Genomic DNA, 45665 nt, shown 5'->3' with positions numbered 1-45665 from the left:
CCTTGTAGGCGCGGCTGTGCAGCACGTAGGCGGGTTGGGGGGTGGGTTGGTCCATTCGGATCTCTCGATGCCAGAAATGCCTGTGGGAGCGGGCTTGCCCCGCGATCGCCTTCGCGGGGCAAGCCCGCTCCCACAGGAGCAAAAGCAGGGATTGGGGCTTACAGGTCGCCGTAACCCAGAGAACGCAAGGCGCGCTCGTCGTCGGACCAGCCACCCTTGACCTTCACCCACAGGTTGAGCATGACCTTGGAGTCGAACAGCACTTCCATGTCCTTGCGCGCCTCGGACCCGATACGTTTGATACGCTCGCCCTTGTCGCCAATGATGATCTTCTTCTGCCCGTCACGCTCGACCAGGATCAGCGCATGGATGTGCAGCACGTGGCCCTGCTGCTTGAACTCCTCGATTTCCACGGTGATCTGGTACGGCAGCTCCGCACCGAGCTGGCGCATGATCTTCTCGCGCACCAGTTCGGCGGCGAGGAAGCGGCTGCTGCGGTCAGTGATCTGGTCTTCCGGGAAGAAGTGCTCGTTTTCCGGCAGGTGCTTGGCGATCTGGGCTTCCAGCGCTTCGAGGTTGTGCCCTTGCTGCGCGGAAATCGGCATCACTTCGGCGTTCGGCAGTTGTTCCTGCAGCCATTGCAGATGCGGGATCAGCTCGGCCTTCTCTTCCATGCGGTCGGTCTTGTTGACCGCGATGATCAACGGGCCGGTCACGTACTGCACCCTCTCCAGCACAAGCTGGTCCTCGTCGGTCCACTTGGTACGGTCGACCACGAAGATCACCACGTCGACATCCTTGAGGGCCGCCGAGGCGTTGCGGTTCATGTAGCGGTTCAGCGCCTTGTCGTTGGCCTTGTGCATGCCGGGGGTGTCGACGTAGATCGCCTGCACGTCACCCTCGGTCTTGATGCCGAGCATGTTGTGGCGGGTGGTCTGCGGCTTGCGCGAAGTGATCGCCAGCTTCTGGCCGAGGATGTGGTTGAGCAGCGTGGACTTGCCCACGTTGGGGCGACCGACGATGGCGACATAGCCGCAGCGGGTCGAAGTGTTCTCAGTCATTGCCATTCTCCACGCCCAGGGCGATCAATGCGGCGGCGGCGGCGACCTGCTCGGCGATACGCCGGCTCACGCCCTGGCCACGGCTTTTCTTGTTCAGCAGGACCACTTCGCATTCGACGAAGAAGGTCCGGCAGTGCGGTTCGCCCTGGATATCCACCACTTCGTAACGTGGCAGTTCGCAGGCACGCGACTGCAGGAACTCCTGCAGGCGGGTCTTGGGGTCCTTGTTGGTGTCGACCAGGGTCAGCCCATCGAACTCGTCGGTCAGCCAGGCGAGGATCCGCTCGCGGGCGGTCTGCATGTCGGCGTCCTGGTAGATCGCCCCGATCAGGGCCTCGAGGGCGTCGGCAAGAATCGACTCGCGACGGAAACCTCCGCTTTTCAGCTCACCCGAGCCCAGGCGCAGGTACTCGCCCAGGTCGAAGCCGCGGGCCAGCCGCGCCAGGGTCTCGCCCTTGACCAGGCGTGCGCGCAGGCGCGACAACTGGCCTTCACGGGCCTGCGGGAAGCGCTCGAACAGCGCCTCGCCGACCACGAAGTTGAGGATGGCATCGCCAAGGAACTCCAGGCGCTCGTTATTGCGCCCGGCGTAGCTGCGATGGGTCAGGGCCAGCAGCATCTGGTCCTGGTTCTTGAAGGTGTAGCCGAGCTTGCGCTCCAGGCGGGCCAGGGAAGCGCTCATGGGGCCACCCGTGCAATGTTCAACGCGTTGTTCAAATCAACATCCTGAAAGACGGTTTGACTGCGGTCTGTCGCCGGAACCGACGAAAGCTCTCGCTCCTTGAGAACACAGCCTATGTCAGAAATGCAATCGGCGCTGTCCGTGGACAGCGCCGTCGTTACTCAATGGATCAGCCCGACCCGCGACAGGTTCGGGAAGTGGCTGAGCTTTGGCTCGGGCCAGCTCATCCAGACCGCGAACGCCTTGCCGACGATATTGTGGTCAGGAACCATGCCGTGCAGCTCCTTGGGAATGTTCGGATCATCCCAGAAGCGGCTGTCGTTGGAGTTGTCGCGGTTGTCGCCCATCATGAAGTAATGACCGGCCGGCACGGTCCATTGCTGGTCCGGCGGCATGCGGTAGCGGGTCATTTCCTTGCGGATCAGGTGCTCGGCTTCACCGAGTTTCTCCTTGTACAGCTCGGCGCTGCCCAGGGTGCCCGGCTCGCTGCCGACCAGTTGCTCGGCGATCGACTGGCCGTTGACGAACAGTCGCTTGTCACTGGTGTAGCGCACCACGTCACCCGGCAGGCCGACCACACGCTTGATGTAGTTGACATTGGGGTCGCTCGGGTAGCGGAACACCATCACATCCCCGCGTTGCGGATCGCCCACCTCGATGACCTTCTTGTCGATCACTGGCAGCCGAATACCGTAGGAGAACTTGTTCACCAGGATGAAGTCGCCCACTTCCAGCGTCGGCTTCATCGACCCCGACGGGATCTGGAACGGCTCGACCAGGAACGAACGCAGCACCAGCACGATGAACAGCACCGGGAAGAACGACTTGCCGTATTCGACGAGCAAGGGCTCCTTGTTCAGGCGTTCGACCACGGCCATTTCGGGCTGGCTGACGCTGCCCTGGTAGTTGGCGATCGCCGCCCGCCGGCGCGGGGCCAGGAACAGCAGGTCGATCAGACCCAACAGACCGCAGACGGCGACGGCGATGACGAGCAACAGCGGGAAATTTAGCGACATAGGACCTAGCTATCCAACCTGAGCACGGCAAGGAAGGCTTCCTGTGGAATCTCCACGTTACCCACCTGCTTCATGCGTTTCTTACCGGCCTTCTGCTTCTCCAGCAGCTTCTTCTTACGGCTGACATCGCCACCGTAGCACTTGGCCAGTACGTTCTTTCTGAGCGCCTTGACGGTTGTCCGCGCGATGATCTGGCCGCCGATAGCTGCCTGGATCGCCACATCGAACATCTGCCGAGGGATCAGTTCCTTCATCTTTTCGGTCAACGCGCGGCCTTTGTAGGCGGCGTTGTCGCGGTGCACGATCAGGGCCAGGGCATCGACCTTGTCGCCGTTGATCAGTACGTCCAGCTTGACCAGGTTGGCCGACTGGTAGCGGTCGAAATGATAGTCCAGCGACGCATAGCCGCGGCTGGTCGACTTCAGGCGGTCGAAGAAGTCCAGCACCACTTCGTTCATCGGCAGGTCGTAGCGCACCTGGACCTGGCTGCCGAGGAACTGCATGTCGCGCTGCACGCCACGCTTCTCGATACACAAGGTGATGACGTTGCCCAGGTGCTCCTGCGGCACCAGGATGGTCGCGGTGACGATCGGCTCACGGAAGTCGTTGACCGCCGAGACGTCCGGCAGCTTCGACGGGTTGTCGACAGTGATGGTTTCGCCGGTCTTGAGTTCGAGCTCGTAGATCACGCTGGGCGCCGTGGTGATCAGGTCCAGGTCGTACTCGCGCTCCAGGCGCTCCTGGATGATCTCCATGTGCAGCATGCCGAGGAAGCCGCAACGGAAGCCGAAGCCCAGGGCGTCGGAGCTTTCCGGCATGTACTGCAGCGACGAATCGTTCAAGGTCAGCTTCTGCAGGGCGTCGCGGAAGTCCTCGAAGTCGTCGGAACTGACCGGGAACAGGCCAGCGTAGACCTGCGGCTGAATCTTCTTGAAGCCTGGCAGCACTTCGACTTCAGGGGTGTTGGACAGGGTCAGGGTGTCACCCACCGGGGCGCCATGAATGTCCTTGATACTGGCGATGATGAAGCCCACTTCACCGGCTTTCAGATCAGCGGTCTGGGTGTGCTTGGGCGTGAACACGCCGACGCTGTCGACCAGGTGCACCTTGCCGGTGGACTTGACCAGGATCTTGTCGCCCTTCTTGACGCGGCCGTGGCGCACGCGCACCAACGAGACCACGCCCAGGTAGTTGTCGAACCAGGAGTCGATGATCAGCGCCTGCAACGGCGCGTCGATATCGCCTTCCGGCGCGGGGATGGTCTGCACCAGGCGCTCGAGCACCTCGTCGACGCCCATGCCGCTCTTGGCGCTGCAGGCCACGGCGTCGGTGGCGTCGATACCGATGATCTTCTCGATCTCGTCCTTGACGCGGTCCGGGTCGGCCTGGGGAAGGTCCATCTTGTTCAGGACCGGCATCACCTCCAGGCCCTGCTCGATGGCGGTATAGCAGTTGGCCACCGATTGGGCCTCGACGCCTTGACCGGCGTCCACCACCAGCAGCGCACCCTCGCAGGCGGCCAGCGAGCGCGAGACTTCATAGGTGAAGTCGACGTGGCCGGGGGTGTCGATGAAGTTCAGCTGGTAGACCTTGCCGTCCTGCGCCTTGTAGTTGAGCGTGACGCTGTGGGCCTTGATGGTGATCCCGCGCTCGCGCTCGAGGTCCATGGAGTCCAGGACCTGGGCTTCCATTTCGCGCGCCGACAGGCCACCGCACATCTGGATGAAACGGTCGGCCAGCGTCGACTTGCCATGGTCGATGTGGGCGATGATGGAGAAATTGCGGATATGACTCAAATCACTCACGGGTCAACACTCGAAAAGGCTGCGAGCCGGACGCCCGCCGAAAAATAGCCGGGAATTGTACCTCAAGCCGGAGGGATATGGGAGAACCCTTGTCACCTGCCTATCGGTTAGCGTGGGAGCGGGCTTGCCCCGCGATGGCGTCCGATCAGCTGAAAATGTTGCCTGATCGAGCCACATTGCGGGGCAAGCCGGCTCCCACGCAGGACCATCAAGCCTGCTGCTCATGAAAAAAGGCAGCCGAAGCTGCCCTTTCCCTACCGTTCAACTCGCTTATTCAGCCAGTTTGAAGGTGATGAAGCTCGCACGCCCCTGTCGCAGCACGCGCATGGACACCGAACGGTTCTTCGGCAGTTCCTTGGCGATCTCGGTGAACTGCTTGGCCGAGGCGATGGCCTGGTTGTTCAGGTGGCTGATGACATCGCCCGGACGCAGGCCGATCATGGCCGCCGGACCATCCTGGACTTCCTTGATGACCACGCCGCCCTTGAGCTCCAGCGACTTCTTCTGCTCGGCGGTCAGGTCGGACACGGACACACCCAGGCGGTTGCTGCTGCGCTCGGCGCTGCCATCGGCACCCGCGCCCAGGCCGATGTCGGCGTCATCCTCGGGCAATGCGCCAATGGTGACGTCCAGGTTCTGGCGCTTGCCATTGCGGATGATCTCCAGCTTGGCCTTCTCGCCGTCCTTGAGGCTGCCGACCAGGTGCGGCAAGTCGGCGGACATGACGATCGGCTGGCCATTCATGCTCAGGATCACATCGCCCACCTGCAGACCGCCCTTGGCTGCCGGGCCGTTTTCCAGGACCTGGGCGACCAGGGCGCCGGCCGGCTTGTCCAGGCCGAAGGATTCAGCGAGGTCCTTGTTGACCTCCTGGATCACCACGCCCAGCCAGCCGCGGCTGACCTTGCCGTCTTTTTTCAACTGGTTCGACACATCGATGGCGACGTCGATCGGGATGGCGAACGACAGGCCCATGAAGCCACCGGAACGGGTGAAGATCTGCGAGTTGATACCCACCACCTCGCCCTTCATGTTGAACAGCGGACCACCAGAGTTACCCGGGTTGATCGCCACGTCGGTCTGGATGAACGGCACATAGGTGTCGTTGGGCAGCGTACGGCCCTTGGCGCTGACGATCCCTTTGGTCACCGAATGGTCGAAGCCGAACGGCGAGCCGATGGCCAGCACCCACTCACCGACCTTGAGTTTCTCCGAGTCACCCAGCTTGACAGTCGGCAGGTTCTTGCCCTCGACCTTGAGCAGGGCCACGTCAGTACGTGGGTCGGTGCCCACCAGCTTAGCCTGCAATTCACTGCGGTCGGACAGGCGGACGATGATCTCGTCAGCGTCTGCGACCACATGATTGTTGGTCAGCACATAACCGTCACTGGAGATGATGAAGCCCGAACCCAGCGACTGCGCCTCGCGCTGGCGATCGCCACGAGGCGAACGCGGCTGCTGCGGCATGTTGCGCTCGAAGAACTCGCGGAACATCGGCGGCAGGCCTTCGAGGTCCGGCATCTGCCCGGCGGCGACGCGACGGTCCGGCAGTTTCTGCTTGGTGCTGATGTTGACCACCGCCGGCGAGGCCTGCTCGACCAAGGTGGTGAAGTCCGGCAGGGACTCTTCGGCCTGGGCGCTGAGCACCTGGCCAAGCATGAGCACGGCGGCGAACATCGATAGGTAGGTTTTCAAGCGTGGTATTGACATACGGCTCCCGTCACAACGAGCGTAGTTAGCAGTAAGGTTCCCGCAGACGCAGGAAAGGCCAGACTCCGAGAAGCCTGACCTATAGAAAATTTGCGGCAGGATTGCAAATGACAATGCCTTAATTTCATGTCAGCTCTGTGTAACAAGAACTGTCAGAGGGCGCGCCGTCATTGGCGCGCCTGGGCATCCTGGGCCCGCATCGACAGGGCGACACGCTCGGCGGTGCCCAGCGGGATCTCGCCGACCACAGTGACCATCACCTTGCCCTTGGGCGTTGTAAGGCGCCGCGACACCGCGACGGTGGGACCGAGCTGGGCACGGGTATCGACACCAGCCTCGTTGCCGATCGGCTCGAGGAACACCGAAAAACGGGCCAGGCCATCGTCATACATGAGACTGCTGACTGTATTCTTGCGCTCCGGATCGCGGCGGACCGAGCTGTTGACCAGCTCGAACCCTGGCGGCAGCCAGTCCGAACGCCACCCGACGACGGTTTCGGCGGTGCCGGACTGCCTGCGCTCAACTGGCTTGCAACTGGCGCTGGCGGCCAGTTCGGCGTCGGTTGGCGCAGCATCAGTGTCAAGGCGGGTCATCTGGAAGCGCTCGAGCAACTGGCCCTTGTCGTTGAGCATCAACGAACGCAGGGGCAGGCCGGTGCGGCGGTCCAGATGCAATTCGAAAGCATAACGATGCTGGTCACGCGGTGTGAGCGCGACAATCACCGCATCGCGCCCGGCGACGCGTGACTTGCCTGACACGCTCAGGTCATACCAGCTCATCAGCTTCAGGGGGTCGAGCACCCGCAGGGCGCTGTCCGGTGGTGTGCCCACGCTACTGGCAAGGTTGCCACTGACGCATTGCACCTTGCCGTCGACCCGCACGATTTCCTGGGCCGAGCCATCGAGTTGCAACAGCCGCTCGCTGACCTTGCCGTCCTGGACGCGATGCCAGATGTCATGGGATGAGAAGCTGCCGTTGCGTTCGTAGACGAAGGATCCCTGGTAACTCTGCTGCTGCTCGGCCCGTGCCAGCTTGTTCAACCACTCGCTCGCCTCGGGCGAGGAGTTGGCGGCCAGGGCCTGCACCGTCAGGCTGCTGCCAAGCAGCAGCGACAGGAGAGGTAGCGCGCGCATGATCCTCCTTAACTTAGCGGTTTTCCAGGCTGGCAGCGCGGGCGTAAGGCAGCGCGGTCTCGTTGCCCTTCAGCGCGGACTCCTGGGCGTGCTGGCGCAGGTAGCCCGGCAAGCGTTGATCCCAGCCGGCCTGGTTCTGCAGCACACCGTTGGCCATTGGCCCGGTCGGTTGCTCGTTGCTTTCACTATAGCCTGCCAAAACGGCCGGACCTTGCGCCTGCGGCATGCTCAGCCCCTGCTGGGCAGGCTGCTGGGCGGCCAGTTCGGCACCGCTGATCTCGTCCTGGTTGTAGAAGCGCACACCGGCCAGCACGGCAACGGTCACCGATGCGGCCACGGCCAGGCGACCGAGGCTGCGCCAAGGGCCCTGCTTGACCTTGGCCGGCACGGCCTCATCGGCCAGCGCTGCGGAAACCGCCGAGGCGATGTCCAACTTGGGCAGCAGCAGCTCTTTGTGCATGGCTGCGCGAGCAATCTGGTAACGCGACCAGGTAGCACGGGTTTCGGCATCGTCGACGGCATTCAGCACGCGACGCAGTTCCAGTTCGTCCGCTTCGTTATCCATCACCGCGGACAGCGATTCCTGCAAAGCTTCACGACTCATGGCGGTTCCTCTCTTGGCTGTCGCCGCTGTCTCAGGTTTCCTGCAACAAGGGTTGCAGGGCTTTGTCTATGGCCTCCCGAGCGCGGAAGATTCGAGAGCGCACGGTACCCACTGGACATTGCATGACGCTGGCAATGTCCTCGTAACTCAATCCATCGAACTCACGCAGGGTCAGCGCCGTACGCAAATCTTCCGGCAGTTGCTGGATGGTTCGATGGACGGTGCCTTCGATTTCATCCCGCAACAACGAGCGCTCTGGGGACTCGAGATCCTTGAGACCATGATCGCCGTCATAGAACTCCGCATCCTCGGAGCTCACATCACTGTCTGGTGGCCGCCTTCCGCGGGACACCAGGTAGTTCTTCGCCGTGTTGATGGCGATGCGGTAAAGCCACGTATAGAACGCACTGTCACCGCGAAAATTCCCAAGCGCACGGTATGCCTTGATGAAGGCTTCCTGCGCCACGTCCTGCGCCTCATGGGTGTCGTGTACGAAACGCACGATCAACCCGAGAATCTTGTGCTGATACTTCAGCACCAACAGATCGAAAGCTCGCCTGTCGCCACGCTGCACGCGCTCTACAAGCTGCTGATCCTCTTCCTGGGTTAGCATGAACACTCCTCAGTGATCTCGAAGGAGCGCTGCATCAGCCATCGTTCAGGCTTGCAACCATAGACTCGGGCTTTGCGCAAAAGTTCTCCCCTCCAAGCAAGTTTCCTGCGGCCCTTGGTCGGCTCGCACGAAAGACGCAGCGCGGTCACGGCCGGCTGCGTCGATATTCTGGTTTCGTTACGCAGGTGTCAGCCCAAGATAGAGCTGCCGCCTTGCGTCGCCGCGGCAATCTGTGGCGTACGGGCAGCCTTTATAGGATTTCCAGGGGTATCGGAAAGTTCCCATAAAGATCGCCAGCCACCCGTATGCACCATTGGAAATCAGGCGCCCGGGGCTGCTATAAAGGCATCCCGGCCAGGTTTCACGATAGTTTCACAGTGCCATCTGCGCTCGACTATTGTGCCGTGCCCCCTCCAAAGATTACTAGTGTCCCGACATGAGCCAACAATTCCAACATGATGTCCTGGTGATCGGCAGCGGTGCCGCCGGTCTCAGCCTGGCACTGAACCTTCCCCGCCACCTGCGCATCGCCGTACTGAGCAAGGGCGACCTGGCCAACGGCTCGACCTTCTGGGCCCAGGGCGGCGTTGCCGCGGTGCTTGACGATACCGACACCGTACAGTCCCATGTCGAGGACACCCTTAACGCCGGTGGCGGGCTGTGCCACGAAGATGCCGTGCGCTTCACCGTCGAGCACAGCCGCGAGGCCATCCAGTGGCTGATCGAACAAGGCGTGCCATTCACCCGCGACGAGCACTACAGCGTCGACGACGGCGGCTTCGAGTTCCACCTGACCCGTGAGGGCGGTCACAGCCACCGGCGCATCATCCATGCCGCCGACGCCACGGGCGCGGCGATCTTCACCACCCTGCTGGAACAGGCCAGGCAACGCGCGAACATCGAACTGCTCGAACAGCGCGTGGCCGTCGACCTGATCACCGAGCGCCGCCTGGGCCTGGACGGCGACCGCTGCCTGGGCGCCTACGTGCTTAATCGCAACTCCGGGGAGGTGGACACCTTCGGCGCGCGCTTCACCGTGCTGGCCACCGGCGGCGCGGCCAAGGTCTACCTGTATACCAGCAACCCAGACGGCGCCTGCGGCGACGGCATCGCCATGGCCTGGCGCGCCGGATGCCGGGTGGCAAACCTTGAGTTCAACCAGTTCCACCCGACCTGCCTGTACCATCCGCAGGCCAAGAGTTTCCTGATCACCGAGGCACTGCGCGGCGAGGGTGCACTGCTGCGCCTGCCCAATGGCGAGCGCTTCATGCCGCGCTTCGATCCACGCGAAGAGCTGGCGCCACGGGACATCGTCGCCCGCGCCATCGACCACGAGATGAAGCGCCTCGGGGTGGACTGTGTCTACCTCGACATCAGCCACAAGCCGGCCGACTTCATCACCAGCCACTTCCCGACAGTGTACGAGCGCTGCCTGACCTTCGGCATCGACATCACCCGCCAGCCGATTCCGGTGGTGCCCGCAGCCCACTACACCTGCGGTGGGGTAATGATCGACGAGCACGGTCACACCGACGTGCCCGGCCTGTATGCCATCGGCGAGACCAGCTTCACCGGCCTGCACGGCGCCAACCGCATGGCCAGCAACTCGCTGCTCGAATGCTTTGTCTACGGTCGCGCCGCCGCCGCCGACATCGAGGCGCGCCTGGACCAGGTCGCCATGCCCCGCGCCCTGCCTTGCTGGGACGCAAGCCAAGTGACCGACTCGGACGAGGACGTGATCATCGCGCACAACTGGGACGAGCTGCGGCGGTTCATGTGGGACTATGTCGGCATCGTGCGCACCAGCAAGCGCCTTCAGCGCGCCGAACACCGGGTGCGCATGCTGCTGGACGAGATCGACGAGTTCTACAGCAACTACAAGGTCAGCCGCGACCTGATCGAGCTGCGCAACCTGGCGCAGGTGGCCGAGCTGATGATCCGCTCGGCCATGCAACGCAAGGAAAGCCGAGGCCTGCACTACACCCTGGACTATCCGGGGATGCTGCCCGAAGCCCGGGACACCATTCTGGTGCCGCAGAACCACGAGTGAGGTTGCAGTCTGCGCGCTCCTACAGGGGCATGCGCCAGATCACACGAGCGTCGGGTCGATCACCAGCACCAGCTTGCCGGATACCTGGTTGCTCGCCAGCTCCGCATAAGCCGCCTCGGCGAAGGCTACCGGGTAGGTGTCGACCAACTGTGGCGACAGGCGTCCCTCGGCGAAAAGCGGCCACACTTGCTGACGCAGCTCCTGTAACAACTGCGCCTTGAACGCGTCATCGCGATTGCGCAAGGTCGAACCGGTGATTTCCAGGCGCTTGCCCAGCACCAGCGCCAGGTCCAGCTCGACCTTGCGACCGCCCATCAGGCCGATGATCACCCAGCGCCCGTCACGCGCCAGCAGCTTGAGGTTGAGCGGGCCATAGCTGGCGCCCACCGGGTCGAGGATCACATCGAACGGCCCGAGCTGTTCCAGATCATCAAGATTGCCATTGCGTACCACGCCGCCCACGGCGCCGAGGGACTGACAATAGGCCAGGCGCTGCGGCGACCCGACACTGACCCACACCGGGTTGCCGAACGCCTTGCACAGCTGGATGGCTGCAGAACCCACGCCACTGGCACCGGCATGCACCAGCACCTTCTCACCGGCTTTCAATGCACCCAGCTGGAAGATGTTCAGCCAAGCCGTGGCGTACACCTCGGGCACAGCCGCCGCCTCGTGCAGGCTCAGGCCTTCGGGCACCGGCAGCACATGCCGGGCGTCGACCACGACTTCCTCGGCCATGCCACCACCGGCCAGCAACGCGCATACCCGGTCGCCCACGCGCCAGTCGGCGCCGGCCTCGACCTGCTCGACGATCCCTGAGCATTCCAGGCCCATATAAGGGCTGGCCCCGGGCGGCGGCGGGTACAGCCCGGCCCGCTGCAGCAGGTCGGCGCGGTTCAACCCGGCGGCGGCTACGCGAATACGCACCTGCCCGGCATCACAGGCCGGGCGCTCGGCCTCAACCCACGCCACATGTCCGTCAACGCCTTGCAATGCCTTCACAGTGCCTCCATAGTTGAATCATATGACCGAGCCTGGGAACGCCAAGTCCCAGGCTTTTTGCAGTATGCGTCCGGCTCCGATGGAACCGGCGAACGGAAAAGACGGCCTACTATGCGTGATCAATTGCCTCCACGTCGAATCAGCATGAAGCATTTCCTCCCCAGCACCGCCCTCGCCCTCATGATCGGCCTGGGCAGCCTCACGCTCGGTGGCAATGCGGCCGCCGCCAACAAGTGGGACAGCCTGCAGCCGGACCGCGACGAGGTCGTGGCCAGTCTCAACATCGTCGAGCTGCTCAAGCGCCACCACTACAGCAAGCCACCGCTGGACGACGCCCGTTCGGTCATCATCTACGACAGCTACATCAAGCTGCTCGACCCGTCGCGCAGCTACTTCACCGCAGCCGACATCGCCGAATTCGACAAATGGAAGACCCAGTTCGACGACTTCCTCAAGAGCGGCAACCTCGAACCTGGCTTCACTATCTACAAGCGCTACCTGGACCGCGTGAAGCAGCGTCTGGACTATGCCTTGGGCGAGTTGAACAAAGGCGTCGACAAGATCGACTTCAGCGTCAAGGAAGACCTGCTGGTCGACCGCAAGGACGCGCCGTGGATGAAGAACCAGGCCGAGCTCGACGAGCTGTGGCGCAAGCGCGTGAAAGACGAGGTGCTGCGCCAGAAGATCTCCGGCAAGGAGCTCAAACAGGTTCAGGAAACCCTGATCAAGCGCTACAAGAACCAGTTGGCGCGCCTGGACCAGACTCGCGCGGAAGACATCTTCCAGGCTTACATCAATACCTTCGCCCAGTCCTACGACCCACACACCAACTACCTGTCGCCGGACAACGCCGAAAACTTCGACATCAACATGAGCCTGTCGCTCGAAGGCATCGGCGCGGTGCTGCAGAGCGACAACGACCAAGTCAAGATCGTGCGCCTGGTGCCGGCAGGCCCTGCCGCCAAGACCAAGCAGGTCGCCCCGGCCGACAAGATCATCGGCGTGGCCCAGGGCAACAAGGAGATGGTCGACGTGGTCGGCTGGCGCCTGGATGAAGTGGTCAAGCTGATCCGCGGCCCGAAAGGCTCGGTGGTACGCCTGGAGGTCATTCCGGCCAGCAACGCGCCGAACGATCAGACCAGCAAGATCGTCTCGATCACCCGCGAAGCGGTCAAGCTCGAAGAGCAGGCGGCGAAAAAGTCGGTGCTCAAGCTCAAGCAGGACGGGCGTGACTACAAGCTGGGGATCATCGAGATCCCGGCCTTCTACCTGGACTTCAAGGCCTATCGCGCTGGCGATCCGGACTACAAGAGCACAACCCGCGACGTGAAGAAGCTGCTCACCGAGCTGCAGAAGGAAAAGGTCGACGGCGTGGTCATCGACCTGCGCAACAACGGTGGCGGCTCGCTGCAGGAAGCCACCGAGCTGACCAGCCTGTTCATCGAGAAAGGCCCGACCGTGCTGGTGCGCAACGCCGACGGCCGTGTCGACGTGCTCGAGGACGAGAATCCGGGCGCCTTCTACAAAGGCCCGCTGGCGCTGCTGGTCAACCGCCTGTCGGCCTCGGCGTCGGAAATCTTTGCCGGTGCCATGCAGGACTACCACCGCGCGCTGATCATTGGCGGCCAGACCTTCGGCAAGGGCACCGTGCAAACCATCCAGCCGCTCAACCACGGCGAGCTCAAGCTGACCCTGGCCAAGTTCTACCGGGTTTCCGGGCAGAGCACCCAGCACCAGGGCGTACTGCCGGACATCGCCTATCCGTCGATCATCGACACCAAGGAAATCGGCGAAAGCGCGCTCCCCGAGGCCATGCCGTGGGACACCATCCGCCCGGTGGTCAAGCCGGCCTCCGATCCGTTCAAGCCGTTCCTGGCCCAGCTCAAGGCGCAGCATGACGCGCGCAGCGACAAGGATGCCGAGTTCGTCTACATCCGCGACCGCCTGGCGCTGACCCAGAAGCTGATGAACGAGAAGACCGTCAGCCTCAACGAGCAGCAGCGTCGCGCCCGCCACGACGAGATCGAGGCCAAGCAGCTGACACTGGAGAACATCCGCCGCAAAGCCAAGGGCGAAGAACCGCTGAAGGAGTTGAAGAAGGAAGACGAGGACGCCCTGCCCGCCGAGCCGGACGACACCAAGCCCGAGGACGATGCCTACCTGTCCGAGACCGGTCGTATCCTGCTTGACTACCTGAGCCTCAGCACGTCGGTGGCCAAGCACTGAAGTGATGGCGAAATAATGTGACCTGTCATCAAACAGTCACTGGACTGTCGTGAAATGGAAGGGCCGGACGTGCAAGCGTCCGGCCTTTTTCACTTCAGGAAGCAGTCCATGACCGTCACCGAACAGCTCAGCGCCTTGAGCGCCATCCTGGCTCAACGCAGTATCCACTGTCTGTTCCAACCCATCGTCTGCCTCTCTGAAAGGCGCATTCTCGGCTATGAGGCCCTGAGCCGCGGCCCGTCCAACAGCCCGCTGCACTCGCCGCTGAACCTCTTCGCCATCGCCCGCCAGGCCGGTCGCCTCGCCGAACTGGAGGTGCTGTGCCGTGAAACCGCCTGCCGCCGTTTCAGCGAGCTGAACCTGCCGGGCCAGTTGTTCCTCAACGTCTCCCCCGAATCCCTGGTCGAGCCCGACTACCCGTCCGGGCGCACCCTGAAAATGCTCGAACAGGTCGGCCTGGCGCCGAGCCGGGTAGTCATCGAGCTGACCGAGCAGACGCCTACCGAAGATTTCCAGCTGCTGTACAACGCCCTGCACCACTACCGCGACATGGGTTTCTCCATTGCCCTGGACGATCTGGGCGCCGGTTACTCGAGCCTGCGCCTGTGGTCGGAGCTGCGCCCGGACTATGTGAAGATCGACCGTCATTTCATCGATGGCATCCACCAGGACCCGCTCAAGCGCGAGTTCGTCGGCTCTATCCTGCAGATCGCCCGGGCCTCCCGCGCTCAGGTGATCGCCGAGGGCATCGAACTGGCCGAGGAACTGACAGTGCTGGGCGAGATGGGGGTGTTCCTGGTCCAGGGCTACCTGCTTGGCCGCCCCCAGGAGTTTCCAGTGGCAGACTACCTAGGCTTGCCACCCCCGGCGCCAGACTCGGTTGTAGCGCTGTGCGAGGACAGCCGCGACCTCAGCGCCCTGCTTCTCCAGCAGCCCTCGGTCACCCTCGACACTGCCACGCAACAGGTACTAGACGCCTTCCGCCGCCAGGCCAACCTCAACTCCCTCGCCGTGCTGGACGAGCAAGGCAGCCCTTGCGGCATCGTCCATCGCCACTCGCTTGCCGATGCCCTGCTCCAACCCTTCGGCACCGACCTGTTCGCGCGCAAGCCGATCAGCCGACTGATGAGCCAAGACTTTCTCGCCGTCGAGCGCGGCCAGTCGCTGCAGCAGGTAAGCCGCCTGCTTACCAGCCGTGCGCGCCAGCGTATCGAGGAAGACTTCATCATTACCCAGAATGGGCGTTACCTGGGGCTTGGTCGGGTGATCGACGTGCTCAAGCTGATCACCGAGCAGAAGATCCAGCAGGCAAGGCACGCCAATCCGCTCACGTTGCTACCGGGCAACGTGCCGATCCAGCAGTGCCTGGCGCGCCTGTTGCTGCAGCGACGCGAGGCCGCCGTGTGCTACGTGGACATCGACAGCTTCAAGCCTTTCAACGATATCTACGGCTATGCCCGTGGCGATGAAGTGCTGTTGTGCCTGGCCCAGTGCCTGAACGACTGCGTCGACCCGAGCCGGGATTTCGTCGGCCATATCGGCGGCGACGACTTCATGCTGGTGCTGGGCTCGGCGGACTGGCGCGAACGTCTGCAATTGCTGCTGGAGACCTTTGGCCGGCAATGCCGACGCTTCTACCGCAGCGATCACCTTGAGGCAGGTTGCTTCATCGCTCATAACCGCCAAGGGCAGCGGGAGACCTTCGCCTTGCTGTCGCTGTCAATCGGCGTGGTCTGGCTGGAGCCCGGCAGCAGCGACGGGCTGGATGCCGGTCAATTGGCCGAGCTTGCCTCCCAGGCCAAGCGTCAAGCCAAGGATGACGGTGGCTCAGGGCTGAGCCTGATCGATACAACCGTGCTGAGTTAAACCTGGGGACCGCTGTGCGGTCCTTTCGCCGGCAAACCCGCTTCCACAACCAAGCCTACAGCCACGATTTCAGGCCTCTTCCGGATAGCGATACTCGAACACCCGCACCACTTCAGAGGCATGCCAGGACGCCGCCTCCATGCCATCCACCGGTCCGGAAAACCGTCCCAGGCGCTCGACGCACTCGAAGAAGCCGGTGCGCGGCAGGCGGCTGGCCCCCTGGCTGATCACCAGCGAACTGCGCAGTGGCTGCTCGGCGCGGGCGTCAAGCGCCGCCAGGTATTCAAGCGCCGCGGTCAGGGTCTGCATCGCCGGACTGGGCAATTGCAGGCGCTCAAGCAGCGCACGGTACGTGAGCAGGTGGCGTTGACGGCGGGCCAGGTCGAGCTCGGTCAGCAGGCTCTGCCATTGCTGACGGCTGATCCTGACCTGGCTCATGACGGCTCGCTCCAGCCGGCCACGCCAAGGTGCCAGGCCAGGCTGCGCAGGATCGCAGCGTCCGGGCGGCGCTCCCCGGACTCGATCATCGCCAGGTAGGCCGGGCTGATGCCGACGCTGCGTGCCAGTTGCTCCGGCGCCAGGCCCTTGGCCTGACGCAAGGACGCCAGCTGGTCCAAGGAGGACAAACTGGCGCTTGGTTGAGTGCTCTCGTTGTAACTGGCTGAGTCGGGAGCCGCGGCCGGCGCCTGGCCTGCGGCCGCCAGCAACTTCTGATATTGCTCCCAGGGAACCACTGCGTACTCGGGCTGACCGTCCCGGCTGATGACCTGAATACCCATACAACCCCCTTGACGTTGGATTACGGCATGTAATCCGTAGGCATAACCCTTATGCCAATTATATTACCAAGCTCGGGGGTCTGTGCGAATCAGCTGCCGGGCCGCTCGAGACGCAGCGCCTCCGGGGTGTCCGGAAGGCGCTCGACCACCCGCAGCCGTTCCGGCGCCTGGGCGTCGCGCCAGGCCTTGAAGCGACCCAGCTCATCGGCGACGGTCTTGAGCACCCAGCCCAGCACGGCGATGTCGTCGAGCAGGCCGACGCCCAGCAGCCAGTCGGGAATGGCGTCCAAGGGGCTTACGAAGTACAGCAGTCCGGCGACGATGGTCACCAGTGCCTTGGGGCTGACGGCGCGGTACTCGCCACGCCACCAGGCCAGGCACAGCGCCTGCATCAGGCGCAGATCCTCGCGCAACTGGCCCAGCTTCGGCCCCTTGCAGGCCACCGCGAACAACAGGGCCGGCAGCCGCCCGCGGCTGAGCAGGCGCTCGGCCAGGGGCAGGAAGCGGGCGAAATTCCAGGGTGCGCTCATGGGACCTCCAGAGGACCAGGGGTTATCCACATTTATTGTGGATAACCTTGTGAACAGGGCGACATTGGCGCCGCGTGGTGCCCGCCGGGCAAGGGCCTGGTACGAATCGGGCGTTTTTTACACAACCGTTTCAATCGCGCAAACGTTTTGCGACACCGGCCTCCGTGCCTGCGTGGGTACTGCTTGCGACAGTGAATGACGACGACGGTTCGCGTCAAGCCGGACTGAAAACGACGACGCCCCGTCGAAACGGGGCGTCTTCTTGCAACGGGCCGGGTATTACTTGGCCGGTGCCTGGTCGGCCTTGGCCGGATCCTTGATGGCAATCAGTTCCAGGTCGAAGACCAGGACCGAGTTGGCCGGGATCAGCGGGCTCGGGCTCTGGGCGCCATAGGCCAGCTCGGCCGGGATGTACAGCTTGTACTTCTCGCCGACGTGCATCAGTTGCAGACCTTCGACCCAGCCCGGGATCACGCCGCTGACCGGCAGGTCGATCGGGCTGCCGCGCTCGACGGAGCTGTCGAAGACCTTGCCGTCGGTCAGCTTGCCTTCGTAGTGGACGGTGACCACGTCGGTCGGTTTGGGTTGCGGGCCGTCGGCCTTCTTGACCACTTCATACTGCAGGCCCGAAGCGGTGGTGATCACGCCAGGCTTCTTGCCGTTTTCCTCGAGGAATTTCTTGCCGGCGGCGGCAGCTTCCTCGCTAGCCTTGGCCAGGCGTTCTTCGGCGCGCTTCTGCAAGGCGGTGAAGGCTTCGACCAGCTCTTCGTCCTTGATGCGCTGCTCTTTCTTGCCTACCGCGTCCTCGATGCCCTGGGCGACGGCTTTCGAGTCCAGGTCATCCATGCCTTCCTGGGCCAGGCTCTTGCCCATGTTCAGGCCGATACCGTAGGAGGCCTTCTGTGCCGGAGTCTTCAGCTCGACGCTGCTGGTCTGGGCGTCGCAGCCCGCGAGGACCAGGCCTACCAGGGCAACCGCGGCCGCCAAACGATGCTGTTTCATGTAATTTCCTTGTTCATGCGCCATGAGGGCAATCAGGGTAAAGCCGCGAGCTTAGCAGGCGGCCGCGACCAATGGCTACCGGCATAAGAGCGGGTTGCGCGCAGGAAGTTCCTGGGTGAAAGGTTGTTCATGGTCGCAGTTGCAGCCTATGGCCAGCATTGACGGCTCTTGCGCGGAGGGAACGAGCCGATGGAGACCGGATCATGCAATGCCAACCTGGTTGCGTCCGCTGTTCTTGGCCAGGTACAGCCCCTTGTCCGCCGCCGAGATCAGCTGACGGCAATGACTGCCGACACTCGGCGTCAAGGTCGCCAGACCGATACTCACGGTCAGCAGGGAGGCCGCCTCAGGCACGGTGTGGGCGATCTTCAGGCCCATGATGGTCTGGCGCAGCTTCTCCGCCACCAGCCGCGCACCACCAGGGGAGGTGTTAGGCAGCACCAGGGCGAACTCCTCGCCGCCATAACGCGCCGGCAGGTCGGTCGGCCGCGAGCAGCAGCCGCGAATGGCCTCGGCCACCTGACGCAGGGCCTCGTCACCGGCCAGGTGACCGAAGCTGTCGTTGAACGCCTTGAAGTAGTCGACGTCGACCATCAGCAGCGACAACTGCTGCTGTTCACGGATAGCCCGACGCCACTCCAATTCCAGGTACTCGTCGAAATGACGACGGTTGGACAGCCCGGTGAGACCGTCCGAGTTCATCAACCGCTGCAACATCAGGTTGGTATCGAGCAACTGCTGCTGGCTCACCCGCAGTGCGCGATAGGCCTCGTCGCGCTGCAACAGCGTGAGGTACGAGCGCGAGTGATAGCGGATACGCGCCACCAGCTCGATGGTGTCCGGTAGCTTTACCAGGTAGTCGTTGGCCCCGGCAGCAAAGGCCGCGCTCTTGACCAGCGGGTCCTCCTTGGTCGACAGGACGATGATCGGGATATCCTGGGTGGCCGGGTTGTTGCGGTACTCGCGCACCAGGGTCAGGCCATCGAGGCCCGGCATGATCAGGTCCTGGAGAATTACCGTGGGCTTGATGCGCATGGCCTGGGCCACCGCCTGGTGCGGGTCGGCGCAGAAATGGAAGTCAATGTTCTCTTCATGGGCCAGACCACGGCGCACCGCTTCGCCGATCATCGCCTGATCATCGACCAGCAGGACCATCGCCGCGCTTTCGTTGATGGTCGTGAAACCTTCGATCGGTAGATCATTCATCCGTAGTCACCCGTTGACCGCCGGCCACGCGGCGCGCCTCAATACATATCTTCATTTCGAAAAGATTTCCACCAGTCGCCCGGCAATTCGCTCCAGCGGGCGGATTTCCACCGCCGCGTCGATCGCCGCGGCGGCCTTGGGCATGCCGTACACCGCGCAGCTTTGCTGGTCCTGGGCGATGGTCAGGAAGCCCTGCTGGCGCATCAGCTTCAGGCCCTGGGCACCGTCGCGCCCCATGCCGGTAAGCAGCACGCCCACCGCGTCGCCTGACCAGTAGCGCGCCACGCTCTCGAAGAACACGTCGATCGAGGGCCGGTAGATTTCGTTGACAGGCTCGGCAGTGTAGGCCAGCTCGCCATTCCTCAGCAGGCGGATATGGTGGTTGGTGCCGGCCAGCAGCACCTGCCCCGGCTGCGGAGGCTCACCCTCGCGGGCCAGGCGCACCGGCAGACCCGACGCGGTGCTGAGCCATTCGGCCATGCCGGCGGCGAACACCTGATCCACATGCTGGACCAGCACGATGGCCGCCGGAAAACTGCGCGGCAGGCCCTTGAGCAGCACTTCCAACGCCGCCGGCCCTCCGGCCGACGAACCGATGGCCACCAAGGCACGGCGCTGCGAGCTCTCGCGTAGCGGCGCGGCCACCGTACGAGCGGCACTGGGACGCTGCTGGCCGATCAGCCAGCCAATATTCAGGATCTTGCGTAACAGCGGCGCGGCCGCTTCCCGGGCGTCACCCGCGCCCAGCGCCGGGGTATCGACCACATCCAGAGCGCCATGGCCCATGGCCTCGAACACCCGATGCACGTTCTGCTTGCGGTCCACGGTGACGATGACGATGGCGCACGGCGTCTGCGCCATGATCCGCCGGGTGGCCTCGACACCATCCATCACCGGCATGATCAGGTCCATGAGGATCAGGTCCGGGGTCTGCTCGGCGCACAGGCGCACCGCCTCGGCGCCATTGCCCGCCACCCAGATCACCTGGTGCGCGGGTTCGAAGGCCAACGCACGGCGCAGGGCCTCCACGGCCATGGGCATGTCGTTGACGATGGCGATTCTCATCCCTGGGCACCTCCGATCAGCTCCACGACCGCCTCCAGCAACGCATCGTCATGGAAGCTGGCCTTGGCCAAATAATAGTCGGCGCCGGCATCCAGTCCACGACGCCGGTCTTCTTCGCGGTCCTTGTAGGAAACCACCATCACCGGCAGCGATTGCAGGCGACTGTCGCGCCTTACCAGAGTGACCAGCTCGATGCCATCCATGCGCGGCATGTCGATGTCGGTGATCAGCAGGTCAAAATCATCGCTGCGCAGTGCGTTCCAGCCGTCCATGCCATCGACGGCCACTGCCACGTCATAGCCGCGGTTGCCCAGCAGCTTGCGCTGCAGCTCGCGCACGGTGAGCGAGTCGTCGACCACCAGGATGCGCTTGCGCGCCACACCCTTGCCGCCCCGCCCGCCCCGTTCGATACGCTCCAGGCGGCCGGTGCTGAGCAACTTGTCCACCGAGCGCAACAGGTCCTCGACATCGACGATCAGCACCACCGAGCCATCATCGAGCAAGGCGCCCGCGGAAATGTCCTGGACCTTGCCCAGGCGCGGGTCCAGCGGCATCACTACCAACACCCGTTCGCCGATCAGGCGCTCGACCGCCACCCCATAGAGCTGTTCGCGCTCGCGGATCACCACCACCCGCAGGCTCTGCTCGTCGCCCTGCGCCGCCGGCCGGTTGAGCAACTGGCTGGCGGCCACCAGGCCGATATGCCGGCCTTCGTGCCAGAAGTGCTGACGGCCTTCGATCTGCACGATGGCCTCGGCCGGCACTTCGACGGTGCGCTCGATATGCGCCAGGGGGAAGGCATAAGCCTCGCCGCCCACCTCGACCACCAGGCTGCGCACCACCGACAGGGTCAACGGCACTTCCAGGTGGAAGCAGCAGCCCTGCCCCGCCACCTGGGTCAACTCGATGGACCCGCGCAGTTCGCGGACCATGTGCTGCACTGCGTCCAGCCCGACACCGCGCCCGGACACCTCGGTGACCGTGTCGCGCAGGCTGAAGCCCGGCAGGAACAGGAACGTCAGCAGCTCGGCCTCGCTCATCTGCGCCACGGTCTCGGCCGGCGACAGGGCTCGCTCGACGATACTGCGGCGCAGGCGCTGCAGATCGATACCGGCACCATCATCGGACAGTTCGAGGATCAGCAACCCGGCCTGGTGCGAGGCGCGCAGGCGTACCGTGCCCTCGCTCGGCTTGCCGGCCAGCAGGCGCTGCTCGGGCAGCTCGATACCGTGATCGACCGCATTGCGCAGCAGGTGCGTCAGCGGAGCCTCGAGTTTTTCCAGCACATCGCGATCGACCTGGGTCTTCTCGCCCTCGACCAGCAGGCGCACGGGCTTGTCCAGCGAACGTCCAAGGTCGCGGACCATCCGGCTCTGCCCGGTCAGCACATCGGCGAACGGACGCATGCGACAGGCCAAAGCCGTGTCGTAGAGCAACTGCGCGCGCTGGCTGGCCTGCCAGCCGAATTCGTCCAGGTCAGCCGCCTGTTGCAACAGGATTTGCTGGGTTTCGGCCAGCAACTGCTGGGTCTGGGCCAGGGCTTCGAGCACTTCTGGCCCCTGCCCGCTCTCCTCCAGCTGGGCCTTCAGCCCGTCGAGCCCCCGCATGCCCTGGCCATGCATGCGTTTCAGGCGCTGCAGAGTGGCCAGGTAGGGTTTCAGGCGCTGGGTCTCGACCAGCGACTTGCTCGACAGGTCCAGCAGGCTGTTCAGTCGGTCGGCGGTGACCCGCAACACCCGCTCGCCGCCCTCGCCACCGCGTTTTCCAGCCTTGCGGGCAGGCATCGGTTCCGCTTCGACATCGGGCTCAGGTGGCGGCAGGGGCTCGGGCTCCGGCAGTGCGGGCTGGACGACAGGCGGCAGGCTCGGTGCACTCGGCTGTGCGTTGGCCAGCAACGGCGCCGAGGGGTCGAGCAAGGACGCCATCTGCGCCAGAAACACCGCCACGGCGGCTTCGCTGTCCTGATCGCCCGGCGTGGCGATGCGCATCAGCAGATCGGTGCCCTGCAACAGTGCGTCGATATGCTCGGGGCGCAGCAGCAGGCGGCCTTCCTGGGCTGCTACCAGGCAATCTTCCATGACATGGGCGACACTGACCCCGGCGTCGATGCCGACGATACGCGCCGCGCCCTTGAGCGAGTGCGCCGCACGCATGCAGGCCTCGAGCTGATCGGGTTGCGCAGGGTTGCGCTCCAGCGCCATCAGGCCCGCACTGAGCACCTGGGTCTGGGCCTCGGCCTCCAGGCTGAACAGCTCGAGCAGCGACGCATCGCGCATTTGCTCCGGGGTCATGACAGGCTCCGCTTCACGGCTGACATCAGGTGTTGTTCATCCAGCACGCGCACGCTGCGCCCACGCCACTGCAGCACCGCCGCAGTGAAGTGCGCCGCATCGCGGCCGTTGTCCAGGGTCGCCGGGTCAAGGCGATGGATACCGTCTATCTCGTCCACCGGTACCACCACCGGCCCGCCTTCGGCCGCCAGGATCAGCATGCGCGGCATGCTCCGCCCACCGCGCTCGCCGCCCGCCTCGACCGATACGCCCAGCAGGTCGGCCAGCGACAGGCAAGGCACCAGCGACCCGCGCACATTGGCGACGCCCTGCAGCACCCGCGAACGCTGGTGAGGCAATGAGTGCACCGGCTGCAACGGGGAGATCTCGGCCAGGCAGGCGGTAGCCAGGGCCAACCATTCCTCGCCCAGGCGGAACAGCAGCATCGAGCGGCCGACCGCTTCTTCCTGCACGAGCGGCGCCTCGAGCGGTTCATCCTGAATCAGCGCATAACGGTCGAGCAGGCGCATGGCCGCCTCGGCATAGACCTCACAATTGCGGCAGTGCACATGCCGTGGCAGCAAGGGGCACTGCTTGTCGCCATGCACCCCGATACGATTCCAGCAGTCATCGATCTGCTCGTCATCGTGGGCGATCAGTTGCATAGGGTATTCGCCGCTCATCGTTCAGACTCCCTGCCTGCCCGAGCGGCACGCTCCTGCAGGCGTCGCGCGCCCGCCTCGTCGCCCTGCGCGGCCAGCAGCATGGCCAGGTGCATCAGCGCCTCCGGGTGCTGCGGCTCGAGGTAGAGGGCCTTGCGGTAATGGGTAATGGCCTGCGCGGCATCGCCCTCGGTATCGCTGAGCAACCCCAGCCAGTAGTAGACCTGTGCCTTGGGCGCAAACTTGCGTAGATAGCGCTCGCAGCCTTCCCTGGCCTGGGCGCTGTCGCCGGCATTGGCATGCTGGGCGATGCTGGCCAGCAGTTGCGCCTCACCTTCGGCTGGCATCACCTTGGCGACTGGCGCGGCGTTCGGTCTGCCAACCCGCGGCGGCAGCGTCAAGATACGCGGTGGCACGGATGGCGCGACTGTGGGGCGGGACGCCGGCTTGGCGATGGGGACCGGCGGCGCTTCATCCTGACGCACGTAGGCGAACGACTGGGCGATCCCCAACGGCCGCATGCCCAGGCGCGCCAGCAGGCTGCCCTCGGCCGGCCCGATGAACAGCACGCCCTGGACATGGGTCATGTGCTTGAGCACCTCGAACACTCGCTGCTGGGTCGGCACATCGAAATAGATCAACAGGTTTCGGCAGAACACGAAATCATAGAGACCTTGGCGCGCCCGCAGCGCCGGATCGAGCACGTTGCCCACCTGCAGGCTGACCTGCTGGCGCACCCGCTCATCCAGGCGATGGGCCTCGCCGACGGCGGTGAAATGCCGCTCGCGAAAGGCCAGCTCGCTGCCGCGGAACGAGTTGCGGCCATAGACCCCTAGCTCGCCCTTGGCCACCGAACTGGGGCTGATGTCGAGGCCGTCGATTCGAAATACCCCAGGGCTCAGCCCGCCGTCGAGCAACGCCATGGCGATCGAGTACGGCTCCTCGCCGGTGGAGCAAGGCAGGCTGAGGATCCGCAGCGGCCGGGCACCGGCCAGCTCCGCTACGCGTTTGTGGGCCAGGCCCGCCAGCGCGGTGAAGGATTCGGGATAGCGGAAGAACCAGGTTTCCGGAACGATGACCGCCTCGATCAGGGCTTGCTGTTCATCGGTCGACTGCAACAGGCGCACCCAGTAGTCGTCCAGGTTCTGCGCCTGCACGAGGGTGCAGCGTTGGCGCAAGGCACGCTCAACCATCGCCGCGCCGACCGACTCGACGTCCAGGCCGATACGCTCCTGCAGGAAACGAAAGAAACGCTGCTCAGTCATGCCTGCACCTGCCCTGGCTCCAGCGGATAGAGCAACTCGCGCACCGCATCCGACAACAGGTCATCCACCTCGATGCGTTGCAACAAACCCCGGGCGTCCTGGCGCACAGGCCCGAGGTAACGCGCCTCGGCATTGTCCAGCCCGTAGGGTTGGAAGTCGTCAGGCGCGCAGCGCAGGGTGTCGGTGGCCTGCTCCAGGATCAGCCCCAGCTGCAACTGCGGACGCTGTGGATCGGCGCGGTAATGCACCAGCACCAGGCGTGTGCTGCTGCGCGACTGGGCCGGGGAGCCGAAACTGAGCGCCGACAGGTCGATCACCGGCACCAGCACACCGCGATGGGCGAGCACGCCAGCCACCCAGACCGGAGCCTGGGCAATAGGCTTGAGCGCACGTTGCGGCAGGACCTCGATCACCTCGCGCACGTCCAGGGCGAAACGCTGGTCGGCGATGCGAAACTGCAGGTACAGCACGCCCTTTTCAGTGCTGGCGCGCGCCTCGCGGGGGGACATGTCGTTCATCGTCGTCAGACTTTGAACCGCGACACACCACCGCGCAGCCCGGCGGCCACCTGGCTCAGTTCGTCGATGGCGAAACTGGCCTGGCGCAGCGACTCGACGGTCTGGGTGCTGGCATCGCTTAGCTGGGCCAACGCCTGGTTGATCTGCTCGGCGCCGGTGGCCTGGGCCTGCATGCCCTCGTTGACCATCAGTACCCGCGGCGCCAACGCCTGCACCTGGTGAATGATCTGGCTCAGTTGCTCGCCGACCTGCTGCACCTCGAACATGCCGCGGCGCACTTCCTCGGAGAACTTGTCCATGCCCATCACCCCGGCCGACACCGCCGACTGGATCTCGCGCACCATCTGCTCGATGTCGTAGGTGGCCACGGCGGTCTGGTCGGCCAGGCGCCGCACCTCGGTGGCGACCACGGCGAAGCCACGACCGTATTCGCCGGCCTTCTCGGCCTCGATGGCGGCGTTGAGCGACAGCAGGTTGGTCTGGTCGGCGACCTTGACGATGGTCACCACCATCTGGGTGATGTTGCTGGCCTTTTCGTTGAGGATCGCCAGCTTGGCATTGACCAGGTCGGCGGCGCCCATCACCTGGTGCATGGTTTCTTCCATGCGCGCCAGGCCCTGCTGGCCGGAGCCGGCAAGGCTCGAGGCCTGGTCGGCGGCGCTGGTGACTTCGGTCATGGTACGCACCAGGTCCCGCGAGGTGGCGGCGATTTCCCGCGACGTGGCGCCGATCTCGGTGGTGGTGGCGGCAGTTTCGGTGGCGGTGGCCTGTTGCTGCTTGGAGGTGGCCGCTATCTCGGTGACTGAGGTGGTCACTTGCACCGACGAGCGCTGGGCCTGGGCCACCAGGTTGGCCAGGGACTCGGCCATCTCGTTGAAACCACCCTCGATCGCGCCGAACTCATCCTTGCGGTCCAGGTTCAGGCGCATGCTCAGATCACCCGAGCGCAGACCGTCCAGAGCGTGGACGATGCGTTGCATGGGTGCGGTGATCTGGCGCATGAGCAGCAGTCCGCAAACACCGGCGGCGATAATGGCCAGCAGCAGCGAGACGACCATGCTGCCTTTGGCGGTGTTCACCGCACTGACGATGTCGTTGGTGGCCTTGTCGGCGGACTCGCGGTTGCGCTCGATCACTTCGTTCAGGTGCTGGCGCCCTTCTTTCCAGGCCGGCGTAAGCACATCCATGATCAAGCGCTGGGCTTCGGGGTAGTTCTTCTGGCGGTAGGTCTCCAGGACCTGGTCGACGAGCTTGACGTACTCCTCCTCCAGACGGGTGAAGTCGTCGAACGCCGCCTGGTCGGCGGCGTCGCGGATGGTCGCCTGGTAGCTGGCCATGTGTTTCTTGAGGCGATCGTTGAAGCCCTTGAACAGCTCCAGGTCGGCCGAGGTGATCTCGCGGTGGTTCGACAGCCCCACCAACTGCTGGCTGGTGACGTAGCTGTCGACCCACGCACTGCGAATCATCGAGCTGTAGTAGACGCCGGGGATGCTGTCGGACCCCACGGCTTCCTCGCTGGACTCGATCGCCACCAGCCGCGAGTAGGCGGCCACAATCATCAGCAGCATGATGGCGATGATCACGGCGAAACTTGCCAGGATCCGTTGGCGCAAGGTCCAGTTCTTCACATTCAGCCCTCAGGAATTCGATACGAGCGGGAAAAATCGCCGAAGTATAGCCCAGGCTTCCCGTTCAATTGCGGCTGAATGCAGCGGTATTCAGGCGTCCGTGCCCGTTCAGGGGGCCAAATGCCGGTTCACTGACCTGCGGCAAGCCTGACCTGATTCTCCAGTTCCTGGCGCAGGTTCGGGTCGAGGCGCAGCTGGCGGGCCAGTTCATCGAGATAGGCACGCTCCATGAAGTTCTCCTGATCGACCATCATCACACTGGCCAGGAACATTTCGGCGGCCATCTCCGGCGTCTGCGCGGCGCGGGCCACCTCGGCCGGGTCCAGCGGCTTGTTCAGTTCGGCATGCAGCCAGTGCTGCAACTCACGGTCGCTGTCCAGGCGGGTGAACTCGCCTTCGATCAATGCCCGCTCTCGTTCATCGATATGGCCATCGGACTTGGCCGCTGCCACCAGTGCCCGAAGCACGGCTTGGCTATGCTGCTCGGCCTGGGCCGGCGGCAGACGGTCGAGGGTTTGCGGCTCGTGATTGCCCGCGCCCTGGCGCGCCTGCCAGTTGCCATAGGCCTTGTAGGCCAGCACGCCAAGTGCGGCCAGCCCGCCGTAGGCGAGTGCCTTGCCGCCGTACTTGCGCGCCTTCTTGTTCCCCAGCAGCAGGCCCATCGCTCCAGCCGCCAATGCGCCGCCGCCGGCACCGGACAACAGGCTGCCAAGGCTCCCGGAGCCCTTGTGACGGGTGCCCTTGCCCTGTTGGTTCTGCAGCATGGATTGACCGGTTTTCAATAGCTGATCGAGCAGACCACGGGTGTTCATCTGGCAGACCTCGCAAGCATCCAAAGTAGGTAGGACTGCAGAGTAGGCCGGCAAGCTGAAGCCACGCTTAACGCATTTGCATCCGGATGTTGCCCAGCTTGGTTTGTTTGTTCAACCAATCGCTTTCGAGGAAGCCGGCGATGACTACCTCGAAACTTGCAAGCGCCTGGGCCGCGAACCGCAGAAGACCTACTCCGGAACACTCAGCCTGCGCCTGGAGCCCACCCTCCACGCCAGCGTGGCGGCCGAGGCCGAGCTGGCGCAGAAGAGCATCAACCAGTGGGTCAGCGACATTCTCAGCCAGGCGGCCTGTCGCTGAATCAGTCGCGCAGGTCCGACTCGTGGATGGGGTTGGCCCGGCTGGTGGCCCGCTGATACTGCGCTGGCCAGGTCGCCTTGTTGCCGCCCAGGTCGTCGTCGGCATGCAACGGCCAATAGGGGTCGCGCAGCAGCTCGCGGGCGAGGAAGATCACATCGGCCTGGCCGGTGCGCAGGATATGCTCGGCCTGGGCCGGTTCGGTGATCATGCCGACGGTGCCGGTGGCGATTTCCGACTCCTTGCGTACCCGTTCGGCAAAGCGGGTCTGGTAGCCGGGGCCGGTGGGGATCTCGGCATTGACCGAGGTCCCGCCTGACGACACATCAATCAGGTCGACGCCCAGGGCGCGCAGGCGACGGGCCAGCTCGACGGTCTCGTCCGGGTTCCAGCCATCCTCGACCCAATCGGTGGCCGACACCCGCACGAACAGCGGTAGTTCCTGCGGCCAGGCCTTGCGTACCGCCTCGGCAACCTGCAGGGTCAGGCGAATGCGGTTTTCGAAGCAGCTGCCGTATTCATCGCGGCGCTGGTTGCTCAACGGCGAAAGGAACTGGTGCAGCAGGTAACCGTGGGCGGCGTGGATCTCGACCACCTTGAAGCCAGCCTTCAATGCCCGCTCGGTCGCGGCGACGAACGCGGCGACCACGTCCTGGATCTCGTCCTTGGTCAATTCACGTGGTGCGGTGTGCTGCGGATCGAAGGCGATCTTCGACGGCCCGACCGGCTGCCAGCCACCCTCCTCGATCTTGACGCTGCCTTGCTTTCCGAGCCACGGCCTGTGGGTGCTGGCCTTGCGCCCGGCATGGGCCAGCTGGATACCGGGCACGGCGCCCTGGGCGGTGATGAAACGGGTGATGCGTTGCAAGGGCTTGATCTGGTCGTCAGTCCACAAGCCGAGGTCCTCGGCAGTGATGCGCCCATCGGCGGTGACCGCGACGGCCTCGCTGATCACAAGACCCGCGCCACCGACCGCGCGGCTGCCCAGGTGGACCAGGTGCCAGTCGTTGGCCAGGCCGTCGACGGCGGAGTACTGGCACATGGGGGAAACGGCGATGCGGTTGGGCAGGGTCAGCTGACGCAGGGTGTATGGCTCGAGCAGCAGGCTCATGGGGCACCTCCCAGGGACTCCAATGGTTTCCGGGCCGGCGGTTGTAGTCGAGCGTGGGCCGGTACCGGTAGTTTCAGACTAGACCATGAAGATGGGAGGCGAGCCTGAGCGCCAAGTTCCGATGACGGGCTGCACCATGACCCAGGCATCCGTGCTTAGGAACCCTTTGCAGCCTGCCGCTCTTCCTCACGCAAGGTCAGCACCTCGAATCCGCTCTCGGTCACGGCCACCGTGTGCTCCCATTGCGCCGACAGCGTGTGATCGCGAGTGATCACCGTCCAGCCATCGCGCAGACCACGGGTCCCACGCCCACCCTGGTTGATCATCGGCTCGATGGTGAACACCATCCCCGGTTGCAGCTTCATGCCCATGCCGCGCTGGCCGTAGTGCAGCACCTCCGGTGCCTCGTGCATCTGCCTGCCGATGCCATGCCCGCAGTATTCGCGCACCACGCTGTAGCCAGCGGCCTCGGCGTGGACCTGGATGGCATGACCGATATCACCGAGCGTCGCGCCGGGGCGCACCTGCTCGATGCCCTTCCATAATGCGGCATAGGTGGTATCGACCAGGCGCCGGGCCTGGTCGCCGATCTGACCGATGCCGTACATCTTCGACGAGTCGGCAATGTAGCCGCCCTGCTCCAAGGTGATATCGACATTGACGATCGAGCCTTCCTTCAACACCTCGTCGGCCTTGGGCATGCCATGGCAGACCACATGGTCCACCGAGGTGTTCAGTGAATAGGGGAAACCGTACTGGCCCTTGCTCGCCGGTCGGGCCTTGAGGGTTTCGACGATGAAGGCCTCGGCGCGGTCGTTGATCTGCATGGTGGTCACTCCGGGGCGGATGAAACCGTCGAGGTCGGCAAACACCCGGGCCAGCAGTTGGCCTGCGCGGCGCATCAGCTCGAGCTCGGCGGCGTCCTTGAGGATGACCTTGCTCATTGCAGAAGCGCCTTGAGGTTGGCCTGCTCCTGGCGCAGCAACTGGCGCAGCAGTTCCTGATAGGTGGCTTGCGGGTGCAGTTCGGCCAGCATGCCGAGGCGGATCCAGTGCTCGGCCTGGGCGTTGATCGAACGCGACAGCGCGGCGCTGGCCACGCGCAGGTCTTCGTGGAGGTCGTCGCAGATCTTGACGATACCCATGGTGTAGTTACTCGCATATATGAAACGTACGCGAATCATATATCCGCCCGTATGCACGCGCCATCCGTTGGTGCGTGGTTCCCCGTATTGGTGCACGCCTTTGCCAAGCTAACCATCGAACCTGTGAGCGGGCTTGACCCGCGATGACATGGCCCGGGATTTGCTGCCTGGTTGCCATCGCGACCATCAACGCCGATGGTCCCTTTCATCACGACGAAGGCGCCGTGTTGCCCCGCTTGCCGCTTGCAGGCCGGGCAGCCGGCGCCTTTGTCGTTTCGTCAGCAGGAGATTGCCGATGAGCGACAGCCAAGTGCGCAGTGTTTGCCCGTATTGCGGGGTCGGCTGCGGCATCGTCATGCACGTGAGCGATGCCAAGGTGGTCAAGGTCAGTGGCGACAAGCAGCACCCGAGCAACTTCGGTCGCCTGTGCACCAAGGGCCTGAGCGCCCATGTGCCGCTACAGGCCGGGCGCATGACCCACGCCTTCGTGCGCGACCAGCGCAGCCAGCAGCCGGCGCGTTGCAGCCTGGACATGGCCATCAGCGAAGCCGCCGCGCGGTTGCGCGCGATCATCGACACCCATGGCGCTGATGCCGTGGCCTTGTACGTGTCCGGACAGATGTCACTGGAAGCCCAGTACCTGGCCAACAAGCTGGCCAAGGGCTTCATCCGCACCCGTCATATCGAATCCAACTCGCGCCTGTGCATGGCCAGTGCCGGCAGCGGCTACAAGCAGTCACTGGGTGCCGACGGACCGACGGGCAGCTACCAGGACTTCGAACGCGCCGAGGTGTTCCTGGTGATCGGCGCGAACATGGCAGACTGCCACCCGATCCTGTTCCTGCGCCTGCGCGACCGGCTCAAGGCCGGGGCCAGGCTGATCGTCGTCGATACCCGGCGCAGTGCAACCGCCGACAAGGCCGACCTGTTCCTGCAACTGCGCCCGGGCACCGATCTCGCGCTGCTCAATGGCCTTCTTTACCTGCTGCATGTCAACGGCCACACCGACGCGGATTTCATCGCCCGCCACACCGAGGGCTGGGAGGACCTGCCGGCGTTTCTCGCGGACTACACCCCGGAACGGGTCGCGGCCATCACCGGGTTGGACGAGGCCGACCTCCACGAAGCCGCCCGCCTGATCGGTGAGGCCGGCGAATGGATGAGCTGCTGGACCATGGGCCTGAACCAGAGCATCCACGGCACCTGGCACACAAATGCCCTGTGCAACCTGCACCTGGCCACCGGCGCCATCTGCCGCCCCGGCAGCGGGCCGTTTTCGCTGACCGGCCAGCCCAACGCCATGGGCGGCCGCGAGATGGGCTACATGGGACCGGGCCTGCCGGGCCAGCGTTCGGCGCAGGTGGCGGCGGACCGCGCCTTCGTCGAGCGGCAGTGGCAGCTGGCGCCCGGCACATTGCGCAGCGAGGGCGGCGAAGGCACGGTGGCGCTGTTCGAACAGCTCAAGAACGGCGAAGTGAAGGCCTGCTGGATCATCTGCAGCAACCCGGTGGCCAGCGTCGCCAACCGCCAGCAGGTGATCGACGGCCTGAACCAGGCGCAACTGGTGATCAGCCAGGACGCCTTCCTCGACACCGAGACCAACCGCTACGCCGACATCCTCCTGCCCGCGGCGCTGTGGGCCGAGGGCGAGGGGGTGATGATCAACAGTGAGCGCAACCTGACCTTGATGCCACGCGCCGTCGAGCCGCCTGGCGAGAGCCTGGAGGACTGGCGCCTGATCGCGCGCATCGCCTGTGCCATGGGCTACGCGCATGCCTTCGACTACCCGGACGCCGAGGCGGTGTTCGAAGAGATCCGCCGCTTCCATAACCCGGCCACCGGCTACGACCTGCGCGGCATCGACTATGCCGGGCTGCGCGCCAGCCCCCGGCAGTGGCCCTGCGCGCCGGGGCGCGAGGATAACCGCAGCCCGCTGCGCTATCGCAACGACGCAGACGGCCAGCCAGCGGCGCTGAGCTTTCCGACTACCAGCGGCAAGGCGCGTTTTCATGCCCGACCCTGGCTGGCGCCGGCCGAGTTGCCGGACGATGCCTTCCCCTTCATCCTCAACACCGGCCGCGTGCAACATCAGTGGCACACCTTGACCAAGACCGGCAAGGTCCCAAGCCTGAACCGCCTCGACCCCGGCCCCTTCGTCGAGATCCACCCCGCCGATGCCCGGCGCCTGGGCATCGGCGACAAGGACCAGGTGGCGATCCGTTCACGTCGAGGCCAGGCGCTGCTGCCGGCCCGCCTCAGCGACCGGGTGTTGCCCGGCGGCTGCTTCGCGCCATTCCACTGGAATGACCTGTACGGCGAGCAGTTGGCGATCAACGCGGTGACCTGCGACGCCGTCGACCCCACCTCGCTGCAACCGGCCTTCAAGTACTGCGCCGTGACCCTCGAACGGGTCGCGGGTGAACGCATCGAGGTCCTCGACCTGGACGTCACCATTCCTGCGGAGCCCGTCCCCATGCCGACCGCCACCCTCGCCCGCCTGCTGGGCCTGGAGACACAACCTGCTCCGGTGCTTGCCGAAGAGGAGCGCCATTACCTGCAAGGTTTCCTGCTTGGCCTGCAACAGACACGCGCCGAGGGTGTGCCAAGCCTCCCGGCCACCGCACCATTGGCGCCGGCCCGGCGCCTGTTCGTCGATGGCCTGCTGGCGGGGCTGTTCGCCCAGCCCCAAGCACAGGCGGCAGTACCTTGCCATCGCGTGTTGTGGGCCTCGCAGACCGGCAACGGTGAGGCGCTGGCCGAACGCTGCGCCCAAGGCCTGCGCGAGGCGGGGCTGATGGTGGCGCTCAGCAGCATGGAAAGCGTCAGCCCGGCGCAATTGCACGGCTGCGCCAGCGTACTGCTGATTGCCAGCACCTTCGGTGACGGCGATGCTCCGGACAGTGGCGCCGCATTCTGGCAGGCCCTGCAGGGTGCGGGCGAAACCGATTGCGCCAATCTGCCCTACGCGGTGCTGGCCCTGGGCGACTCCAGCTACGACCAGTTCTGCGGCTTTGGCCGCAAGCTCGACCAGCGCCTGGCGGAACTGGGCGGCCAGCGCCTGCTGGAGCGGGTCGAGTGCGAGCCGGACTTCGAGGCTGCATTCAGTACGTGGCTCGAGGCCCTGCTGCTGGCCCTTGGCACAAACACGGTGGCTACGCCGGCGCCACCGACTGCCGAGCCTCACGGCAGAAACCAGCCATGGCCTGCACGCCTGGTGGAGAACCGCCTGCTCAATGGCCCAGGTTCGACCAAGGAGACCCGTCAACTGGTGTTCGACCTGGCGGGTAGCGGCCTGGACTACCACCCCGGCGACGCGCTGGGCGTGTGGCCGCGCAACTGCCCGGCGCTGGTCGAGGAGCTGCTCGGCCTGATGCAGCTCGATGGCCAGGCCATTGTCGAGCTTGAAGGCCGCAAGCCAATGCCCCTGGGCCTGGCGCTGGAACGGCATCTGGACATTGCCCATGTCACGCCACGACAGCTCGAGGCGCTCAGCGAAAACGCGCCCTCTCTGCAGCAGCTGTTGCAGCCTGAATGCAAGACCGCGCTCAAGGACTGGTTATGGGGCCGGCAACTGGCCGATGTGCTGCGCGAGTTCCCCCGGCAATGGCCAATGGCCCGCTGGCTGGCGCTACTCAGGCCCTTGCAGCCAAGGCTGTACTCGATCAGCTCAAGCCCCAAGGCGCACCCGGGGCAGGTGCACCTGACGGTGTCCACGGTGCGCTATGGCGAACGCAAGGGAGTCTGCTCGGCCTTTCTCGCCGACCGAGCGACGAACGTCGAAGTGGCCATCTTTGCACAGCCATCGAAACACTTCCGCCTGCCCGACGACGACGGCACGCCCATCGTCATGATCGGCCCCGGCACCGGCATCGCGCCCTTCCGGGCCTTCCTCGAGGAACGCCAGGCACGTGCAGCGCCTGGCCGCAACTGGCTGTTCTTCGGCGAGCAGCACGAGGCACACGACTTCTACTATCGCGAACAGTTGCTGGCCTGGGAAGCGCAGGGCCATGTACGCCTGAGCACCGCGTTCTCCCGCGACCAGCCGGAGAAGATCTATGTGCAGCAACGCCTGCTGGAACAGGGCGCCGAACTGTGGCGCTGGCTGCAGGACGGCGCGCATGTGTATGTCTGCGGCGATGCCCAGCGCATGGCCCGGGATGTGGATGCGGCCTTGCGCCAGGTGGTGGCGCAGCACGGCGGCCTGGACGAGACCGCGGCAGCGGCCTATGTCGAAGGTTTGGGACGGGACAAGCGCTACCGGCGGGATGTGTATTGATGCACCACGGTGGTGAGGGCTGCACCCTGCTTGTGCGCCCGCACCACCTGGCCAGCACATGCCCAAAGCTGTAACCCTTGTGAAAGCGGGCTTGCCCCGCAATTAAAGGGAGCCTGGCACGCTCCCTGCTTCAAGCAATGCACAACAGCCCCAACGACCAACGGCGGTCAACAGGGGCCTCACACTGATGAGTACAGGCAAAGGCGCCTGGAGCTTCGGCTCCAGGCGCCTTTTTCGTTTTCCGTGATCGAGGATCGGCTATGCAGGCAACAGCGAACGGGGCACAACGAGCACGACTGGTCATCGTCGGCAATGGCATGGTCGGCCATCACTGCGTCGAGCAGCTGATCGAACGCGGCGCCACGGCACACTTCGAGCTGCATGTGTTCGGCCAGGAGCGCCAGCGCGCCTACGACCGGGTGCACCTGTCGGAGTATTTTACCGGTAGCTGCGCCGAGACCCTGGCCCTGTGCGCCCCGGACTACTACAGCCGCCACGGCGTGCACCTGCACCTGGGCGAGGCGGTGCTGGACATCGATCGCGAGCGCCGGGAGCTGGTCACCGCCGAGGGCCGCCTGGGCTATGACCAGTTGATCCTGGCCACCGGTTCCTATCCGTTCGTGCCGCCAATCGAAGGTTCCAGCGGCAATGCCCGCCTGGTTTACCGCACCCTCGAGGACCTCGATGCGATCCGCGCCGCCGCCGCAGATGCCCGCCGTGGCGTGGTGGTGGGCGGCGGCCTGCTCGGCCTCGAGGCAGCCAACGCCCTGAAGTCCCTGGGCCTGGAGGCGCATGTAGTGGAGTTCGCCCCACGCCTGATGCCGGTACAGCTGGACAGCGAAGGCGGCGCGGCGCTCAAGGCGCGGATCGAGGCCCTGGGCGTGGGCGTGCACCTGTCCCGCGCGACCCAGTCGATCAGCGCTGGCGAGCAGTACCGCTACCGGATGAACTTCGACGGTGGCGAACACCTGGAGACCGATCTGATTGTCTTTTCCGCCGGCATCCGCCCACAGGACGCCCTGGGCCGGGCCTGTGGCCTGGAGATCGCCACGCGCGGCGGCGTGGTGATCGACAGCCAGTGCAAGACCAGCGATCCACGGATCTTCGCCATCGGCGAGTGCGCGTCGTGGAACGGCAGCGTGTTCGGCCTGGTCGCCCCCGGCTACGCCATGGCGCGCAACCTGGCCGCGCGGCTGCTGGGCGAGACGGCGGACGATTTCACCGGCGCCGACATGTCGACCAAGCTCAAGCTGCTGGGCGTGGATGTCGGCTCGATCGGCGATGCCCACGGCGCCACGCCCGGTTCACGCAGCTACCGCTTCATCGACGAGGCCAACAGCGCCTACCGCCGGCTGGTGGTGGATGCCAGTGGCAAGCACGTGCTCGGCGCGGTGCTGGTGGGCGACAACAGCTACTACGACACCCTGCTGCAGTACGCCCAGAACGGCATCGCCCTGCCGACCGATCCGGCATCGCTGATCCTGCCGCAAGGAAGTGGCGCGCCGACCCTGGGCGCTGATGCGCTGCCCGACAGCGCGACCATCTGCTCCTGCCACAACGTCAGCAAGGGCGCGGTGTGCGCCGCCATCGACAGTGGTTGCGGCGACCTTGCCGCCGTCAAGGGCTGCACCAAGGCCGCCAGCGGCTGCGGTGGCTGCGCTGCCCTGCTCAAGCAGGTCTTCGAGCATGAGCTGACCGCCCGTGGCGTGACGCTCGACAAGAGCCTGTGCGAGCACTTCGCCTACACCCGCCAGGAGCTCTACGGGCTGGTGCGGGTGGAGGGTATCCGCACCTTCGGCGAACTGCTCGAACGCCACGGCAAAGGTCACGTGGGTTGCGACATCTGCAAACCGGCGGTGGGCAACATCCTCGCTTCATGCTGGAACCAGCCGATCATGGACCCGGCGCTGGTACCGTTGCAGGACACCAACGACACCTTCATGGCCAACATGCAGAAAAACGGCACCTACTCCGTGGTGCCGCGCATTCCAGGCGGCGAAATCACCCCGCAGAAGCTGATCGTGATCGGCCAGGTGGCGCAGAAATACGACCTCTACACCAAGATCACCGGCGGCCAGCGCATCGATCTGTTCGGGGCCCAGCTGCACGAACTGCCACTGATCTGGGGCGAGTTGATCGCTGCCGGCTTCGAGACCGGGCACGCCTATGGCAAGTCGACGCGCACGGTGAAATCCTGCGTGGGCAGCACCTGGTGCCGCTATGGCGTGCAGGACAGCGTGGCCATGGCGCTGCGCCTGGAGGATCGCTACAAGGGCCTGCGCGCGCCGCACAAGCTCAAGTTCGCGGTATCCGGCTGCACCCGCGAATGCGCCGAGGCGCAAAGCAAGGACATCGGCGTGATCGCCACCGACAAGGGCTGGAACCTGTACGTATGCGGTAACGGCGGCATGCGCCCGCGCCACGCCGAGCTGTTCGCCACCGACCTGGACGACAAGACCCTGATACGACTGATCGACCGCGTGCTGATGTTCTACATCCGCACCGCCGACAAGCTGCAGCGCACCTCGGTGTGGCGCGAGGGCCTCGAAGGCGGGCTCGACTACCTCAAGCAGGTGGTGATCGACGACAGCCTGGGCCTGGCAGCCGAACTCGAAGCGCAGATGCAGCAGGTGGTCGAGCGCTACGAGTGCGAATGGGCCAACGCCCTGGGCGATCCGGAAAAGCTCAAGCGCTTCCGCACTTTCGTCAACGACCAGCGCGCCGATCCGGATGTGCATTTCGTGCGCGAGCGTGGCCAACGCCGACCGGCTGCGCCGCTTCAGCTGATTCCCACCCACGAGGAGGCAATGTGATGAACCTGTCCAACACGGTTTCAGCCAGTGAAATCCGCTGGCAGATGGTGTGCCAGGCCAGCGACCTGGTCGCCGACTCCGGGGTGGTGGTGTGGCACGAGGGTGAGCAGGTGGCGTTGTTCTACCTGCCGGGACAAGGGCGGGAGCTGTACGCCGTCGGCAACCGTGACCCACGCTCGGGCGCGAACATCATCGGGCGTGGGTTGGTGGGCAGCCTGGACGCAACCGTTGTGGTAGCGGCGCCGCTGTACAAGCAACATTTCTGCCTGCAAAACGGCAACTGCCTGGAAGATCCGACACAGCGCTTGCCGGTGTGGCCAGTGCGTATCCGTGGTATGACGGTCGAACTGGGACAAAGACTCAGATGACAATCAGTTTGCCGGGAGCATGCCCAACCGGCCAGTGCCCGGCCAGGTACAGGTCGACCACCCGACGCCAGTGATCGCCCAGACCGAAGAACTGCTCGGTGGCGTACTGACGGAACGCGAAGGCCGCGCCGCCGCGAGCGGCCTCGCTGAAGTCGTGCGGGCGGCAGATGAACGGCGCCTTATCGAGCGTGCGGGTGGCGGCCATCACTGCCCTGTTCAGCGCCATGCGCTGCTCGCTCAGCACTTTGGTCGTCTCTTGCCGCGGGTAGTACGGATCGTCTTCGCCCGCCGAGGTGGGGAGCCATTGAGTGGCATCGTACAAGCCCTGGAACGCCTGGTCCGAGGGGGTCACGAACACCGCCTCGACCGAGGCGATGAGAATCACCTGCGGATCCTGGATGTCAGGCTTGCCCAGATTGCCGAAGAATCGAGTCTGCCCGATCTGTTCGAGCGTGTGTTCCAGGTCGATCATGTTACAGCCTCAAATCGGTGATGGTCTTGGGTGGCAATGCCTTGCGACCTTGCTGGATGGTGGTGCGAAGTACACCACCGGCGGCATGCGGGCCGGGGATACCGGGCAACGAATGGTTGGGCAGCGTGCCGTGGGTCGGCATCAGGTTCCACCATTTGTTGGCGCCACCGCTTTCCAATGGAATCACATGGTGGGCCGTGGCGCCGTCTGGCCAGGTCCGGTTGGTGTTCTTTTCCCACTGTTTGATCAGGCCTTTCTCGGTTTTCACGAACTCCTTGCGCATCGCCTGGTTCTGCGCCGCGTTGCGCCGCTGCACCACCGGCAGGTTGCCGCGCAGGATCTGGGCCTGCCGCGCGGTCACTTCGCCACCGGGTGAAGCGACCTTGTTGGCGTCTTGGATGATACGGTCGAGAAGCGAACATTCCGACAAGCCCAGCGGGTCGATCCAGGTCAGTGGATTGGGAGCATAGGCATACAGGTTGATGCTGCCTTCCAGCCCCAACGGGTCCTGCTGGGTGAAGCGGCCGATGTCCGGGTCGTAATAGCGGAACGTGTTGTAGTGCAGGCCAGTCTCGCGGTCAAGGTACTGCCCCTGCATACGCAGGTTCTGCTGGCGGTTTTGGTCAGGCGCGTGCCACTCTTCGCGGCTGCGGCCCCACAACAGGTAGTCGCTGTACCAGACTGAATTGCCCTGTGCGTCGGTCAGTTGCTCGGGCAGCCCGGCAATGTTGGTGTGGAAGTACTGCACCACTTCCTGGCCAGGTGCGCCGTCGATACGCGCCAGCGGCTCGTGGCTGCCAGGGTCGGCATACAGGTACAGGCTCGATTTGCCGTCCTGCACCTCCTGCAGTAAACGCAGGCCCTGCCAGAGGAAGTCGGTGCGACTGACGGGTTGCTCATGGCCACTGCGGTAGAGGCGCTTGCCGATGCGCCGCCCCAGTGGGTCGTAGCTGAACTCAATGCGCTCGTGCACGGTGCCGCGTTGCTGGTTTACGCGGACCAGCCGATGCTCGGCATCGTACTCGAAGCGCTGTAACAGCCGGCTGCCGCTGCGCTTCTCGACCATGCGGCCGAAACCATCGTAGCGGTAGCGTTTGTCCTGATGCACCGTGACCCGGTTGTGCCGCACATGAGCTTTGGGCTGGTAGCCTTCGATCAGGTTACCAGCGCGGTCGTACCCATAATGCTCGACGATCGGCACATCTCCCAGCGCCAGGCGGCGGGTCACACCATAGATGCGTTGGCTCGGCCCATAGTCGTAGGTCACCGAGCCCTGGCAGCTGCCATTGCCGAGGCCAGCACTGTGGAAGCGCAGCGCATGCTCTTGCTGGGCCGGATTCTGTGTGCCGGGTCGCTGGGTCTGGGTAAAGGTTTCGCAGACCAGGTTGTCGCCGTCGTCATAGCGATAGTCCTTTTGCAACAACGCCAGCGTCATGCTCGAGGCGTCCCGGTAATGGATCGCCCTCTGTTGCAGGCGCCCACAGCTGTCATAGCGGGTGCGGGTCTGCAACTGGCCCTGGGTGCGCAGCACTTCGTCATGCAAGCTGTCGCGCTCGAAATCGCAGATCACCCGCCCGTCGAGATTGAGCTGATGCAGGTGGCCGCTGCCGTAATACAGGTGGTTTATCCGGCGTTGATCGGGCAGGGTCAGGCTCTGCAGGTTATTCAACTCGTCATGCGCATAACCCACGGTACCGGCAGCGCTGGTCTCGCTCAGCAGGCGGCCCATGCGGTCATAGCTGAACGCCAGTCGCCGGGCATTGCCCTGCTTATCGGTGAATGTCACCGACAGCAGGTTGTCGCCCTCGTCATGGACGTATTCGGTGCAACCATCGGTGGTGTGCTTGCGTAGCAAGCGACCAACGGCATCGTGCTCCAGCTGATGGATCTGTATGGCCGTGTCGTGAGCCTGATCCGGGATCGGGTGGTGGGCGATACACGTCACGTTGCCCCGGTGGTCGTAGGTATAGGCGTAGCCACCACCATCGAGGTTCTGCTGGGTGAGCGCGCGGTCCAGCGCATCCCATTCAAAGCGATAGCGTTCGCCGTTCTCGTTCACCAGCGCCTGCAGTCGGCCATAGGCATCGTAATTCAGACTCAGCGCCGCCCCCATGGGGTCGATACGTTGCAACAGGCGACCGCTGGAGTCGAAATGCCAGTGGGTGGTGCGCCCGGCGCCATCGATATGGCGGGTCAACTGCCCGGCGGCGTTGACCTGATAATGATCGGTGCGCCCGTCGGCCCCCTGGCTTTCGATCAGGTAGCCGCGCACATCGTAGCGGTGGCGGCTACGCTCGCCCCGCGGATTGACAGACTCCGCCAGCTCACCGCGCTCGGTGTAGCGATAATGCGTGACATGGCCGGAACAGTCGCGGTAGCTGAGCAACTGGCCACGGTCATTCCATGTGAACCGGCGTTGTCGGCCATGCGCGTCGGTGATGGCCAGCAGTCGCCCGCGATCGTCGTAGCGGTAACCTGTGGTATTACCCAGGGCATCGGTTTCACTGAGCACATTGCCTTGGCAATCGTACTGCATGCGCAAGCTTGCGCCGCCAGGCGACACGATGCTCAGCGGCAGTGCCCAATGTTCGCCATAGGCAATGCTTTCACTGCGCCCGAGCGGGTCCTGGCTGCAGACAAGGCGGCCTGCACCGTCGTAGCTGTAGCACCACTGGCTGCCATCGGGCTCGGTACTGGCGATCAACTGCCCCTGCTGGAAGGTCTCCTGCCAGAGGTTGCCCAGGGCATCGACATACCGATGGATCTCATAGTGCGGCCCCCAATGGAACGACTCCTCCCGCCCCAGGCTGTCGCGAACCCGGGTCAGGCCCTGAGCCAGGTCGTAGTCGAAGTGATAGTCCTCTGCGCTATCGCTGTGGTGGCGCATCACTCGCCACTGGTGTGTGGGCTGCGCCTCGAGCGGTGCCGGTAGGTCCCGTGGCCAGCCCCCACGCGAGGCCACTCCGTCTGGCGGTACCGCCAGGCTGGCCCATTCATAGTGATGGACGACACCGCTGGCGAGAGTCTGGCTCGCCATGCACCCTGCTGCGGTGTAGGTGAAACGGCGTACCGTTTGCCCGCTGGCATCGCGTACCTCGGCTAGCTGACCGGCCTGGGTGTAGCGGTAACTGACCAGCAACTGCTGGTCAGTGATCTGGAACGCATCGCCTGGGGCCAACTGTAGCCGCCACACCTCGCGCACTCGGCGCCCATGCTGGTTGTCGTGGCGCAACTGCACGGCAGTGCGACCGAACGCATCGACCAGCAATTGCAAGCGCCCTTGATCGTCATACAGCAGTTCAAGGCGGTTGAGGTTGCGATCGCCAAGTTGCACGAGGCGCGACCGGCTGTGTGCTGTCGGATCGGTCTTGAACACCTGGTACTGGCCGCTATAGATGTCCTCCACCACCGTGATGCCATCGTCCTGATGGAAAATGGCAACACCGTCCAAGGTACTGAGCAGCGCGCTGCCGGGCACCATGCGGCCCAACTCGATGCGACTGCCGTCTTCGTCGACATAGATCCACAGCTCGCCACCTTGCGGATGAGGCACCCGTTCCAGACGCACTTCGTAGGGCAGGCTCCAGCCCTTGCCCAACAGACCATCGTCGCGCAGGTCGTTGCTGTCATAACGACGCGACCAATCGATGGCCAGCAGGCCGGGCAGGCTGAAGTCCAGGTCCTCGGGGCCATCGAGCCGTTTGCTGCCGGTGGCGACCAGCACCGGGTGTCCCTTGCAGCCAGGAATACGGGAACGGGGCTTGGGTGCGTTGCGTGGCCGCGAGCGGCTCTTGACGCGCCTTGCCAGCAGCATGCCGGCGACCAGGCCAATGATCTTTGCCGCTGCGCTCTTGCCGTCGCGGATGTCTCGCACGGTCACCGTGCCACCTCCAACCCGCACATTGGGCGAGAAGGTCATGCCGATGGGGCCGTCGCAGGTGCTCTTGTCCCCGACCCTGGCCGCAGGATGGCCATTGATGAAAACCTTGTCCGACCCTTGCGCGACGAAGTTGGGGACCGGGTGCTTGCTGCACTTGACGGTGTCCAGTTCGGCAGGTTGGGTGCCAGGATTCGCCGGGGTGGCGACTGGGGGATTGAAGATGCTGTTGATTTCCTGAGCCAACCCGATGACCGGCAGCATCAGCGATGCGCCCATCATCGCGTAGTTACCGATGTTTTCCAGTATCGAGGGTGCCTCGGCGGAGGGTTCGGCGTCACTGGCACCCGTGACGGTCCCTGCCGCGCGGGCTGCAGGCATGCCATTGATGCGGGTGTTGGATGATCCGCTGTCGATCGCACCGTAGGGTTCGGGGGGAAACATCGAATTGCCGACCCAACTGCTCAGATCGGAAATGTGCTCGCCTATGCTCTTGTCTTCGCCAGCAGGCAACATAGCGGCGGCACCGACCAGGGCACCGGCGATCAATGGTGTGAGCGTGGCGGCGGCCCCACCTGTGCCAACCACGGCCACCACGGCACCGCCGATCGCCGCCGCGACCGCCGCAGTAGCGGCGGCATAGATCACCGCTTCGGTCAGCCCGCTGACCAGCTCGGCCATCAACGGCGGATGCAATATGAGATCGCCCTCGCGGGCGGCATGCAGGCTATCGCCCATGAACCACTTCCTTGTGCCCGGGTCAGTTCAGCCGCAATCCTGCCTTGAGGGCTTCCCAATGGGCGAGATCGACCGCCTCCAGCGGTGTTTCCTTGCTATAGCTGACCGCCACGAAACGGGCCTGCCCGCTTGGCGCGTAAGCCAACTGACGCTGGTACGAGACCACTTCGCCGCGCTTGAATTGCAGGCTGACTTCCAGGCCGTGGATGCCACGATCGACGCCTGCGCTGACCGGCTGTGGTTCGCTGATGATCGCCCCCAGGCGTTCACGCAACTGCGCCAGTTGCTGCAGGTAAAGCGCCTCCAGCGTCTGCCCGGCAGCCAGCGGACTGCGAGCGATCACCAGGGTGGTGCCACGCTGACGGAAGGTCAGCATGTTCATGGTGGTGTCTTCGGGCGTTTCATCGCCCAGTTCAAGGACCAGGTCCTGGGTCAGGTAGGCGGCCATAGCGCTGCTCCATGCATCGAAGCGGCACACGCTAAAGGTTCAGGGCTTTGCCTGCAAGGGAGGAACCGTCGCCGAGTGACGAAGATCACCCAGACGTTGCAGGTCTGGCCCGCACGGATACACTGCCGGGCATGAACCTCGATACCCGCATCAAGTTCCGTCACCTGCTGTGCTTCCTGGAGATTGCCCGGCAGGGCAGCCTGGCCAGGGCAGCCGACGTGCTTGCGATCAGCCAGCCAGCGATCTCCAAGACCCTCAAGGAACTGGAGGACCTGCTCGAGGCACGCCTGTTCGAGCGTGGTCACAACGGCGTTACCCTGACCCCGGCCGGCACCCGCTTCATGCGCTACGCCGGCCCCAGCGTGCAGGCGTTGCGCGACGGGGTCTGCAGTGTGCGCGGCGAGGCGCGGGCACCGTCGCAGGTGCGCATCGGCGTGCTGTCGACGGTCGAAGGGCTGCTGATGCCCGAGGTGCTGTGCCGCCTGCACCAACGCCACGAGGCGTTGCTGATCAGCGTGGTGACCGGGGCCAGTGCCCAATTGCTCGGTCAGTTGCATCTGGGGGAACTGGAACTGGTGGTCGGGCGAATGACCGACAGCCCGCAGATCCAAGGGTTGTCGTTCGAGCACCTGTACAGCGAGTCGATGACCCTGGTGGTGCGGCCGGGGCACCCGCTTTTGGCGCAGCGGCCCGTCGAGCGCAGGCAGGTCGGTGATTACCCGCTGGTGCTGCCGCCGCCGGGGACGACCATTCGCCAGCATGCCGACAGCTTGTTCGTGCAATGCGCGATCCCGCTGCCGGCGCAGCGCCTGGAAACCCTGTCGCTGGCCCTGAGCAGGCGCTATGTGCTGGGCAGCGAGGCGGTCTGGGTGGCGCCACGGGACGCCGTGCTGATCGACCTCGGGCGTGGCGAGCTGGCCGAGCTCGACCTGGGCGTGCTCGAGCCGGGCGGGTCGGTGGGCATCTGCCGCAATGCGGCGCTGCCCCAGAGCCTGCCGGCGCAATGGGTGTGCGAAGTGCTCCGCGAGGTGGCCGAGGCCTATCGACTCGGGACCTATCCCTGAGAACCCGGCAGGAAACTTCCTATACAATCCCCGCCAGTTCCCAGCACCTCCAGGACTCCTTTCATGGACGAAACCGCGCAGCACTGGCTGCATGCTCTCTCCGCCCCCATGGCCGCCCTCAACGGGGCCAGCTATACCGCACCCGACTATTTCGAGGGTGAAGACCAGACCGACCTTGAACGCTGGTGGGGCATCAGCAACCGCGCCCAGTTGCTGGACATGCTCAGCATGGCCGACAACGGCCACGCCACCGAGATGAGCGAGGCCTACTGGCAGTACCAGCGCTGCCTGCCCAGCCAGTGGCAGGCCTTGCTCGACACCCTGCCCCCACGCGAGCGCATCCGCCATGAGTACGCCGCCCGCACCTTCCCCGACTGCGGCCCGGGCGGCACCCGGGCCTGGGACCTGGGGCGCATGGGTTTCCTGCTGCGCGCCGGCGTCAAGAAAGGCCTGATCGATCGCGACGAAAGCCTCTACCTGCACTACCGCCTGGCCCTGCGCGCCCGCCATTACTACAACCGCTGGGACGGCTACCTGGCCGGCTACCTGTTCGGCAAGGCGCTGTGGAATGCCAGCGACAGCAGCGACGAGACCCTGGCCGCCAACCTCGAGCGCCAGGGCTGCGAGCACTGGAACCGCTGCATCGTGCTCAACCTGCGCCTCGGCGCCCATGACCTGCTGGCCGGACTGCCCTGGGACATGCCCCTGCCCGAGCCCGCACGACCCACCACGCTGGAAGAGGACTGCTGGTCATGAGTTGCTGGATTCGCCTGGGAATCGAACCGACCCAGGACATGGACGCCATCCGCCTGGCCTATCGCGGCCGCCTGCCCTCGCACCACCCGGAAACCGATCCCGAAGGGTTCCAGGCACTGCGGGCAGCCTACGAGGAAGCCCTGCGCCTGGCCCGCGAGCAGGCGCCCAGCGAGGCTGAGCCAATACGCGAAGAAAATGCCCCCCATCCAGCCCTCAAGCAGTTCCACACACTGCTCGAGGAGCCGTCCAAGCGCTTCGACCCACAAGCCTGGCAGCGTTTTATCGCCGAACTGGACGAGTTGCCGCTGGACGAACTGGACGACCTCAGCTGGCAACTGCTGCACACCCTGCGCGACTGCGGACCGTTGTCCCACCACTGCGCGGGCCTGCTGGCACGGCGCCTGGGCTGGGCCGAGCAGCTGCTGCGCCTGGACGAGCGCCACGAAGTGGAAGCTTTCCTCGACCGCCTGGAACAGCCCGATCCCTTCGACACCGCCTGCATGCGCGACTGGCCGGCCAGCGCGCAGATGGAAAGCCTGTGGTATTTCCGCAGCCTCGAGTACTGCTACCAGCAGCGTCCATTGTTCGAGTACGAGCAGTTCGCCGGCGTGCATACCTGCCTGGCCATGCCGGATGACCCGGCCTTGGTGCAACGCCTGCTGGTGCAGTTCAGCCAGGCCGGTATCCCCAGCCGGACCTTCCACGAAATGCTCAAGACGCGCCAGCAACAGGCCCCGGACGATGCCGACCTGCTCTACCTGCTGGCCCGCCAGGCCG

At 64.7% G+C, this 45665-nt stretch carries 35 protein-coding genes and 2 pseudogenes; 10 read left to right on the top strand and 27 right to left on the bottom strand.

Features of this window, described 5'->3' with window-relative positions:
* Positions 1–158 precede the first annotated feature (158 nt).
* The 8 genes from era to rpoE all read right to left on the bottom strand — a co-directional run bounded on the left by era (position 159) and on the right by rpoE (position 8624).
* Positions 159–1061, bottom strand: a complete 903-nt coding sequence (gene era / locus CC207_RS20500) for a GTPase Era (protein ID WP_028690122.1) — start codon at positions 1059–1061, stop codon at positions 159–161.
* Complete coding sequence (rnc, locus tag CC207_RS20495) at positions 1054–1743, bottom strand: ribonuclease III (protein ID WP_028690123.1); 690 nt, start codon at positions 1741–1743, stop codon at positions 1054–1056. The genes era and rnc overlap by 8 nt, the downstream gene beginning before the upstream one ends.
* A 161-nt stretch (positions 1744–1904) precedes the next feature.
* Positions 1905–2759 (bottom strand): signal peptidase I, encoded by an 855-nt coding sequence (gene lepB, locus CC207_RS20490; RefSeq protein ID WP_028690124.1) that lies wholly within the window; start codon positions 2757–2759, stop codon positions 1905–1907.
* Between the two features lie 5 nt (positions 2760–2764).
* A complete protein-coding gene (lepA, locus tag CC207_RS20485; RefSeq protein WP_028690125.1) occupies positions 2765–4564 on the bottom strand; it encodes a translation elongation factor 4 in 1800 nt (599 codons plus the stop codon).
* A gap of 270 nt (positions 4565–4834) precedes the next feature.
* Positions 4835–6241, bottom strand: coding sequence for a DegQ family serine endoprotease (locus CC207_RS20480; RefSeq protein WP_371263124.1), 1407 nt, complete (start codon positions 6239–6241; stop codon positions 4835–4837).
* 200 nt (positions 6242–6441) lie between these two features.
* Positions 6442–7407, bottom strand: a complete 966-nt coding sequence (locus CC207_RS20475) for a MucB/RseB C-terminal domain-containing protein (protein WP_062364192.1) — start codon at positions 7405–7407, stop codon at positions 6442–6444.
* A gap of 13 nt (positions 7408–7420) precedes the next feature.
* Positions 7421–8011 (bottom strand): sigma-E factor negative regulatory protein, encoded by a 591-nt coding sequence (locus CC207_RS20470; protein WP_028690128.1) that lies wholly within the window; start codon positions 8009–8011, stop codon positions 7421–7423.
* A 31-nt stretch (positions 8012–8042) separates the two neighbouring features.
* Positions 8043–8624 carry an RNA polymerase sigma factor RpoE gene (gene rpoE, locus CC207_RS20465; RefSeq protein ID WP_003252049.1) on the bottom strand — a complete coding sequence of 194 codons (582 nt, stop codon included), beginning with the start codon at positions 8622–8624 and terminating at the stop codon, positions 8043–8045.
* A 436-nt stretch (positions 8625–9060) separates the two neighbouring features.
* Here rpoE and nadB point away from each other — a divergent pair, with 436 nt between their 5' ends.
* Positions 9061–10674, top strand: coding sequence for an L-aspartate oxidase (gene nadB, locus CC207_RS20460; RefSeq protein WP_028690129.1), 1614 nt, complete (start codon positions 9061–9063; stop codon positions 10672–10674).
* Positions 10675–10713: 39 nt separating this feature from the next.
* On the opposite strand, the gene CC207_RS20455 is transcribed toward nadB, so the two are convergent.
* Complete coding sequence (locus tag CC207_RS20455) at positions 10714–11676, bottom strand: NAD(P)H-quinone oxidoreductase (protein WP_088852666.1); 963 nt, start codon at positions 11674–11676, stop codon at positions 10714–10716.
* 144 nt (positions 11677–11820) lie between these two features.
* On the opposite strand from CC207_RS20455, the gene CC207_RS20450 reads away from it, so the two are divergent.
* Complete coding sequence (locus tag CC207_RS20450; protein ID WP_167388397.1) at positions 11821–13902, top strand: carboxy terminal-processing peptidase; 2082 nt, start codon at positions 11821–11823, stop codon at positions 13900–13902.
* Positions 13903–14010: 108 nt separating this feature from the next.
* On the top strand, positions 14011–15768 hold the full coding sequence (locus CC207_RS20445) for a bifunctional diguanylate cyclase/phosphodiesterase (protein WP_088852665.1): 1758 nt from the start codon (positions 14011–14013) through the stop codon (positions 15766–15768).
* A gap of 69 nt (positions 15769–15837) precedes the next feature.
* Here the strand turns inward: CC207_RS20445 and CC207_RS20440 are convergent, their stop codons facing one another.
* The 12 genes from CC207_RS20440 to CC207_RS20385 all read right to left on the bottom strand — a co-directional run bounded on the left by CC207_RS20440 (position 15838) and on the right by CC207_RS20385 (position 27505).
* A complete protein-coding gene (locus tag CC207_RS20440) occupies positions 15838–16206 on the bottom strand; it encodes a hypothetical protein (RefSeq protein WP_028690133.1) in 369 nt (122 codons plus the stop codon).
* A complete protein-coding gene (locus CC207_RS20435) occupies positions 16203–16547 on the bottom strand; it encodes a helix-turn-helix transcriptional regulator (protein WP_088852664.1) in 345 nt (114 codons plus the stop codon). Before CC207_RS20435 ends, CC207_RS20440 begins: the two co-directional genes overlap by 4 nt.
* An 89-nt stretch (positions 16548–16636) precedes the next feature.
* Positions 16637–17077, bottom strand: coding sequence for a YkvA family protein (locus CC207_RS20430; RefSeq protein ID WP_088852663.1), 441 nt, complete (start codon positions 17075–17077; stop codon positions 16637–16639).
* Positions 17078–17356: 279 nt separating this feature from the next.
* Positions 17357–18079, bottom strand: coding sequence for an FKBP-type peptidyl-prolyl cis-trans isomerase (locus CC207_RS20425; RefSeq protein WP_028690136.1), 723 nt, complete (start codon positions 18077–18079; stop codon positions 17357–17359).
* 201 nt (positions 18080–18280) lie between these two features.
* Complete coding sequence (locus CC207_RS20420; RefSeq protein WP_028690137.1) at positions 18281–19285, bottom strand: PleD family two-component system response regulator; 1005 nt, start codon at positions 19283–19285, stop codon at positions 18281–18283.
* A gap of 51 nt (positions 19286–19336) precedes the next feature.
* Positions 19337–20350 (bottom strand): chemotaxis response regulator protein-glutamate methylesterase, encoded by a 1014-nt coding sequence (locus CC207_RS20415; protein ID WP_028690138.1) that lies wholly within the window; start codon positions 20348–20350, stop codon positions 19337–19339.
* Positions 20347–22641: a hybrid sensor histidine kinase/response regulator gene (locus CC207_RS20410; RefSeq protein WP_028690139.1), complete on the bottom strand. Its 2295-nt coding sequence runs from the start codon at positions 22639–22641 to the stop codon at positions 20347–20349. The genes CC207_RS20415 and CC207_RS20410 overlap by 4 nt, the downstream gene beginning before the upstream one ends.
* Entirely contained in the window at positions 22638–23303 is a 666-nt protein-coding gene (locus CC207_RS20405) for a chemotaxis protein CheW (RefSeq protein WP_028690140.1), read from the bottom strand. The genes CC207_RS20410 and CC207_RS20405 overlap by 4 nt, the downstream gene beginning before the upstream one ends.
* Positions 23300–24547: a CheR family methyltransferase gene (locus CC207_RS20400; protein WP_069016067.1), complete on the bottom strand. Its 1248-nt coding sequence runs from the start codon at positions 24545–24547 to the stop codon at positions 23300–23302. The genes CC207_RS20405 and CC207_RS20400 overlap by 4 nt, the downstream gene beginning before the upstream one ends.
* Positions 24544–25065 carry a chemotaxis protein CheW gene (locus tag CC207_RS20395; RefSeq protein ID WP_069016068.1) on the bottom strand — a complete coding sequence of 174 codons (522 nt, stop codon included), beginning with the start codon at positions 25063–25065 and terminating at the stop codon, positions 24544–24546. The genes CC207_RS20400 and CC207_RS20395 overlap by 4 nt, the downstream gene beginning before the upstream one ends.
* A gap of 5 nt (positions 25066–25070) precedes the next feature.
* Positions 25071–26693 carry a methyl-accepting chemotaxis protein gene (locus CC207_RS20390; RefSeq protein WP_028690143.1) on the bottom strand — a complete coding sequence of 541 codons (1623 nt, stop codon included), beginning with the start codon at positions 26691–26693 and terminating at the stop codon, positions 25071–25073.
* Between the two features lie 128 nt (positions 26694–26821).
* Entirely contained in the window at positions 26822–27505 is a 684-nt protein-coding gene (locus CC207_RS20385) for a tellurite resistance TerB family protein (protein ID WP_028690144.1), read from the bottom strand.
* 121 nt (positions 27506–27626) lie between these two features.
* On the opposite strand from CC207_RS20385, the pseudogene CC207_RS20380 reads away from it, so the two are divergent.
* Positions 27627–27824, top strand: a pseudogene (locus tag CC207_RS20380) (type II toxin-antitoxin system HicB family antitoxin); the annotation flags it as partial.
* 1 nt (position 27825) lies between these two features.
* On the opposite strand, the gene CC207_RS20375 reads toward CC207_RS20380, so the two are convergent.
* The 3 genes from CC207_RS20375 to CC207_RS20365 form a co-directional block, all read right to left on the bottom strand.
* Positions 27826–28932: an NADH:flavin oxidoreductase/NADH oxidase gene (locus CC207_RS20375; protein WP_088852661.1), complete on the bottom strand. Its 1107-nt coding sequence runs from the start codon at positions 28930–28932 to the stop codon at positions 27826–27828.
* Between the two features lie 155 nt (positions 28933–29087).
* On the bottom strand, positions 29088–29876 hold the full coding sequence (gene map / locus CC207_RS20370) for a type I methionyl aminopeptidase (protein ID WP_028690146.1): 789 nt from the start codon (positions 29874–29876) through the stop codon (positions 29088–29090).
* Positions 29873–30076 (bottom strand): ParD-like family protein, encoded by a 204-nt coding sequence (locus tag CC207_RS20365; RefSeq protein ID WP_028690147.1) that lies wholly within the window; start codon positions 30074–30076, stop codon positions 29873–29875. Before CC207_RS20365 ends, map begins: the two co-directional genes overlap by 4 nt.
* 295 nt (positions 30077–30371) lie before the next feature.
* Between CC207_RS20365 and CC207_RS20360 the strand changes: the two genes are divergently transcribed.
* The 3 genes from CC207_RS20360 (at position 30372) to nirD (ending at position 37533) form a co-directional block, all read left to right on the top strand.
* The gene (locus CC207_RS20360) at positions 30372–34352 is read left to right on the top strand and encodes a bifunctional nitrate reductase/sulfite reductase flavoprotein subunit alpha (RefSeq protein ID WP_028690148.1); all 3981 of its coding nucleotides are present in this window, start codon (positions 30372–30374) and stop codon (positions 34350–34352) included.
* Between the two features lie 260 nt (positions 34353–34612).
* Positions 34613–37165: a nitrite reductase large subunit NirB gene (gene nirB, locus CC207_RS20355; RefSeq protein WP_028690149.1), complete on the top strand. Its 2553-nt coding sequence runs from the start codon at positions 34613–34615 to the stop codon at positions 37163–37165.
* The gene (gene nirD / locus CC207_RS20350) at positions 37165–37533 is read left to right on the top strand and encodes a nitrite reductase small subunit NirD (RefSeq protein WP_088852660.1); all 369 of its coding nucleotides are present in this window, start codon (positions 37165–37167) and stop codon (positions 37531–37533) included. The genes nirB and nirD overlap by 1 nt, the downstream gene beginning before the upstream one ends.
* Here the strand turns inward: nirD and CC207_RS20345 are convergent.
* The 3 genes from CC207_RS20345 to CC207_RS20335 are packed head-to-tail and all read right to left on the bottom strand — an operon-like array spanning position 37526 to position 43068.
* A complete protein-coding gene (locus CC207_RS20345) occupies positions 37526–38005 on the bottom strand; it encodes a hypothetical protein (protein ID WP_062364169.1) in 480 nt (159 codons plus the stop codon). The two genes, nirD and CC207_RS20345, sit on opposite strands and share 8 nt — an antisense overlap.
* A 1-nt stretch (position 38006) precedes the next feature.
* On the bottom strand, positions 38007–42620 hold the full coding sequence (locus CC207_RS20340) for an RHS repeat-associated core domain-containing protein (protein ID WP_088852659.1): 4614 nt from the start codon (positions 42618–42620) through the stop codon (positions 38007–38009).
* 22 nt (positions 42621–42642) lie between these two features.
* Positions 42643–43068 carry a DcrB-related protein gene (locus tag CC207_RS20335; protein ID WP_088852658.1) on the bottom strand — a complete coding sequence of 142 codons (426 nt, stop codon included), beginning with the start codon at positions 43066–43068 and terminating at the stop codon, positions 42643–42645.
* Positions 43069–43199: 131 nt separating this feature from the next.
* Here CC207_RS20335 and pcaQ point away from each other — a divergent pair, with 131 nt between their 5' ends.
* The 3 genes and pseudogenes from pcaQ to CC207_RS27020 form a co-directional block, all read left to right on the top strand.
* On the top strand, positions 43200–44132 hold the full coding sequence (gene pcaQ, locus CC207_RS20330; RefSeq protein WP_028690153.1) for a pca operon transcription factor PcaQ: 933 nt from the start codon (positions 43200–43202) through the stop codon (positions 44130–44132).
* 63 nt (positions 44133–44195) lie between these two features.
* Entirely contained in the window at positions 44196–44888 is a 693-nt protein-coding gene (locus CC207_RS20325; protein ID WP_028690154.1) for a DUF1266 domain-containing protein, read from the top strand.
* Positions 44885–45665 (top strand): annotated as a pseudogene (locus CC207_RS27020) (molecular chaperone DnaJ); the annotation flags it as partial. The gene CC207_RS20325 and the pseudogene CC207_RS27020, both read left to right, overlap by 4 nt.

Source organism: Pseudomonas sp. DrBHI1, assembly GCF_002205115.1.
Lineage (GTDB): Bacteria > Pseudomonadota > Gammaproteobacteria > Pseudomonadales > Pseudomonadaceae > Aquipseudomonas > Aquipseudomonas mosselii.
The sequence above is the reverse complement of the archived record's forward strand: the minus strand, read 5'-3'. Positions and strand labels throughout refer to the sequence as shown.

What these genes read in the sequence shown, in the direction of transcription:
- era (WP_028690122.1), bottom strand. Translation starts at nt 1,061, where the DNA reads ATGACTGAGAACACTTCGACCCGCTGCGGCTATGTCGCCATCGTCGGT.
- rnc (WP_028690123.1), bottom strand. Translation starts at nt 1,743, where the DNA reads ATGAGCGCTTCCCTGGCCCGCCTGGAGCGCAAGCTCGGCTACACCTTC.
- lepB (WP_028690124.1), bottom strand. Translation starts at nt 2,759, where the DNA reads ATGTCGCTAAATTTCCCGCTGTTGCTCGTCATCGCCGTCGCCGTCTGC.
- CC207_RS20480 (WP_371263124.1), bottom strand. Translation starts at nt 6,241, where the DNA reads ATGTTCGCCGCCGTGCTCATGCTTGGCCAGGTGCTCAGCGCCCAGGCC.
- CC207_RS20475 (WP_062364192.1), bottom strand. Translation starts at nt 7,407, where the DNA reads ATGCGCGCGCTACCTCTCCTGTCGCTGCTGCTTGGCAGCAGCCTGACG.
- CC207_RS20470 (WP_028690128.1), bottom strand. Translation starts at nt 8,011, where the DNA reads ATGAGTCGTGAAGCTTTGCAGGAATCGCTGTCCGCGGTGATGGATAAC.
- rpoE (WP_003252049.1), bottom strand. Translation starts at nt 8,624, where the DNA reads ATGCTAACCCAGGAAGAGGATCAGCAGCTTGTAGAGCGCGTGCAGCGT.
- nadB (WP_028690129.1), top strand. Translation starts at nt 9,061, where the DNA reads ATGAGCCAACAATTCCAACATGATGTCCTGGTGATCGGCAGCGGTGCC.
- CC207_RS20450 (WP_167388397.1), top strand. Translation starts at nt 11,821, where the DNA reads ATGAAGCATTTCCTCCCCAGCACCGCCCTCGCCCTCATGATCGGCCTG.
- CC207_RS20445 (WP_088852665.1), top strand. Translation starts at nt 14,011, where the DNA reads ATGACCGTCACCGAACAGCTCAGCGCCTTGAGCGCCATCCTGGCTCAA.
- CC207_RS20440 (WP_028690133.1), bottom strand. Translation starts at nt 16,206, where the DNA reads ATGAGCCAGGTCAGGATCAGCCGTCAGCAATGGCAGAGCCTGCTGACC.
- CC207_RS20435 (WP_088852664.1), bottom strand. Translation starts at nt 16,547, where the DNA reads ATGGGTATTCAGGTCATCAGCCGGGACGGTCAGCCCGAGTACGCAGTG.
- CC207_RS20430 (WP_088852663.1), bottom strand. Translation starts at nt 17,077, where the DNA reads ATGAGCGCACCCTGGAATTTCGCCCGCTTCCTGCCCCTGGCCGAGCGC.
- CC207_RS20425 (WP_028690136.1), bottom strand. Translation starts at nt 18,079, where the DNA reads ATGAAACAGCATCGTTTGGCGGCCGCGGTTGCCCTGGTAGGCCTGGTC.
- CC207_RS20420 (WP_028690137.1), bottom strand. Translation starts at nt 19,285, where the DNA reads ATGAATGATCTACCGATCGAAGGTTTCACGACCATCAACGAAAGCGCG.
- CC207_RS20415 (WP_028690138.1), bottom strand. Translation starts at nt 20,350, where the DNA reads ATGAGAATCGCCATCGTCAACGACATGCCCATGGCCGTGGAGGCCCTG.
- CC207_RS20410 (WP_028690139.1), bottom strand. Translation starts at nt 22,641, where the DNA reads ATGACCCCGGAGCAAATGCGCGATGCGTCGCTGCTCGAGCTGTTCAGC.
- CC207_RS20405 (WP_028690140.1), bottom strand. Translation starts at nt 23,303, where the DNA reads ATGAGCGGCGAATACCCTATGCAACTGATCGCCCACGATGACGAGCAG.
- CC207_RS20400 (WP_069016067.1), bottom strand. Translation starts at nt 24,547, where the DNA reads ATGACTGAGCAGCGTTTCTTTCGTTTCCTGCAGGAGCGTATCGGCCTG.
- CC207_RS20395 (WP_069016068.1), bottom strand. Translation starts at nt 25,065, where the DNA reads ATGAACGACATGTCCCCCCGCGAGGCGCGCGCCAGCACTGAAAAGGGC.
- CC207_RS20385 (WP_028690144.1), bottom strand. Translation starts at nt 27,505, where the DNA reads ATGAACACCCGTGGTCTGCTCGATCAGCTATTGAAAACCGGTCAATCC.
- CC207_RS20375 (WP_088852661.1), bottom strand. Translation starts at nt 28,932, where the DNA reads ATGAGCCTGCTGCTCGAGCCATACACCCTGCGTCAGCTGACCCTGCCC.
- map (WP_028690146.1), bottom strand. Translation starts at nt 29,876, where the DNA reads ATGAGCAAGGTCATCCTCAAGGACGCCGCCGAGCTCGAGCTGATGCGC.
- CC207_RS20365 (WP_028690147.1), bottom strand. Translation starts at nt 30,076, where the DNA reads ATGGGTATCGTCAAGATCTGCGACGACCTCCACGAAGACCTGCGCGTG.
- CC207_RS20360 (WP_028690148.1), top strand. Translation starts at nt 30,372, where the DNA reads ATGAGCGACAGCCAAGTGCGCAGTGTTTGCCCGTATTGCGGGGTCGGC.
- nirB (WP_028690149.1), top strand. Translation starts at nt 34,613, where the DNA reads ATGCAGGCAACAGCGAACGGGGCACAACGAGCACGACTGGTCATCGTC.
- nirD (WP_088852660.1), top strand. Translation starts at nt 37,165, where the DNA reads ATGAACCTGTCCAACACGGTTTCAGCCAGTGAAATCCGCTGGCAGATG.
- CC207_RS20345 (WP_062364169.1), bottom strand. Translation starts at nt 38,005, where the DNA reads ATGATCGACCTGGAACACACGCTCGAACAGATCGGGCAGACTCGATTC.
- CC207_RS20340 (WP_088852659.1), bottom strand. Translation starts at nt 42,620, where the DNA reads ATGGGCGATAGCCTGCATGCCGCCCGCGAGGGCGATCTCATATTGCAT.
- CC207_RS20335 (WP_088852658.1), bottom strand. Translation starts at nt 43,068, where the DNA reads ATGGCCGCCTACCTGACCCAGGACCTGGTCCTTGAACTGGGCGATGAA.
- pcaQ (WP_028690153.1), top strand. Translation starts at nt 43,200, where the DNA reads ATGAACCTCGATACCCGCATCAAGTTCCGTCACCTGCTGTGCTTCCTG.
- CC207_RS20325 (WP_028690154.1), top strand. Translation starts at nt 44,196, where the DNA reads ATGGACGAAACCGCGCAGCACTGGCTGCATGCTCTCTCCGCCCCCATG.